Source organism: Streptomyces sp. NPDC085866, assembly GCF_044541035.1.
Lineage (GTDB): Bacteria > Actinomycetota > Actinomycetes > Streptomycetales > Streptomycetaceae > Streptomyces.
Genome location: NZ_JBITSQ010000010.1, coordinates 56,249 through 112,622 on the forward strand (window position 1 = coordinate 56,249; position 56,374 = coordinate 112,622).

The following is a 56,374-nucleotide window of genomic DNA, read 5'->3' on the forward strand; positions in this document are numbered from 1 at the left end:
CGTGTCCGCGTCGGCCGATCAGGCGCCCGGCCAGTCCTCCGCGAGCCCGTCGGGCAGCGGGAAGCCGGGCGGGAAGGGGTCGGCTTCTCCCGCGGCCAAGAAGAAGCCGGGCAAGGGAGATTCGGGCGGCGGCAAGGAGGGCTCGGGTGCCTCGGGCGACTCCGGTGGCTCGGGCTCGGCGGGCGGTGGCAGCGGCAGCACCGGCGGTACCTCGGGATCCGGCTCGGGCGGCTCGTCCGGCGGTTCCAGCAGCTCCGGCGGCTCCTCCGGCGGTTCTTCGGGCGGCTCCTCCTCCGGCGGTTCCTCCTCCGGAGGGACCTCCACGACCAGCCCCGGTACGGGCTCCTTCCGGCTCAAGAACGGCGAGAACGGCAAGTGCCTGATCCAGGTCTACGGCTCCACGGGCCTCGGTGACTGCTCGGACTCGTCCGCCAAGTGGACCTTCCGCAGCGCCTCCGGCGGCAGCGTCAAGGTCGTCAACGTGTCGACCGGCGCGTGCCTGAGCGCGAACGGCAACGGCCAGGCCGTCTTCGTCGGCGACTGCTCCCAGAGCAGCAGTGTCCGCCTGTGGAAGACGGGCTCCGGCAACTCCCTGCGCACCGTCTACGACGGCGGCTGCCTCGACCTCGCCTTCGGCGGCGGGACGGCCGAGGCGACCTGCCAGTCGGGGGCCGCCTCCCAGAGCTGGTCGAGGACGTGAGGTGGGGCGCCTAGGCGTTCACGCGGAGCAACAGCTTCCCCGTGCTCGTCCGGGCGCCCATCAGCCGGTGTGCCTCGGCCGCCTCCGCCAGCGGGAACTCGGCCGTGACCGGCAGGGCCACCGTGCCGTCGACCGCCTTGGCGAAGGCCTGTTCGGACAGGCGGCGCAGCTCGGCCGGGGCCGTCCTCGCGAGGGTCAGGATGGAGAAGCCGGAGACCGAGATGCCGAGCGGGTACAGCTCGGGCTGGCCCACGGTCCACGGCTCGGCGGAGCTTGCGTTGCCGAAGGAGACCAGGCGGCCGAAGGGGGCGAGGGAGGCCAGGCCCGCGCGCAGGGTGTCGCCGCCGACGGGGTCCAGGACCAGGTCGACGCCCCGGCCGCCGGTGGCCTGCCGCACCGGGTCCTGGAAGGCGCCGACGAACACCTCGTCGTAGCCGTGCTCCTTGGCGTAGGCCGCCTTCGCCGCCGAGGACACCACGCCGAACACCGTCCCGGCACCCGCTGCCCGGGCCAGTCGGCCGGCCACCGTGCCGACGCCGCCCGCCGCTCCCTGGACGAGGACCGTCTCGCCGGGCTGCAGCCGGCCGACCGTGTGGATCAGGGCGTAGGCCGTCGGCAGGACCGTCGGGAGCGTGGCCGCCGTGCGCAGGTCCATGCCCGCGGGGAGCGGGAAGACGGTGGTCGTGTCGGCCACGGCCACCTCGGCGTACGCCCCGCCCTCGGTCAGCGCCGCCACCTCCTGGCCGACGGCCAGGCCGGTGACGCCCGCGCCGAGTGCGCGGATCCGGCCGGAGACCTCGAGGCCGGGGACGTACGGCAGCCGCGGCACCCGGTAGCCCTCCGCGCGGGCCTTCAGGTCGGCGAAGTTCACGCCCGTGTAGGCCACCTCGATGCTCACCTGGCCGGGGCCGGGCTCGGGCGCCTCGGCCGTCACCGCCTTCAGCACCTCGGGACCGCCGTACTCCTGGAACTCGACCGCGCGCATGCCGTACCTCCGACTCGGGAGAGTGTTCAATGAAAAGCGAACACTCGCGAGTGTATGATTTTCATCGAACACTCGGCAAGCGCACACTCGGCAGGCGTGCGAGCGGGACACGGCAGCGAGGAGGGCGGCATGGCCGCGAGCAGTCACCGGGCCGCCCCGGAGCACACCCACCCGGACGAGGTGCCCGTCCTCACCGCGCTCGCCGCCCTCGCCGATCCCGTACGCCTCGCCCTGGTCAGGGAGTTGGCCGGGTCCGCCGAGTGGTCCCGCAGCTGCGGCAGCTTCGACGTGCCGGTCGGCAAGGCGGCCCTCAGTCACCACTTCGCGGTGCTGCGCGGGGCGGGTCTCGTCGAGCAGCGGGACGAGGGGCCCAAGCGGGTCAACCGGCTGCGCCGGACGGAGTTCGACGCGCGCTTCCCGGGGCTGCTCGACCTCGTCCTGAACACCCCCGACCCGGGTTCCCGACAGGGCTGACCCGAGGCCCTGACAGACCTTCACATTCCTTTTGGTGCCCGTTCGTTGAGCGTTCGGGCCGGAGTCTCCCCGGCTGCGGACGATCCTGCCCCCGCTCACGCAGGAGTACCGGGTGGCCACGCAGAGAACAGAGACCGACAGACCTCGTCGTACCGGTGAGCCCCGCCTGAAGGTCGGCGCTCCGACGGTCTTACCCAGCCCGCGCTCCCGCGTGCGCCGGCTGGCCCCGCGCGCCGTCGCGGCCGCCACGGCGCTCTGCGCGCTCGTGGTGTTCGTCCAGGGGCATGTCACCCTGCCGTTCACGCGCATCGTCACGATCGAGGCCAAGATGGCCTCGAAGGCCGACTACTTCGAGGATCCCGAGGTCCAGCGGCTCCTCGTGCGGCACGGCTTCCGGGTGCACATCACCCGCATGGGCTCGCGCGGCATCGCCGCCCAGAACTACGACAGCTACGACGTGGTCTTCCCCTCCGGGCAGCCCGCCGCCGACCTGATCACCAGACGGCGCGCGGCCGAGGGCCACCCGGCGACGACGTACCGCCCGTTCGTCAGCCCGATCGTGCTCGGCACGTACCGCGAGTACGCCGAGACGCTGCAGGAGGCCGGGATCGCCAACCCGCTGCCGGGCGTGCCCGCCGGGGCGAAGCCGCTCTACTACTCGCTCGACATGCAGAAGTTCCTGCGGACGACCGCCGACGGACGGCGCTGGGACGGCCTCGGTGTCGAGCGGCACGGCATCCACAACGGCAACAAGGTGCTCGCCCAGACCTCCGACATCTGCGAGGCCAACTCGGCGGGCACGTACCTGGGGTTGGTCTCCTACGTGTGGAACCACGACAACATCCCGCAGAACGTGACCGAGGCGACCCGCTTCGCCGAGCGGATCCGGCTGCTGCTCAACGACCAGGGCATGCCGTCCTCGGAGAAGAACGAGACCTACGTCTCCGCCGAGGGCAAGAGCATCTCCCCGATCGCGGTCATCTACGAGCACCAGTTCCTGGCCCACCAGCTCGCCGCCCGGGCGGACTCCGGCCACGTCGACAGCGAGCGCGTCCTGCTCTACCCGTCGGCGCAGACTGTCACCGAACCCCAGCTCATCGCGCTCACCCCGCAGGGCAGCCGGCTCGGCGACCTGATCACCACGGACCCGGCCCTGCAGAAGCGCGCGATGGAACTGGGCTTCCGGGTCCGCGACGCCGCCGGTGCCGCCTCCACCAGTGACGCGCTGAGCCGGTTCCTGCGCGCCCGCCACATCCAGGCACCCGTCCTCTCGGCCGACGACACCAAGGCCGTACTGCCCCGCCTCGAACTGCTGGAGCGGATGATCGAGGTGGTCGGGGACTGTGCCCCGGTCGCGCAGTCGGCGGCCGGCGGGGAGGCGCCGTGACCGCACGCCAAGCGGGCGCCCGGCCCCTCGGCCTCGCCCTCTGCCTGATCCTCCTCGCCGCCCTGGTCTCCTGCTCCGGCGGCGGCAGCGGCCCCGACACCACCCTGCGCGTGCTGGCCAGCGACGAACTCGCCGACATGAAACCCCTGTTGGACCAGCTGCGCGAGGACACCGGGGTCCGCCTGGACATGGACTACAGGCCGACCAACGACGCCGGCGACACCCTGCTGACCGGCCGCCACTCCTACGACCTGGCCTGGCTCTCCTCCGACCGCTACCTCCGGCTCCGGGCGAAGCAGGCCCCCGCCGGGGCCACCCCGGCCACCGGCGTGCAGCGCACCTCGATCATGCGCTCGCCGGTCGTGGTCGGCCTGACCCAGGACGTGGCACGGCGGCTGCGCCCCGAGGTGCCCGGCGGACGCCTGTCCTGGGCGGACATCGCCGACGCCGCCGCCACCGGCACTGTCCGCTTCGGCATGGCCGACCCCCGGCACAGCAACAGCGGCCTCGCCGCGCTCGTCGGCGTCGCCACCGCCGCGGCCGGCACCGGCGGAGCGCTGCGCCCCGAGGACGTCAGCTGCGACCGGCTGCGCGGCTTCCGCTCCGGCCAGAGCCTCACCGCCGAGACCTCCCACGACCTGCTCGACGCCTTCGCCGGCCACCCCGGCCGCACCAACGCCCTGATCACCTACGAGTCCGAGCTGCTGACCCTGAACGCCTCCGGGCGGCTCGGGCAGCCGCTCGACATCGTCCACCCCGCCGACGGCATGGTCCTGTCCGACTACCCCCTGCTCCTGCTCGACCCCGCCCGCCGGGACGCCTACGACCGGGTGGTGGAGTGGCTGACGGACGCCGGCCACCAGCGGGACATCATGCGGCGCACCCTGCGCCGCCCGGTCAACACCGCCGTCCACCGCGACGAACGGCTCAGGGCGCCCCTGGACAACGCGCTCTACTTCCCCGACGACCCGGCCGTCCTGGACCGGCTCCTGGACGACTACGGCGACCCCCGGCGCCGCGTCGCCGACCAGGTGATCTTCCTGCTCGACTTCTCCGACTCCATGCGCGGCGCCCGTACGACCGCGCTGCGCACCGCGTTCGCGGGCCTGAGCGGGGCGGACTCCTCGGCCGTGGCCAAGTTCGTCCGCTTCTACCAGGGCGAGCGGCTGACCGCGGTCCGCTTCGGCGGCCGGCCCCTGGACGAGCGCACGGTCACCGTCCACGGCGCGGCCGACCTCACCCGGCTGGAGGACTTCGTCGCCGGCGGCGGCTACGACGGCTCCACGGCGATCTGGTCCGCCCTGGACCACGGCTACGCCACTGCCGAGCGGGCCGTGCGCGAGGACCCCGGGCGGGCGGTGTCCATCGTGCTGATGACCGACGGCGAGAACAACGCGGGCATCGGCCGCGCCACGTTCGTCAGCCGCTACAAGGCCCGCCCCGCCGACGTCCGCGCGGTGCGCACCTATCCCGTCCACTTCGGGGACGCCGACACGGCGGAGCTGCGGCAGGTCGCCTCGGTGACCGGCGGCCGCATGGTCGACGCCCACGACTCGTCCCTGTCCACCGCGTTCAAGGAGATCCGTGGCTGTTCTTGACGGCACCTGGTGGAGCGCCTGGTGGGGCGCGATGACATGGTGGCTGGCGGCCTTCGCCGGCCTGCTCGTGCTGGCCGTGCTCGTCGTACGGCAGGCCCTCCGGAGGGCCAGGAAGGCACCCGAGGACCCCAACTACCTTCCGCTGTACCTGGACAACGACGCCGTCATGGGCCTGTTCAAGATGGGCAACTACCGGTCGGCGCTGCGCCGGGAGGTCGAGGAGCGGCGGGTCCGCAACACCGGCTGTCTGGCGGTGATTCCGCTGGTGTCCCTGCTGTTCCAGCTGACCGGTGGCAGAACCACCGAGGTGGTCGCCAAGTACGTCGAGAACAGCGAGCCGATCTCGGTGATCGGCCTGCTGCTGTCCGTCCTGCAGCGGGGGGACGCGCTCGTCCGGGTACGGCTGCGGCGGGAGTCCGGAACGGTCACGCCGAACCGCGCACTGCTCGCGCACGCGGCCGACGACGAGGTGGTGCTCAGCGAGATCGGCGAGTTCGTCATGATCACCGGCCGGTTCGAGGCGCAGGGCACCCAGGGGGAGACGCTGGTGATGCGGGCCCCCTACGGAGACGGTGAGCAGGCCGCGCACCTGCGGGTCGTCCTGCGCGTCGAGGGGCTGCGCACCCCGGACCGGCAGCTGCCCGAGGGCGAGTTCCAGGCCCACTGCCTGGGCAAGGTGACGAGCTGGCGCTCCGGCACCCGCGAGGTCGTGCTCCAGTACCCGGTGGCCGTCTTCCAGTGAGGGCGTGCGACCTGCGCCCATCGGCACCTCCGATGCCCCCATCGGCAGGACGCCCCACCAGCGCGTGGACCGGCACCGGCGGCCGCTCGTAGCTTCGACGGCATGACCTCAGAGCACAAGGGCACGGCCCAGCTGACCACCGCGATGATGCTGTCCGGCACCCTCGGCGTCTTCGTCGTCGAATCGGGCGCCTCGCCCTTCGACGTCGTCTTCTTCCGCGTCCTGTTCGGCGCTCTCGCCCTCGGCGGCTACGTCGTCGCACGCGGCTGGCTGCGCGACCACGGCTTCACCCCGCGAACCCTCGGACTCGCCGTCCTGGGCGGGGTGTTCATCGTCTTCAACTGGGTGCTGCTGTTCCAGTCGTACGAGAACACGTCCATCTCCGTGGCCACCGTGGTCTACCACACGCAGCCCTTCTACGTGGTCCTCCTCGGCGCCCTCCTCTTCCGTGAACGGCTCACCGCCGCCCGCGTCGGCTGGATCGCCGTCGCCTTCGCGGGCCTGATCCTGGTCTCCGGCGTGACCCCCGCCGACTTCACCGGCGGCGGTGCCTACCTCACCGGCATCGGCCAGGCGTTGCTCGCCGCCCTCCTCTACGGCCTGTCCACCCTGGTCACCAAGCGGATCACCGGGGTACGCCCGCATCTGATCGCCCTCGTCCAGGTCCTGGTCGGCATCCCGCTGCTGCTCCCGTTCGCCGACTTCGGCGCGATGCGCGGGACGGGCTGGGACTGGGGCTGGCTGCTCGGGCTCGGCTTCATCCACACCGGCGTGATGTACGTCCTCATGTACGCCGCCTACGCCCAGCTGCCCACCGCGAAGATCGCCGTACTCGCCTTCGTCTACCCGGCCGTGGCGATGGTGATGGACTGGGCGGTGTACGGCCACCACATCGGCCTCGTCCAGGCCCTGGGCGTCCCGCTGATCGTGACGGCGAGCCTGAAGGTCACCCTTGCTCGGCCACGAGCCGCCGCGCCTGCTCCACGAACAGCCGCGCATGAGCGGGAAGCCGCTTCCCGGACCGCCACGCCAGCTGCGTGCGAAGCGTGAACGGAGGCTCCCAGTCGAGCCGTACCAGCAAGCCCTCCGCGAGTTCGGCGGCGACCGTCACCTCGGGCAGCAGCGCCGTCCCGAGGCCGGTCGCCGCCGCGCGCTTGGTGGCCTCGATCGTGCCGAACTCCATGAACTCCACCGGCTTCAGCGCCGTCAGCTCCCGCTCGAACAGGTCCCGGTAGGCACAGCCGGGCTCGGTGGCCAGCAGAGCCTGCCCGGTCAGGTCGGCCGTAGTGACCGGCCCTCCGGCCAGCGGGTGTCCGGGCGCCGCGACCAGCGTCAGCGGCTCCACCGCCAGCACCGCGCTCTCCAGACCCGGATGCTCGGTCTCCTCCTCCATCAGGAAACCGACGTCGTACGTCCCCTGCCGCAGCGCCTGCCGGGTCTCGTCGCCGATGGTGGTGCGCAGGGCGAGCCGCACCTTCGGGTGGCGGTGGTGGAAGTACTCCAGCAGCGGGGGCAGCCGGTAGGAGGTCAGGGACTCCATGGTGCCGACGGTGAGGGTGCCGGACGGCTCCTCGGGTCCGGTGACGGCCGCCCGGGCCTCCTCGGCCAGCTCGATGATCTGCCGGGCGTAGGGCAGCAGCCGCTCGCCCCCCTCGGTGAGCCGGATGCGGCTGCCGAGCCGGTCGAACAGCTCGACGCCCAGGTCGGACTCCAGGGTGCGGATCTGGCTCGTCACACTGGACTGCGCGTACGACAGTTCGGCCGCCGCACGGGTGAAGCTCAGGACCGTGGCGACCTTCTCGAAGGTGACGAGCAGCCGGAGTTCCATGTGTCAGTCGCTCTTCGGGTCGTCCTTGTCGAGGGACTTGAGGAACTCGGGGTTGTCGTCGGGGGCGACCCAGGTGGTGGCGGTGTCGCGGCGTCCCGTGGAGAACGGAGTGGGCGCGGAGCCCGTCTCGGGGGCGCGCCGCGCCTTGCCGGTGACCAGCCAGGCGACCGGGCCCACCAGCACCTCGCCGAAGAGCAGGATGATGATCACCCACACCACCTTCGGCAGGTGCCGCACCTCTTCCTCGGGGGTGTTCAGGCAGTCCACGAAGGCGTAGATCCACAACGCCAGGACCAGCAGGAACGGCAGATACCTGAGCATCGGTGTGCGCTCTTTCCGAGATGTGAGTGGGCCCCGGTGACGGGCCCAGGGTAGCGGGTGACAGATACTGGGACACATGGCTTACGACGATCTTCGCTCCCTGCTCAGGGCGCTGGAGCGCGAGGGAGACCTCAAGCGCATCAAGGCCGAGGTCGACCCGTATCTGGAGGTCGGGGAGATCGTCGACCGGGTGCAGAAGTCCGGGGGACCGGCGCTGCTCTTCGAGAACGTGAAGGGCTCGGCGATGCCCCTCGCGATGAACGTCTTCGGGACCGACCGGCGGCTGCTGAAGGCACTGGGCCTGAAGTCGTACGGCGAGATCTCCGAGAAGATCGGCGGGCTGCTGCGGCCCGAGCTGCCGCACGGGTTCGTGGGCGTGCGCGAGGCGTTCGGGAAGCTGGGCGCGATGGCGCACGTGCCGCCGAAGAAGGTGAAGGAAGCGCCCGTGGAGGAAGTCGTCCTGCACGGCGACGACGTGGACCTCGACCGGCTCCCGGCCCTGTTCACCTGGCCGAAGGACGGCGGCTCCTTCTTCAACCTGGGGCTCACCCACACCAAGGACCCGGAGACCGGGATCCGCAACCTCGGGCTCTACCGCCTCCAGCGGCACGACAAGCGCACCATCGGCATGCACTGGCAGATCCACAAGGACAGCCGGAACCACTACCAGGTGGCGGCCCGGCGCGGTGAACGCCTCCCGGTGGCGATCGCCTTCGGCTGCCCCCCGGCCGTCACCTACGCCTCCACCGCGCCCCTCCCCGGCGACATCGACGAGTACCTCTTCGCGGGGTTCATCGCCGGCAAGCGCATCGAGATGGTCGACTGCAAGACCGTCCCGCTCCAGGTCCCCGCGAACGCCGAGGTCGTCCTGGAGGGCTGGCTGGAGCCCGGCGAGATGCTCCCGGAGGGCCCCTTCGGCGACCACACCGGCTTCTACACGCCGCAGGAGCCGTTCCCGGCGCTGAAGATCGACTGCGTGACGATGCGGAAGCGCCCGCTGCTCCAGTCGATCGTGGTGGGCAGGCCCCCGACGGAGGACGGCCCGCTCGGCCGCGCCACGGAACGCTTCTTCCTCCCCCTGCTGAAGATCATCGTCCCGGACATCGTGGACTACCACCTGCCCGAGGCCGGCGGCTTCCACAACTGCGCGATCGTCTCGATCGACAAGAAGTACCCGAAGCACGCACAGAAGGTCATGCACGCGATCTGGGGGGCCCACATGATGTCCCTCACCAAGCTGATCGTGGTCGTCGACTCCGACTGCGACGTGCACGACCTGCACGAGGTCGCCTGGCGGGCCCTCGGCAACACGGACTACGCCCGCGACCTGACCGTCGTGGAAGGCCCCGTCGACCACCTCGACCATGCCTCCTACCAGCAGTTCTGGGGCGGCAAGGCGGGCATCGACGCGACGAAGAAGTGGCCCGAGGAGGGCTACACGCGCGACGGCGGATGGCCGGACATGGTGGAGTCCGACCCGGATACGGCGGCCCTGGTGGACCGCCGCTGGAAGGAGTACGGCCTGTGAGCAGCGCCTCCGCGGCACTCCCGCAGCCGGGACGCACCAAGGCGTTCCTGCGTCTGGTGATGATCGAGCACTCGGTCTTCGCGCTCCCCTTCGCCTACATCGCCGCCCTGACCGCGATGTACCAGTGGGACAAGAACATCCACTGGGGACGGCTCCTCCTCGTCACCGTCTGCATGGTCGGCCTGCGCACCTTCGCCATGGCGGTCAACCGGATCATCGACCGCGAGATCGACGCCCGGAACCCCCGGACGGCCCACCGCGAGCTCGTGACCGGCGCGATGTCGGTGAAGCACGCCTGGACCGGCGCCCTGATCGCCCTGGTGATCTTCCTGGGCGCGGCGGCCCTCCTGAACCCGCTCTGCCTGGCCCTGGCCCCCATCGCGGTGATCCCGATGGTGGTCTACCCGTACGGGAAACGCTTCACGAACTTCCCCCAGGCCATCCTCGGCCTCGCCCAGGCGATGGGCCCGGTCGGCGGCTGGCTCGCGATCACCGGCGAGTGGTCCTGGGACGCGGTGATCCTGGGCCTCGCCGTCGGCATCTGGATCGGCGGCTTCGACCTGATCTACGCCTGCCAGGACGTCGAGACCGACCGCGAGATCGGCGTCATGTCGGTCCCGGCCCGCTTCGGCGTCCCGACGGCGATCTGGGGCGCACGGGCGTGCCACGCCGTCACCACGGCCCTGTTCGTCTGGTACGCCCTGACCACCCACGCCGGCGCCTTCTTCTGGCTGGGCCTGGTGATCGTCGCGGCCGCCTTCGGCTACGAGCACCGCATCGTCCGCCCGCATGACCTGTCCCGTCTGAACAGGGCATTCTTCAGCGTCAACGGTTTCATCGGCATTGCCCTGTTCGTGTGCGCGCTGCTGGATCTTCTGGTTCGAGGGCTGACTGTCTGAGTACGGTGCGGTGCCGCGGGTGGCCCGGCCTGAGCACCTTTTCGTCCGCCGGTACGCTCAAGGTGTGAACGCAGGAGAAACGCAGCGCGCGCCTTGGATCGTGGGGGTGTCCGGAGCTTCCGGGACGCCGTATGCGGCTGCCGTGCTGCGGGCGCTGCTGGACGCCGGGGAGGCCGTCGACCTGGTGGTCAGCCGGGCCTCGCGGCTGACGCTGCTGGACGAGACGGGGATCTCGTTCCGGGACGCGCACTGGCAGGAGGACCTGCGGGAATGGCTGGCCCGGGGCGCCGACGGCAAGCCCGGGACCTTCGACGTGGACGTCAGCGCGGTGCGGTACTGGAGCGCGGGGGATCTCGCGGCGGGGCCGTCCTCGGGGTCGTACCCGGCGAAGGGGATGCTGATCGTGCCCGCCTCGACCGCCTGTGTGGCCGGTGTCGCCCTCGGGCTGTCCAAGGATCTGCTGCAGCGCACGGCGAGCGTCACACTGAAGGAGCGCCGGCCGCTGGTCGTCGCCGTACGGGAGACCCCGTTGAACGGTCAGACCCTGCGGCACCTGGTCGCACTCGACGACGCGGGGGCGAGCGTGGTGCCGGCCTCGCCCGCCTTCTACGCGGGCGCGACCCACATCCAGGATCTGGTGGACTTCGTCGCCGGGCGGGTGCTGGACGCGGCGGGCGTCGGGCACGGTCTGTACCGGCGCTGGAAGGGCGAACTGGGCGGCGGCGCAGCGGTCCGGTAGTCGAGCAAGTCGCAGTACCTCTCATCACTTCAGGAACGTTCAGAACTTTTCCAGGGGAAGGCTTCGATCGCATGGACGCGGTGGACAGGCAGCTCATCCAGGCCCTGAGGGAGAACGGCCGGGCCTCCTACGCGGAGCTGGGACGCCTCGTCGGCCTGTCGGGACCCAGCGTCACCGACCGCATCAACCGGCTGGAGGCCGCCGGTGTCATCACCGGTTACCGGGCCACCGTGAACGCGGCCACCCTCGGCCTCGGCGTGACCGCCCTGATCGGCATCTCGCTGTCCGACGCCGCCGACCACGAGGACGTGGCCCAGCGGCTGAAGGAGCTCCCCGAGATCGAGGACTGCTGGTTCATCGCCGGCGACGACTCCTACATGCTCAAGGTGCGGGCGGCCGACGTGGACGGGCTGGAGAGGATCATCCGGCGGCTCAGCGGGACCAAGGGCGTGTCCCGCACCCGTACCACGATCGTGCTGTCCACGAAGTGGGAGAACCGGGTCGGCGAGCTGCCCGAGGAGGTCTAGGCGCGAGGGCGCCCGGGGGCGCCGTTCGCCCTGGAGGCGGGGGAGTACGGTTGGTCGAGCTGTCGAGGAAAGGTGTTGGCATGGACGTCGGGCTCAAGCGCGAGCTGGAGGAGAAGGTCCGCTCCGGTGAGCGGCTGACCCGCGAGGACGGCATCGCGCTGTACGAGTCGGACGACCTGGCCTGGCTCGGCGGTCTCGCACACGAGGTGCGGACGAGGAAGAACGGCGACGTCGTCCACTTCAACGTCAACCGGCACCTCAACATGACCAACGTGTGCACGGCCTCCTGCGCCTACTGCTCCTTCCAGCGCAAGCCGGGCGAGAAGGACGCGTACACGATGCGCATCGAGGAGGCCGTCAAGCTCGCCAAGGCGATGGAGTCGGAGAACCTCACCGAGCTGCACATCGTCAACGGCCTGCACCCGAACCTGCCGTGGCGCTACTACCCGCGCTCGCTGCGGGAGCTGAAGGCCGCCCTGCCGAACGTCTCGCTGAAGGCGTTCACGGCGACGGAGATCCACCACTTCGAGACCATCTCCGGGCTGTCCGCCTCCGAGATCCTCGACGAGCTGATCGACGCCGGTCTGGAGTCCCTCACCGGCGGCGGCGCGGAGATCTTCGACTGGGAGGTCCGCCGGCACATCGTGGACCACCGGACCCACTGGGAGGACTGGTCCCGCATCCACCGCCTGGCGCACGAGAAGGGTCTGAAGACCCCGTGCACCATGCTGTACGGCCACATCGAGGAGCCCCGCCACCGGGTCGACCACGTGCTGCGCCTGCGTGAGCTGCAGGACGAGACGAACGGCTTCCAGGTCTTCATCCCGCTGCGCTACCAGCACGACTTCGTGGACATGAAGGACGGCAAGGTACGCAACCGGCTGCAGGCCCGGACGCAGATGGCGACCGGTGCCGAGGCCCTGAAGACCTTCGCCGTCTCCCGGCTGCTCTTCGACAACGTGCCGCACGTCAAGGTCTTCTGGGTCATGCACGGCGTCCAGACCGCCCAGCTCGCCCTCCAGCACGGCGCCGACGACATGGACGGCTCGGTGGTCGAGTACAAGATCACGCACGACGCGGACAACTACGGCACCCCGAACAAGCTGACCCGCGAGGACCTGCTGGACCTGATCCGCGACGCCGGCTTCCGTCCCGTGGAGCGCAACACGCGGTACGAGATCATCCGCGAGTACGACGGCCCGGACCCGCTGCGCCGGGAGTCGCCGCAGCCGATGCGGGTGTGAGCCGGTGACGCTGTCGTTCGAGCTGGACCCGGCGGTCTCGCCCGCTCTCAGGGACGAGGTGCTCACGCTGTGGGCGGACGTGTCGAACGCGGGCGGCTCGGTGGGCTTCGTGCCGCCGGTGGCCATGGACGAGATACGCCCCGAGCTGGTCAGGCACCTCGTCGCGATGGCCGAGGGCCGCACCCGGCTGCTGGTGGGCCGGGACGGGACCGGTGCGGTCGTGGCGACCGCGTTCCTCACCCACAACACGCACCGGCTGATGCGGCACTGGGTGTGGCTGTACACGGTGATGGTCCACCCCCGGCACCAGGGCAGGGGCTACGGCCGCGACCTCCTCGAGGCCGCCGCCGACGCCGCCCGCGGCCTCGACGGCATCGAGGCCATCCGGCTCACCTGCCGGGGCGGCCTCGGTCTGGAGCGGTTCTACGGCTCCTGCGGCTACAAGGAGGTCGGCCGTATACCGGGCGCGATCCGGGTCGCGCCCGGTGACGACCGGGACGACATCTTCATGCTGCTGCCGCTGCCCTGACCCCGCTGCAAGATCGGGTCCGCACCGTGCTTCACTGGACGGTGCCCCTTTTTGGAATCGGAAGAGTGGATTGAGATGCTCCGCTACACGCTGATGCGCCTCGGCATCTTCGCCGGCTGCTTCGTGGTCGTCTGGGGAGCCGTCTACTCCGGGCTCTTCCCGCGCGGCTTCGGCGACTCCAACTTCCTGTGGGTCATGCTGCTCGCTCTGGTGCTCTCGGCGCCGATCAGCTTCGTGGTGCTGCGCAGGGAGCGGGACCGGGCCTCCGTGCAGATCGTGCACCGGGTCGACCGGATGAAGGCCAACCTGGACGCCAACCGCAGCCAGGAGGACGTGGCGGACGACTCCGCGCGGGCGCAGGGCGGGGCTGCCGCGCCCAACTAGTCTGGCCCTCATGGGTGCCGTGAAGACCAAACGGATGCCGAGGGCGGTTCGGGAGCAGCAGATGCTCGATGCCGCCGTGCGGATCTTCGGCCAACGCGGCTACATGGCCGCCTCGATGGACGAGATAGCCGAGCTCGCGGGCGTGTCCAAGCCGCTGGTCTATCTGTACCTGAACTCGAAGGAAGACCTCTTCACCGCCTGCATCCGCCGCGAGGCCGGTGCCCTCACCCAGGCCGTGCGTGCCGGGGTCCGCGCGGGGCTGCCCGCCGACCGCCAGTTGTGGGACGGGCTCCAGGCCTTCTTCGCGCACACCGCGGACCACCCCGACGGCTGGTCCGTGCTGCACCTCCAGGCCCGCACCCACGGCGAGAGCTTCGCCGCCGAGGTCAGCGCGATGCGCGAGGAGATCGTCGCGTTCGTGACCCAGCTGATCGCGGAGGCGGCCCGTGCGGCCCACCGGGACCCCGACCTCCCCGAGCGCGAGGTCGCAGGCCTGGCCGAGGCCCTGGTCGGCGCCGCCGAGTCCCTCGCCGCCTGGGCGAACGCCACGGATGGGGTCACCGCCAGGGAGGCCGCGTCCACCCTGATGAACTTCGCCTGGTCGGGTTTGGGCAACCTGATGCAGGGGCGTCCCTGGGTTCCGCCGCAGGGCTAGGCGCCGTCGGGGGTCCTCACTGTTGCCGGGGGTGGGGGGTTGTTCGCGCAGTTCCCCGCGCCCCTCAGGTGGACAGGCGGCAGCTTGCTCGAAGGGGCGCGAGGAACTGCGCGAACAACCCCCCACGCACCCGCACCCGCACCCGGCAATGGCGATGCACCCGTACGGCGCCTAGCTCACCTCCCCGGTCAGGTGCAGGCGGCCCCCGGCGCCCCGCAGCTCGAAACGGCCCTCGCCATCCGCGCCGTACCTCACCGTCCCCGGCAGCAGTACCGGCGCCCGGAACTCGGCCCGAACCACGGTGGAGCCGCTCGTGCCGTGGGCGGCCAGGCTGCGGGCGACCGTCCACATGCCGTGCGCGATGGCCCGCGGGAAGCCGAAGAGGCGGGCAGCGAGGGGGTGCAGGTGGATGGGGTTGCGGTCACCGGAGACGGCGCCGTAGCGGCGGCCGACGTCCCCGGCGAGCCGCCACTCGGCCAGCACGGGCAGCGGGGCCGGGTGCTCGTCCCGGGATCCGTCGGGCCGGCCGGGCGTCCGGTGCCGGGCGAGGTAGGTGCTCCGCGACTCCCACACGGTGTGCCCGCCGGCCGCCAGCGCGGTGACCACCGTGGCCTGCGTGCCGCGCCGGTGCGGGGTCAAGCCCCTGATGTGGACGGCTAGTTCGTACTCCCCGGTGGCCGGCAGGGCGGTGCGGCGGACGATCTCGATCGAGGTGTGGACCAGGCCGAGCAGCGGCAGCGGGAAGTCCCGGCCGCTCATCAGGCGCATGGCCAGCGGGAAGCCCAGGACGTGCGGATAGGTGACGGGCAGCGCGTCCGTGCCGTCGGCCGAGCCGGTCGCGAAGCCGCACACCCGCTCATAGGCGGCCAGTCGGGCCAGGTCGACGCGCAGACCGGGCAGCACCAGCCGGGTGCGCGGAAAGTCCGCTTCCGGGGACGGGCGTTTGAAGGGGGAGCTCAGGGCGCCCCGGGCCAGCAGGGGGCCCAGCGCGGGGGTGGCGGCCAGGGTGACGGCGGTCATCACGCCCCCAGCAGGCTCTGGCCGCAGACGCGGACCAGCCGGCCGTTGACCGCGCCGGCGGCCGGGTGGGCGAGCCGGGTGGTGGTCTCGGCGACGTCGACGGGCAGCCCGCCCTGCGCGAGGGAGTTCATCCGGCGGCCGGCCTCCCGGACGGGGAAGCGGCCCGGTGCCGTGCCGGTGAGGCTCAGGTAGCGGTCGGCCATGTGCAACTCCCGCGCGACTCGGTCCGAAGTTCTTACTCTGGAGTAAGGTTACCGGAGGTAAGCTTACGTCGCGGGCGAGGAGCAGGTCGATCCGAACAACGGCCGGCCGGGGCGTGACGGCGATCCTGGAACGAACGTGAGTACCCCTCACATACCCCCCGAGGCTGCACACCCCCGGCTCCGGACCACCGCCGAACCCGCACAAGCCCCCCACAGGGGCCTCGTACGATCACCTGCCTAACCAGCGGTAACCCCTGTTCGAGGGCCGCCGGTGAACACCTCGCCGCACGAGGTACGTACGTCATGCAGCAAGCAGTTCGCCGCTGCACGCCCGAGGAGCCGCCCGTGTCCACGCCGTACCCGAACACCCCCGTCTCCTCCGGCGTCACCGTCTCGGCCACCGACTACGACGGCCTCCCGGTCCTGGTGGAACCCGAGACCCGGCGGCTGGACGGTGCCGTACGGGAGGCGTACGTCCCGCCGTTCGCGCCGTCGGTGAAGCACGGCTCGCTCGCGGACCTGCCGTTCGACAACGCCGAGGCGGCCCCCGGCGCGATCGTGCTCAGCCGCAGGTTCGCCGACGGCAGTTGGACGGACGTGACCGCGGCGGAGTTCGCCGGGCAGGTGCTCGCGGTGGCGAAGGGACTGATCGCGGAGGGACTGGTGCCGGGCGACCGGATCGCCGTGATGGCCCGCACCACGTACGAGTGGACGCTGCTCGACTTCGCCGCCTGGGCGGCCGGTCTGGTCACCGTCCCCGTCTACCCCACCTCCTCCGTCTTCCAGACCCGCTGGATCCTGCACGACTCCGGCGCGAAGGCCCTGGTCACGGAGAGCGCAGGGCAGGCCGCCGCCATCGCCCCCGAGCTGGAGCGCATACCGGACCTGCGACACCTGTGGGTGATCGAGAAGGGGCACGTGGAGCGGCTGGCGGAGCTGGGCGCCCAGGTGCCGGACGGTGAAGTGGGCGTCCGCAGAGGGATGCTGGGGCCCGCCACGCTCGCCACGCTCATCTACACGTCCGGCACCACCGGCCGGCCCAAGGGCTGTGCCCTCTCGCACGGCAACTTCTTCGCCGAGGTCGACAACGCCGTCGAACTCCTCTACCCGATCTTCAAGGCGAAGTCGGGTGAGGAGGTGTCGGTGCTGCTGTTCCTGCCGATGTCCCATGTCTTCGGGCGGATGGTGGCGATCGCCTGCGTCCGGGCCCGGGTGCGGCTCGGGCACGCGCCCAGCCTGAAGGCCGAGGACCTGCTGCCGGACCTGGCCGCCTTCCGGCCGACCTGTCTGCTGACCATCCCGTACATGCTGGAGAAGATCTACAACTCCGCGCGGGCCAAGGCGGAGACGGGCGGCCGGGTGACCACCTTCGACCGCGCGTCCGCGGTGGCGGTGCGCTACGGGGAGGCGCTGGAGGCCCGCCAGACCGGCACCGGCGGCGGCCCCAACCGGGCCCTGAGGACGGCCCGTTCCTTCTACGACCCGCTCGTCTACCGGCGCATCCGCAACGCCATGGGTGGCAAGGTCAAGTACGCCATCTGCGGCGGCTCACCCCTCGGCCGCCGCCTGGCCGCCTTCTACGCCGGGGCCGGCATCGAGATCTTCGAGGGCTACGGCCTCACCGAGACCACCGGCGCCTCGACGGTGACCCCGCCGCTCAAGCCCCGCCTGGGCACGGTCGGCTGGCCGCTGCCCGGTACCCGGGTGCGGATCGCGGCGGACGGCGAGATCCTGATCGCGGGCGACCACGTCCTGCGCGGCTACTGGGACCCGCAGGCGGGCGGAGTCGTCCCCGCGACCCGGGACGGTTGGCTGCCCACCGGCGACCTCGGCGAGCTGGACGACGAGGGCTATCTGACCATCACCGGCCGCAAGAAGGAGCTGCTGATCACGGCCGGGGGCAAGTCGGTGGCACCGGCACCGCTGGAGAACTGGCTGCGCCAGCACCCGCTGATCTCCCAGTGCATGCTCGTCGGCGACGCCCGCCCCTACGTCGCCGCCCTCATCACCCTGGATCCCGACGGCATCACGCACTGGCGCCAGATGAACGGCAAGCACCCGGTGCCGCCGGAACTCCTGGTCGGCGACCCGGAGTTGGAAGCCGTCCTGCAGCGGGCGCTGGACGAGGCCAACAAACTGGTGTCCCGGCCCGAGTCGATCCGCAGGTTCGCCGTGCTGCCCGTGGACTTCACCGAGGTGGCGGGCCATCTGACCCCCTCGATGAAGCTGCGGCGGCAGCAGATCATGCAGGACTTCGCGGCCGAGGTGGAGAGCCTCTACGTACGCTGAAACGGTCGGCACCCGCTCCCGCCGGCCCCGCCTCGGTCCGGACTCGGCGAGGAGCGTGGAGCGGGTTGCCGCCTGGGTCGGTCGCGGCCCGGCATCGATCCTCGTACGGCCGCCGGAGCCAGTCAATCCTAAGGTTTTCTCCGTAAACCCCAGTGTTAGCTTGGGTGTTGTGACCCTCGACGATCTTCGTGCGTTCGTGGCGGTGTGCCGGGCCGGGAGCCTCAGCGCCGTCGCACGGGAGCTGGGCTGCACCCAGTCCGCCGTCAGCCAGCACGTCAAACGCCTGGAGCGGGAGACCGGAGTGGCCCTGCTGGAGCGGCAGCCGCGCGGGGTCGTGCCCACCCGGGCCGGCCGGATCCTCGAAGCGGCGGCCGCCGAGGGGATCTCGGGCCTCGACCTGGCGGTCCGGCAGCTGCGTGACCTGCTCGACGGGCACAGCGGACACGTCCGCGTGGCCACCGGTGCCACCACCGTCCGGCACTTCATGTCCGACGCCGTCGTCACCTTCCGGCGCCGCCACCCGCAGGTCAACCTGGAGTTCCGAACGGTCAGTTCCGGCCGCGGCAGCTTCGACGCGCTCACCGACGGCACCCTGGACCTGGCCTGGATCACCCTCGGCCCTGCGGTGCGCGGCATCGAGCAGCGCGCCGTGGTCGAGCTGCCCTGGGTGCTCGCCGTCCCCGCCGACGACCCGCTGGCCACGCGCACCCGCCTGGATCCGGCAGATCTGGCCGACGTACGGCTCATCCGGCTGCCGCCGAATTCCGCCTCCGCCGCCCATCTGGAGGACGCCTGCGCCGAGTGGGGCGTCCGGCTCGGCCACGACACCAGCGTCGCCGACTGGGACACCGCGCTGCTGCTGGCCGAGCTGGGGGCGGGACGGGCGGTCGTCCCCGCCGTACCGGGGCTGCCGGTGCCCGGCGAGGGCGCGCTCCGACTCGTGCCGCTGCCGGGTCTGCGCCCCCTGCCGGTCGGCTGGGCGGTCCGCCGCTGGGACGCGCTCAGCCCGCCCGTGAGAGCTTTCGCGGACACGGTCGTCGAACTTTGCGGCCCACCGGCTGTGCCCTGAAACGGCCGGACAGCGCAGTAAACCGGCTGTTCTGTTTTTGCCGTGAATCCGCCCCCGGCAAGTGCCGAGGAGCGGGTAGCGTAGGAGGGATGCACGCGTGTCCATGGTGTGTCGTCAACTGGTCAACCACACAGAAGAAGTGAGCGCCTTGGGCCCACGCACCACCTCGGGAACCGGCCGGGATCGGATCGGTAACGCCCGCTCGTAGCCTGCCTTTCCACCCTCGCCGACTCCGTCACCACGAGCAGAGGCATGAAAGAAGACAACGACGTCCGCCGGATCTTCCTGCTGAACCCTGACCAGCGCCTCGTCCGCGAGGCCGCGCACGCGGGTGTCCAAGTGCGCTCGATCCGGGTCGACGCAACGGACGAGGCGGCCCTGCGCGCACCGCTCGCGGAGGCCGCCGAGGCCGGGCTGTGCGTCAACCCGGCCCGCGCCCTCAGGGTGCTCTCGGACCCGGCGGCCGTACAGCGCCTGGTCCGCGACAACCGGCTCTCACCCGGGGGCACCGAGGTCGCGCCCGGCGATCTGCGGCTGACCGTGGAGACGCTGAGCGTGCACGGCATGCACCAGGCCGTCGGGATCACCGCCAGCACCCCCTACGGCCTGCTCCACCCCGCCCCGCTCACCGACGACACCGCCGCCGAGGTGCGCGCGGTGGTGACCGCGCTGCTGGACCTGACCGGGTACCAGTACGGGCCGGCCCACATCAGCGTCGCCCTCACCCCGCGCGGGCCGGTGATCACCGGCTGCCGGGCGGGACTCGGGGACGACCCGGTGCCCGAACTGGTCAAGGTGGCCGGCGGGTTCGACCTGGCGGCCGGCGCCATCGAGGTGCTCGCCGGGCGGCTGGTGGACGCGGTGCGGCCGAACCGGTTCGCGGCCGCGGCCCTGCTGAGCCCGCCGTGGCGGCTGGAGACCACCGAGGTCGGGATACTGCCGCACGTCCGGCACGTCTCGCCGCCCGAGGCACTGCGCCCCGGACACCTCGTCGTGCACGCCGAATCGCCCGAGCTGGCGGCCCGCCGGGTCGCCTCCCTCACCGCCCTGGTCGTCGGCGACGGCGGCTGACCGGCGACCGGGAACGGATCGGGAACGATCCGGTACGGGCCGACCGCACTGTTGATACGTCGCCGGAAGAAGGACGACGACGCCAGCGACGTCAACGGGAGGCGGAGTCAGGATGCTGAAGTTCTCGATCCTCGGGGCACTGCAGATCCGTACCGTGTCCGGCCCGGCGGAGATCTCCGGCGACCTGCAGCGCACCCTGGTGCAGACCCTGCTGATCAGCGAGGGCCAGTCGGTGTCCGGGGAGAGCCTGGTCGAGGAGATGTGGGGGGACGCCGTCCCCGACAACCAGGCCAACGCCCTCCAGGCCCATGTCAGCAGGCTGCGCCGCAGACTGCGCAGCCTGGAGCCCGGCCGGTCCGGATCCCGGGTGACCATCCACCCCTCCGGCTACCGGCTCCTGGTGACCGAGGGCGAGCTGGACGCCGCGGAGTTCGTGCGCACGGTACGGCAGGCCGAGTCGGCCTCCCCGCAGGACGCGGAGCGCACCGCGCGGCTGCTCGGCGGCGCCCTCGCCCAGTGGCGCGGCCCCGTCTTCGGCGGGTTCGCCGGCGGGACGCTGTGCCAGCTGGCCGGTGCCCGCTACGAGGAGTACCGGATGCGGGCCATGGAGCTGCGCTTCGACGCCGAGCTGCGGCTGGGCCGGCATGCCGCCGTGCTCGCGGAGCTGACCGAGGCGCACACCAACCATCCCCTGCGGGAACGCTTCTGCGAGCAGCTGATGATCGCCCTGTACGGCTCGGGAAGGCAGGCCGACGCCCTGGACGTCTTCCGCCGGATGCGCCGCCACCTCGACGACGAACTCGGCATCCAGCCATCCCCCGCCCTGCGTCAGGTGGAGAGCGCGATTCTCTGCCATGACCCGGCTTTGGCCGGTGATGCGCGATCCACTCTCCTTCAACTTGCGTAAAGGGTTAGCTTTTGACTGAGCCGAGACGTGTCGCACGGTAACGTGAAGTCGCCTTCCAGCGTGGCCCGTTCGGGTACAACCTAGGATTGTCCCGAACATCTCGGGCCGGGCAACGCGATGGGGCGGGGGGGACGGGTTCGTGGAGTCGGCGGTATCCGCTCGACCTGTCGTGCGCTTCAACATCCTCGGGTCGTTGGAGGGCTGGCACGGCCAGCGCCGACTGAGACTCGGCAGCCCGACCCAGGAACGCGTTCTGGTCACGCTCTTACTGGAGCCGGGTCGCATGGTGCCGGTGCCCCGGCTGGTCGCCGCGGCCTGGGACGACGAGCCGCCGCAGACCGCCGGCCACCAGATCCGCAAGGCCGTCGCGGCGCTGCGCACCCGGATCCCGGGCGGTGCCGGACTGATCGTCACCGACGGCGCCGGATACCGGGCCGTCATCGGCGAGGACCAGCTCGACCTGCATGAGTTCGGCCGCCGCGCGGCCGAGGCCCGGCAGGCGGTGGCCGCCGGGCAGCCCGCCGAGGCCGTCGGGCATCTGCGGGCCTGTCTGGATCTGTGGCGGGGCCCGGTCATGGCCGGAACGGGCGGTTCGGTGATCTCCGCGGCCTCCGCCGCGCTCGAGGAACGGCACATGGCGGTCGCCGAGCAGTACTTCGAACTACAGCTGGAACTCGGCCAGTCGGCCGAACTAATCGGACCTCTACGCGAGTTGGTGACCGCGCACCCGCTGCGGGAGACCCTGCGCGGCCGGCTGATGCTCGCCCTGTACCGGGGCGGCCGGCAGGCCGAGGCGCTGGAGGAGTTCGGCCGGGTACGCGAACTGCTCGTCGAGGAGCTGGGCATCGACCCGGGCGCCGAACTGACAAGGCTGTACGAAGCCATTCTGCGCGACAGCCCCGAGGTGGCGCCCCGGGTACCGCAGTCCGTGGCCGACCGCGCCGCCCACCTCGTACCGGCTCCCCTCGACGGGCCCACCGGATCCGAGCCGGCGCCCTGCACCCTGCCCTACGACCTGCCCGACTTCACCGGCCGCGACGAGGAGCTGGCCCGGCTGCTGGCGGTGGGCCGGGCCCCGGCCGGCGGGTGCGCCCGGATCGTCGGTGTGGACGGCATGGGCGGCAGCGGCAAGACCACCCTGGCCGTGCACGCCGCCCATCTGCTCGCGCCGGACTACCCCGACGGGCAGCTCTTCGTCGACCTGCGCGGATTCAGCCCCGGCGAGAAGGCGCAGGAGCCGGGCGCGGTCCTGCACTCCCTGCTGCGCACCGTCGGCATCCCGGACGACCGGATACCGGACGACCTGGAGCGACGCACCACCCTGTGGAGAACCGTTTCCGCCCAGCGGAAGCTCCTGCTCCTCCTCGACAACGCCGCCGACGCCGCCCAGGTACGGCCGCTGCTGCCCACCTCCGAGGACTGCCTGGCCATCCTCACCGGCCGGGTCCGCATGCTCGAACTCGACGGCGCCGAGTGGCTCCCGCTCGGCCTGCTCTCGGCCGACGACAGCACCACCCTGCTCACTCGGATGCTCGGCGCCGACCGCACCGCCGCCGAACCCCAGGCCGTCGACCAGCTCGCCCGGCTCTGCTGCGGCCTGCCCCTCGCCCTGCGCATCACCACCGCCCGGCTGCGCAACCGCCCCCGCTGGACCGTCCAGTACCTGGTCGACCGGCTCGCCGACGAGACCCGGCGGCTGCGCGAGATGAGCGCCGGGGAACGCAGCGTCGAGGCCACGCTCCGGCTGTCGTACCAGGCGATGGAGGAGGACCGGCGCGTCGCGTTCCGACTGCTCGGCCTGCACCCCGGCAGCGCGATCGACGTCCATTCGGCGGCCGCGCTGCTCGGCACCGACGTCCACGAAGCCGAGGACATCCTGGAGCACCTGCTCGACGCGCATCTGCTGGAACAGCACGAGGCGGGGCTGTACGGGTTCCATGATCTGGTGCGGACGTATGCGATGAGTGTGCGGGAGGCGGAGGACGACGAGGGGGCAGCCCTCGGGCGCTTGGTGTCGTACTACGCGCTTGCCACCGAAGTTGCTTGCGAGACGCTCTTTCCCGGCCGCAGCCGCTTCGACGACCCGCCGGAGCGGGGCAGGCTCGAACTGCCGCCGCTGGACGGTGACGAGGGGGTGCTGCGCTGGTTCGATCACGAGTACGAGGCGCTGCTCTCGGTCGTCGCCCAGGCGGGCACTCAGGGCCTGCATCGCCTGGCTGCGATGCTGGCGCGCAATGTCCTGTTCTATCTGGACCTGCGCGGCCACTACGAGGAGTTCCGGATCGTGGGCCGGATCGCGGTCGACGCCTGCCGTCAGTTGGGCGACCCGGTTCTGCTGGGCCTGAGTCTGACCAACCTGGCCGTGGCGCACTGGTGGCTCGGCGATTTCCAGGACGGCATCACCACCGCGCAGGAGGTCATGGGGCTGAACTGCGACGACGGGGGCTTTACCAAGGCGTTCACCCTCGACGTGCTCGGGCTGCTGTACGGGGCGGTCGGCGAGTTCGAAGAAGCCCGTGCTCATCTGGCCGAAGGCATCGCCCTCCACCGTGAGTTGGGCGAGGCTCGAATGGAGGCACAGGCGCTCGCCAACCTCAGCACGGTGCAGATCTGGGCGGGCCACTTCGCCGAGGGCGCCCGGTACGCGGCCCAGGCCACCGAGCTGAACCGGCGCATCGGCGCGCGAAGCAACGAGATCCACTCGCTGACCTGGCTGGCGCTGGCCCACCTCGGCACCGGCGAGGACGAGCGGGCGCGGGCCTGTCTCGCCCAGGCGCTCGAACTGTGTGACGAGTCCCGGAAGCCCGCGAACGTGGCCCTCGTGCTCGCTCACTGGGCGCGGGTCTGCCAGCGACTCGGCGAAGCCCGCTCGGCCGCCGAACACGCCGAGCGCGCCCTGGACCTGGTCACTGCCGAGGGCCCGGCCCTGCGCCAGGCGACCGTGGTGAACGTGGTGGGTCTGGTCCACCTGCGCCGCGAGGCACCCGAGCGCGCCATGGAACTGCACCGCCATGCTTACGAGGTGGCCTCGCGTCTCGGCTATCGCATCGAGATCGCCCGGGCCCTGCACGGTATGGCGGAGGCGGCGCAAGCCTTGGGCGACGAACCGGCGGCGCGCCGGTATCTGAGGGAAGCAGAGGCGCTGTACGACGCCATGGGGGTGACGGAGGCCGGGCGCTGCTTGTGAAGGCGGAGCGGCACCGGCAGGGCGTGAAGCCGGCCGGTGCCGTCGAGGTTGCGGTGCGGTCAGGAGTGGATGAGACGGGGGTTCTGGTCGTCCGCCAGCGCCGGCCCGACCTGCCCCTGGTGCCCCGACAGGTCGGACGCGATGCGCACCATGGCGTCCTGCACGCCGGTCGCCGGGACGGCCGCCGCGGTGCCGAGTGCCAGGACGCCTGCGCCGGTGAGCGCGGTCAGAACCGTCTTCGTACGCAGTGCGATGGTGCGCATAGGTCGAACCCCCAGGAAGAGACGGATCGTGATCCGGTCGCCGGGCCTCTCCCCGACGCCGCAACCGATGCTCGGGGCGAGCGATCCCCATGCCGTCCCCGCCGGTTCCCGGCACGGGGCGGGCTCCCGGTACTCCTGGTTTCAACCGCCCCTAGGCGGGCTTCCGGGCGAACAGGAAGGCCTGGGGGACCGGTTCGCCGAGGCCGGTGTCGGGTTCGCGGACCGTGCGGGAACCGAGCGCGAAACCGGCGTCCGTGAGCAGGTCCGCCAGGTGCTCGGGGCGGCGCCGGTGGAAGTCCAGCGCCACCGGATGGCCCCAGGGGCGGTCGTGGCGGCGGGTGTGCTCCCCGGCCTGGAAGGCGAGCAGGAGGTGGCCGCCGGGGGACAGGACGCGGTGGAACTCGGCGAACAGGGCGGGGAGTTCGTCCACCGGCGTGTGGATGGTCGAGTACCAGGAGACGACACCGGCCAGCGCCCCGTCCCCGAGGGGGAGGTCCAGCATGGAGCCCTGCTCGAAGCGCAGCCCGGGGTTCTCGCGGCGGGCGATCGCGAGCATGGACTCGGACAGGTCGAGCCCGAAGACGTCCAGGCCGAGGGCGGCGAGGTGCCCGGTGACCCACCCGGGGCCACAGCCGAGGTCGGCCACCGGCCCGCCGGAGCCGACGAGTTCGGCGTATGCGGCGAGCAGGGCCCGGTCCAGGGGTCTGCCCGAGTAACCGTCCCGGAAGCGCTCGGCGTAGTCGTCGGCGATGGCGTCGTAGAACGTGCGGGTGGCGGTGAGGAAGTCGTGGGAGTCGGTCATGGGGAGGGACCGTAGCCAGGGCCACTGACAGTCGGGGCTTCTCACGGCCCCGGCCTACGCCACCCCCGCCAGCCGCAGCAGCGCCGTTGTCGCCGCCGCGCCCAGGACCACCACCGCGAACGGCGCCCTTTGCCACGCCAGGACACCACCGAGCAGTACCCCGGCCGGCCGGGCCCAGCCCGCGAAGCCGCCGCCCTCGGTCAGGGCGCCCGTGGCCAGCAGGGCGACGAGCAGGACGATCGCGCCCGCCGACGCCAGCTCCTGTACGCGGGCCGGGACCGTCACCCGGCCGTGCAGCAGCGGGCCCACCAGGCGGAAGGCGTACGTGCCGACGGCCAGGGCCAGGATCACGGCGACCGTGGCGTTCATGCGGCGGCTCCGGCGGGGCGGCGGTGCAGCAACAGCCCGGCCAGCGCGAGCAGTACCGGCACCCCGGCCGGTACCGCGGGCGTCGCGGCCAGGGCCAGGGCGGCGCCGAGCAGGGCGCAGCGCCGTACCGTGGCGTCGGCGCGCAGGGTCGGCAGGACCAGGGCCACCAGGACGGCGGGGAAGGCCGCGTCCAGGCCGTAGCGAGCGGTGTCGCCCAGGGCGCGGCCGGCGAGGGCCCCCGCCAGCACACCGGTGTTCCACACGGCGAACAGGCCGAGCCCGGAGATCCAGAACGCCCGGCGGCGCCGCCGCGGGTCGGGTTGGGCGAGGGCGAAGGCGACCGTCTCGTCGGTTACGAGATGCGCACCGAGGAAACGGGTCGCGCGACCGGTACCGATGGTCTCGGCCACCGCCAGGCTGAAGGCGGCCGTACGCGTGTTGAGCAGCAGGCCGGTGGCCGCGGCGGCCACCGGGCCGCCCCCGGCGAGGAGTACCCCGACGGCGCTGAACTGGGCCGATCCCGCGTACACCACCAGCGACATCAGCACCGGGACCCATACCGGCAGCCCGCCGGCGACGGAGACGGCGCCGAAGGAGACACCGACGATGCCGCTGGCCAGCCAGACGAGGGAACTGTCCCGGACCAGTGAGCCGGTCTCCGGTGCGCCGAGTCCTGTTCGGCGGAGTGAGCGTGTTCGGAGAAGCGAACGCATGTTTTCTACAATGAACAGTGAATGCCCTGTCCGTCAAGGTGAACGATCGTACCGATGGAGCGAACGACATGTCCGTGGCACCGTCCGGGCCGCCCGCCCGGCTCCCGATGGCGTGGATCGCCGCGTCCCTCCGGCGCGAGCGCACCCGCACCGGGCTGTCCCTGTCCGAGCTGGCCAAGCGTGCCGGGATCGCGAAGTCCACGCTGTCCCAACTGGAGGCGGCGAGCGGGAATCCGAGCATGGAGACGATCTGGGTGCTGGCCGTGGCCCTCGGGGTGCCCTTCAGTGCCCTCGTGGAGCCGCCCGCGCCCGCGGTCCAGGTGATCCGGGCCGGCGCGGGACCCGCCGTGCACTCCGAGCAGTCCAGCTATCTGGCGACGCTGTTGTCGGCGAGCCCGCCGGGTGCGCGCAGGGATATCTATTACGTCTGGCTGGAGCCCGGGACCGTACGGGATTCCGAACCGCACATTCCCGGGACGACGGAGCACATCGTGGTCACAGAGGGAGGTGTCAAGGCGGGGCCGCGCGGGGAGACGGTCGAACTGGCGCCCGGGGACTACATGTCCTACCGGGGTGATGTGCCGCACTCTTACGAAGCGCTCACCGCCGGGACGAAGTTCGTACTGATCATGCAGCACATGTGAACCGGAAATGAACGGGAAAAGGCAGGAGCCCCGTCGCCTTGCGGCGCGGGGCTCCTTGGGTACTGCACTCAGGTTCTGCGATCAGGCAGTGATCAGACGGGGGTGACGTTCTCCGCCTGCGGACCCTTCGGACCCTGCGTCACGTCGAAGCTCACCTGCTGGTTCTCCTCGAGGGAGCGGAAGCCGGAGGCGTTGATCGCGGAGTAGTGAACGAAGACGTCGGGGCCGCCGCCCTCCTGGGCGATGAAGCCAAAGCCCTTTTCGGCGTTGAACCACTTCACGGTTCCGGTAGCCATAAGCCCTCCTTGGGCTCAAAAGGGTTGCCCTGCTCCAGAACCTGCAAGTGCGAAACTGTGCTGCACAACGCATACGTCTGAAAACGACGAGAGCCCGCGGTCACATGCTCCGCAGGCTCTGTACTGCAAGGGAAACCAAACTGCAACTTGCGGCGAGCCTAGCACGCGGGCAGCCGAAAGCAATAGAGGTCAAGATCACGTCACCCGAATGTTTGAACCGCCGGACGGGTGGGTTGACGGTGGGGCCGGTCTCAGCACGGTACAGCACGGGGTCTAGTCTCGCGATGTGGACAATTCTCGCACCCGGCCGCGCGTCGGCCACATCCAGTTCCTGAACTGCCTGCCCCTCTACTGGGGGCTCGCGAGAACCGGCACGCTCCTCGACTTCGAGCTGACCAAGGACACCCCGGAGAAGCTCAGCGAGCAGCTCGTGCGCGGCGATCTCGACATCGGGCCCGTCACCCTCGTCGAGTTCCTGCGCAACGCCGACGATCTGGTCGCCTTCCCGGACATCGCCGTCGGCTGCGACGGCCCGGTGATGTCCTGCGTGATCGTCTCGCAGGTCCCGCTCGACCGGCTGGACGGCGCCCGGGTCGCCCTCGGCTCGACCTCCCGCACCTCGGTCCGCCTCGCCCAACTCCTGCTGGCCGAGCGGTACGGCGTGCGGCCCGAGTACTACACCTGCCCGCCCGACCTCGGCCTGATGATGCAGGAGGCGGAGGCCGCCGTCCTCATCGGCGACGCGGCCCTGCGCGCCAACCTGCACTACGGGCCCAAGCTCGGCCTGGACGTGCACGACCTCGGGGCCATGTGGAAGGAGTGGACCGGCCTGCCGTTCGTCTTCGCGGTCTGGGCGGCCCGGCGCGACTACCTGGAGCGTGAGCCCGCCCTCACCCGCCAGGTCCACGAGGCCTTCCTCGCCTCCCGCAACCTCTCCCTGGAGGAGGTCGGCAAGGTCGCCGAACAGGCCTCGCGCTGGGAGGCCTTCGACGAGGCGACCCTGGAGCAGTACTTCACCACCCTCGACTTCAGCTTCGGCGGGCCGCAGCTGGCCGCGGTCACCGAGTTCGCCCGCCGGGTGGGCCCGACGACCGGCTTCCCGGCGGACGTGAAGGTGGACCTGCTTCAGCCGTGATCGCCCCGGCACTACGCTGCGGGCAGTGAGGCGTACCGGGGGAGAGGCGGGACGCCCCGGGGGAAGAGGGGGACGCCATGCAGCCGCTCGCAGCGGACGAACCGGCCGCCGTCGGGCCCTACCGGCTGCTCGGCCGGCTCGGCTCCGGCGGCATGGGCCGGGTCTACCTGGGCCGCAGCACGGGCGGTCGTACGGTCGCCGTGAAGATCGTGCATCCGCACTTCGCGCTGGACGAGGAGTTCCGGGCCCGCTTCCGGCGCGAGGTGGAAGCCGCCCGCCGGGTCGGCGGCGCCTGGACCGCGCCCGTGCTCGACGCCGACCCGGAGGCCGCCGTGCCCTGGGTCGCCACCGCCTACGCGGCCGGTCCGTCCCTCGCTGCGGCCGTCCGGGACGGCGGCGCGCTGCCCGCGCACACCGTACGGGCGCTGGGCGCGGGCCTCGCCGAGGCGCTGGCGGCGGTGCACGAACTGGGCCTCGTCCACCGGGACGTGAAGCCCTCCAACGTCCTGCTGACCCTGGACGGCCCGCTGCTGATCGACTTCGGCATCGCGCGCGCCACCGACGGCACGGCGTCCCTGACCTCGACCGGCGTCTCCGTCGGCTCGCCGGGCTACATGTCCCCCGAGCAGATCCTCGGCAAGGGGGTCACGGGCGCGGCGGACGTCTTCTCCCTCGGCGCGGTCCTGGCGTACGCGGCGACCGGCGAGCCGCCCTTTCCCGGCGACTCCTCGGCCGCGCTGCTCTACAAGGTCGTCCACGAGGAGCCGGAACTCGGTGACCTGACCGGTGAGTTGCGGGAGGCCGCGGCCGCCTGCCTGGCGAAGGACCCGACCGCCCGCCCGAACCCGGCCGAACTGGCCCGCCGGCTCGCCCCCGAGGGCACCGCCCGCCTGGTCGCCGGCGGCTGGCTGCCGGGCGCGCTGGTGGAACAGGTCAGCCGCAGCGCCGTACACCTGCTGAATCTGGAGACGGCGGAGGCGCCGTCGGGGCCGGTGCGGTTCAGCAGCCCTTCGGTGGGCGGGGAATCCGGTGCGGTCCCGCGCGAGCCGGCTCTGGTCGCGGGGGAGTTCGGACCGGCTCCGGTGATGACTCCTCCCGCGCCGACCGAAGCTCCGGCTGTGCCGTCGGGGGCTCAGCCGCAGGACGCGGTGCCGGCTCCCGGGAAGGTCAGCGTCAGCGTGGCGGCGGCCTCCGGGCCGGGGGAGAGCGGGCGCGGGCGGCGGGTGAGCTGCACCGTCGCGCTGGCCGTGGCGGGGGCACTGGCCGCGACCGCCGTGGGGCTCGGAGCGCTGCTGCGGCCGTGGGCCGAAGGGGAGAACGACACGGCGGGCGGTGCCCCGGTCCCCTCCGGCTCCTCCTCGGCGTCGTCACCCGCCGACGGCTACTCGCAGGAGCCGAGTGCCGCGCCGGGCGCGATCCCGGCCCGTTACCTCGGCACCTGGGAGGGCCGGGCCACCGGACTCGGCGGCAGCCTGGACATGGGCACCTTCCGGCTCACCGTCCACCAGGCGGCCGTCGGCAAGGAGTTGGGCCGGCTCAGGCAGACCGACCAGATCGGCGGCGTCTGCACCGACATCCTCACGCTCGAGCAGGTGACGAAGACCCGGATCGTGGCGACCTCGGTGGGCGCCAAGGGCAACCACGCCGGCTGCGATCCCGCGCCGCACCCCGTGGAGTTGACGCCGGTCGGCGACGACCTGCGGTACACCGCGGAGAGCGCGGCCGAGGGCGACCCGGTGTCGCGGATGTCGAGGGTGGACTAGGGCCTGTCGTGGCCCGGCACCGCGCCGCACCCCCGTCGGTCCGCCCGCCCCGGCTGTCATTAGTGTGTCTGCGTTGGCGAACGCCAACGGCGCGCCACCGCACCGGCCTTGGTCCGGACAACGCGTCACAACGCGCAGCACAGCGGTGCAAAGCATCGCAACGGGGAAGGACGGGGAACGCCCGCCATGGAGACACTGCAGCCGGACGACCCGCGGGAGTTGGGCAGCTACCGCATGCTGCGCCGGCTCGGAGCCGGCGGCATGGGCCGGGTCTACCTGGCCCGTTCACCGGGCGGCCGCACCGTGGCCGTGAAGGTCGTACGCCCCGACCTCGCCGCCGACGCCGACTTCCGCCGGCGCTTCCGGCACGAGGTGGAGATCGCCCAGGCGGTCTCCGGCCCCTACACCGCCTCCGTCGTGGACGCCGACCCGGACGCACCGCTGCCGTGGCTGGCGACCTCGTACGTGCTCGGCCCGGACCTGACCGACGTCGTCGACGCGCACGGCGCGCTGCCCGAGCACACCGTGCGCGCGCTGGGTGCCGGGCTCGCGGCCGCCCTCCAGGAGATCCACGCGGCCGGGCTCATCCACCGCGATCTCAAGCCCTCGAACGTCCTCCTGGCCGCCGACGGCCCCCGCGTCATCGACTTCGGCATCGCGCGGGCGGTGGACGGCAACCGGATGACCCAGACCGGCGTCGTGGTCGGCTCGCCCGGCTACATGCCCCCGGAGCAGGCCCTGGGCCAGGACGTCGGCCCGGCCGGCGACGTCTTCTCGCTGGGCGCCGTCCTCGCCTTCGCCGCCACCGGCCGCAACGTCTTCGGCGACGGTGCCGCCTCGCACGCCGCGATGCTCTATCAGGTCGTCCACGGCGAACCGGATCTGACGGACCTACCGCAGTCCCTGCTCGGCCTGGTGCGGGCCTGTCTGCTGAAGGACCCGGCCGCCCGGCCCGGCCCCGCCGAGATCGTGGCGGCGCTGGCTCCGCAGGGCGTCGAGGGCGTGCTCAGCGACTGGCTGCCCTCGGCGGTGGCGTCCACCATCGCCACCCACGCGGCCGGGATCCTGGACCTCGACCTGGAGGCACCGGACCAGCCGGCCGCACCGGCCGCCGCACCGTCCTTCGGCCCGGCCCCGACGATGCCGGCCGCCGCGGTGCCGCCGTCGGGCACGCCGGCGGCGGGATACGGCTATCCGCCGGCCGGCACGCCGGCGGCGGGATACGGCTATCCGCCGGCCGGCACGCCCGCGCCCGCCTACGGCACGCCCGCCCCCGGCCACGACACCCCGCAGCCCGGCACCGTCCGGCTCGGCGCCACGGACGCCCCCTCCCCGGCCCCCACCCGCCGCCGCGCCCTCTCCTACGCCCTCGGCGGGGCCGCCGCCGTCGCCGTCGTCGGCGGGGGCACGGCCTGGTGGCTGACCCGCAAGGACGGCGGCACCGGCACGTCCGACGGCCAGGGCGGCCACGGCAGTTCCGGCGAGCCGGCCGCCGAGACCTTCACCACCCCGCCTCCCGGGGTGGCCCCGCAGCCGCTGTGGCACAAGAGCGCCGCCGAGGACAGCACCGCGACCTCCGTACCGCTCCTCACCTACGACGGACTGCTCCTGGTCAGCGGCGACCCGCTGGTGGCGTACGACGTGAGGACCGGCAAGCCGCGCTGGTCCAAGAAGGGCATCTGCCGCTCGGGAGCGCCGCTCCTCTTCCACGACGGCAAGGTGTTCCTGGCCGACGGCGACTTCGACGGCGTCCTGGTCGCCTACGACGTACGGACCGGCGACGAGGCCTGGCGCAGCCGGCTCGGCAAGAAGCTGAACATCGAGCGGACGATCGCCGTCGACGACAGGAACGTCTACGTCACGCTGACCGACTACGGCCAGGCGAAGAGCGCCACCAAGTACCGCACGGCCGTCGCCGCGGTCAGCCACACCACGGGCCGGACCACGTGGCTGCAGCGGCGCGACTGGGGCACCAAGGACTACGACGTCGAGGGCACCGTCTCCGGCAAGTACCTCGTCTACGCCGACTCCAACTACAACCTCACCGTGCGCGACACCGCCACGGGCGGGCAGCTGTGGTCCAAGAAGATCGGCGACGACTGGAGCTGGCAGCCCACGGCCGCGAACGGTCTGGTGTTCCTGCCGGGCGAGGAGCTGACCGCCGTGGACATCGAGACCGGCAGGACACGCTGGACGCTGTCGTCGAACGGCCGCCGCGGCTTCAACAACCCCACCGTCATCGACGGCGTCCTCTACGCCACCGACTACGACCGCGGCATCTGGGCCGTCGACGTCAAGGACGCCAAGCGGATCTGGCTCTGCGAGGCGGGCAACCGTGTGCCCAGGGAGACGTTCCTGAAGGCCGGGACGACGCTGTACGCGGCCGCCGGCGCGCTGGGCGGCGGCATCATCTCCCTGGACGCCAGGACCGGCAAGGTCCGCTGGACCTGGGTCGACAACACCGATGCCACCGACTACTGGCAGATCACCCGGTCGGGCAACCGGCTGCTGGTCACCGGCGGTCAGGAGGTCTACGCGATGCCGGCTGTCTGAGACCGGCCTCCCCGATCGGCCGCACTCCCTAGGATCTCCCCGTGAGCATGGGCGCGTTGGTCCTCGTCGCGGCGCTGTGGGGCGCGGTGGCGGGCGCGCTGCTGCCCCGGGCCGCCTACCGGTTCGCCGCCCCGGACGAGGAGCCGTGGCGGGAGCGGTGCCCGGACGGCCACCCGATCCGCGGGTGGCTCGGCCGGGCACGGTGCGGCGAGTGCGCGCGGACGCCGGACGACGCGTCCGCCGCCCTGGCCACCGTCACCGCCCTCACCTGCGCCGCCCTCGCCGCCGCCACCGGCACCCGGCCCGAGTTGGGGGTCTGGCTGCTGCTCGCGCCGGTGTGGGTGCTGCTGGCCGCCGTCGACCTGCGGGTGCGGCGGCTGCCCGACCCGCTGACCCTGCCGCTCGCGGCCGCCGGGCTCGCCCTGCTCGGCCTCGTCGCGCTGCTGCCCGAGCACGCAGGTCACTGGCTCACCGCGCTGTACGGCGCCCTCGCGCTCGGCGGCGGCTACTACGTGCTGTACCTGATCAACCCGGCCGGCATGGGCTTCGGTGATGTGAAACTGGCCCTCGGCACGGGCGCCGTCCTCGGCTGGTACGGCTGGCCGACGGTCCTGCTCGGCACCTTCGCCGGCTTCCTGCTCGGGGCGTTGTACGGCGGCGCCCTCGTCGTCGTGCGACGGGCGGGCCGCAGGACGGCGATCCCGTTCGGGCCCTTCCTCCTCGCCGGAGCCTTCGCCGGACTGCTGATCGGCGCGTACGCGGCCTGAGCGCAGACGGCCGAAACGCCTGGCGTAGGCTGGATCAGTCCGCCCACCCGTCTCCCACCACCGCCCTGAACGAGCGCTTCGCGCACTGCCCATGATTGAAACCCTTGACGAAAGGGACCTCTGGTGACCGAGAAGGCCGACCTCCAGTCTGTCCTCGACCGTGCCGCTGCCGGTGGGCGGATCACCCCGGAAGAGGCGCTCGTCCTCTACCGCGACGCCCCGCTGCACGCGCTGGGCGCCGCCGCCGACGCCGTGCGCCGCCGCAAGTACGCGGGCATCGAGCACATCGCGACGTACATCATCGAGCGCAACATCAACTACACGAACGTGTGTGTCACGGCGTGCAAGTTCTGCGCCTTCTACGCGGCTCCGAAGGACACCGCCAAGGGCTGGACCCGCGACCTCGACGACATCCTGCGCAGGTGCGCGGAGACCGTGGAGCTGGGCGGCACCCAGATCATGTTCCAGGGCGGCCACCACCCGGACTACGGCGTCGAGTACTACGAGAAGCACTTCAAGGCCATCAAGGACGCCTTCCCGCAGCTGGTGATCCACTCGCTGGGCGCCTCCGAGGTCGAGCACATGGCCCGGATCTCCGGGGTGTCGGTCGAGGAGGCCATCACCCGGATCCACGAGGCGGGTCTCGACTCCTTCGCGGGTGCCGGCGCCGAACTGCTGCCCGCCCGCCCCCGCAAGGCCATCGCGCCCCTCAAGGAGAGCGGCGAGCGCTGGCTGGAGATCATGGAGGCCGCGCACCGGCTGGGCGTGGAGTCCACGTCCACCATGCTCATGGGCACGGGCGAGACGAACGCCGAGCGCATCGAGCACCTGCGCATGATCCGGGACGTGCAGGACCGCACGGGCGGCTTCCGCGCCTTCATCCCGTACACCTACCAGCCCGAGAACAACCACCTGAAGGGCCGCACCCAGGCCACGCTCTTCGAGTACCTGCGGATGATCGCGATCGCCCGCCTCTTCCTGGACAACGTCCAGCACATCCAGGGCTCGTGGCTGACCACCGGCAAGGAGGTCGGCCAGCTGTCCCTGCACTACGGCGCGGACGACCTCGGCTCGATCATGCTGGAGGAGAACGTGGTCTCCTCGGCCGGTGCCAAGCACCGCTCCAACCGGCTCGAGATCATCGACCTCATCCGCAGGGCGGGCCGCGTCCCGGCCCAGCGCGCCACGACCTACGAGCACCTCGTCGTGCACGACGACCCGGCGAACGACCCCGTCGACGAGCGGGTGATGTCGCACATCTCGTCCACGGCGATCGAGGGCGGCACGGCTCACCCCGAGCTGAAGCTGCTGGCGTCCAACTAGAGCCGATCAGGGGTTCCGTGCTGACACTTCACGTCGCCGAGCAGTCGCCCGAGGCGGCGGTCGTGGTCGACGGGGCGTCCGTCGCCGCCGTCGGCCCGTACCAGGAACTGGCCGCCGCCCACCCGCGGGCGAGGGTGCGGCGCTGGCCCGGCATCCTGACGCCGGGGCTGATGAACCCGTACGGCCCGGAGCTGCTGGAGGCCACGTACCATCCCGACCCGCGCGAGGCCGATGCCCTCGGTACCGAGCCCATCGGCGGGGAACGGGCGCGGGAGCTCCTCCGTACCGACCCCGCTCGCCTCGGCGCGAGCGCGCGGCGCGGGGTGCAGCGGATGCTGGCGCACGGCACGGTGGCGGTGGCCGGGGAGCTGCGGTCGCGGGCCGTGCTCGACGCGGTGCGCAGAGCCGGGCTCGCGACGGGACAGCGGCCGGACCGTCTTCCCGGCCCGGCGGCGCTGTCCCCGACCCCGCTCATCCTGCTGCCGAGGCTGGTGCCGGGCGGTCCCGCCCGGTTCGCCGTGTTCGATGTCGCGGACCGCGCCGAACTGGTCCGGCGTGGCGCCGGGACCTGCGTGGCGACCGTGATCGGAGGGCGGCTGGTGTACCGCGGCCGCTGATCACGGCTCGTATCGGGGAACGCCGGTTCAGCCCGCGAACGCCTGCGCGAACGCCCCCCGGACCCTGATTCACCCCGCTGCAGTCGGTCGCCGAGGCTCGCCCCCGTCCCGGTGCTGCTGCTGTCCCTCACCCCGGTCCTGGTGTCGAACTTCCTCTGGCCGGGCCCGGACAACCGCTTCGGCAGCGCCCTGTGGGACCTGTCGACGTACCTCTTCTGCTGGATCCTCGGCTTCGCACACCGCGACGGGGTGCTGCAGCGCCTGAAGCCCCTCGCGGTGGTCGTCCGCTCGCTCGCCGCGCTCGGGTACGGCGGCTGGTACGCCTTCTCGCACCAGGCGGGCTTCGGCACGTACGACCTCGACGAGAACCCGCTCGCGCAGGCCTTCTGGTCGGCCGGCTTCGTGCTGCTGCTGATGTGGACAGAGGCGTACTTCCGGATCGACTTCGCCAGGCTCACCCGACTCCGGCGGACCGACCGGCTCGTGACGACTGGAGAGCCAGTGGTTCATGTTCGGCATCGGCTGGGTCCTGATCGCCGGCTTCGTCCTGGCGTGCGGCTGGGGGGGAGGACGTGGCCGCGAAGAAGAAGCCGCGACTGATCCCGGGAGGCCGTGCTGCAAGAATGGGCGGGTGACCCGCGCTTCCCTGAACAAGCAGCCGCACGAAGTCGCCTCGATGTTCGACGACGTGGCGGAACGGTACGACCTGACGAACGACGTGCTGTCGCTCGGCCAGGACCGGCGCTGGCGCAAGGAGGTGGCGAAGGCGGTCGACGCGCGTCCCGCGCAGAAGGTCCTCGACCTCGCGGCCGGTACGGCGACCTCCTCGCTGCCCTTCGCGCAGACGGGCGCGTACGTGGTCCCCTGCGACTTCTCGCTGGGGATGCTCCAGGTCGGCAAGAAGAAGCACACCTGGCTGCCGTTCACGGCGGGCGACGCGACGAGGCTGCCGTTCAAGGACGACACCTTCGACGCCGTCACGATCTCCTTCGGGCTGCGCAACGTGCAGGACACGGACGCGGCGCTGCGCGAGATGTACCGGGTGACCCGGCCCGGCGGCCGGGTGGTGATCTGCGAGTTCTCGCACCCGACGTGGGCGCCGTTCCGGACCGTCTACACCGAGTACCTGATGCGGGCCCTGCCGTCGGTCGCGCGCGCGGTGTCCTCGAGCCCGGACGCGTACGTCTACCTCGCCGAGTCCATCCGCGCCTGGCCCGACCAGCCCGCGCTCGCCGAGCGGCTGCGCAAGGCGGGCTGGTCGAAGGTGGCCTGGCGCAACCTGACCGGCGGTGTGGTCACGCTGCACCGGGGCTTCAAGGAGAGCTGAGCCCCGGCGGGGGGTGCCGGCGTCTCACCGGTCGATCATCTCGAAGGCGTCGCCGGGCTCGCCCAGTTCGCGCTGCATTCCGCCTCTGGGTGGCCGTGGGATGCGTGGCTCGCGCACGCCTCCGCCGCCCTCGCCCTCACCGAAGTCGAACCACACGTACACCATGGAGTCCCGCGGCACCTCGGCGCCGGGCTGCGGGTACTGCCGTACGACGTAGTCGACGACCGTGAGGTGGAAGTCCGGGCGGTCCGGCGCGTTCAGGAACAGACCCCGCGCCTGGGCCGTCTCGCGCGCGTCCACGGCCATGAGGCCGACCAGACGAGGAACGCGCACTTCGGGTGTTTTGGGTGTTATGTGCACAGATGTCACCCCCAGCGGTACTGGCAGGGTAACTCGGTCACGTGCCACCCGGAAGCGTCATGTGGCTTTCTGTAACACTTGATTACTCTGGGTCACAGATCAAGTCGGTAGCAGCGTCCCTCGCGTTTCGAGGACGGGGTCACGAACGTCTCCGCGAGCCGCATGCCCAGGCGCCGGGTGACCGCGATGGAGCGCTCGTTGCGTGCGTCGACCATCGCCACCACATGCGGCACCCCCAGCGTCCGCAGCCGCTCCAGGGTCGCCTCGGCGGCCGCAGAGGCGTATCCCCGGCCCCAGTGCGTCCGGCCGAGCCGCCAGCCGATCTCGATCTCGCCCGACGGCCCCCACTCGTGCGGCCACGGCTGGGCCCCCGTGAAACCGACGACGTCACCGGAGTCGTCCAGCACCGACCACAGACAGAACCCCCGCTCCGCGTCGTGCCGGCGCTGGCGGGCGGTCAGCTCCTCGTAGACCGAGAGTTCGGCGGACCTGCCGCCGTGGAACTCCATGACCTCGGGGTCGTCGAAGGCCCGGTGCCAGGCGAACGCGTCCTCGTCGGTGGGCACTCGCAGCTGTACTGCGGGTAGAGCTCGGTTCACGGGGCAGCCCTTCAGCCGGGTGATCAATTCTGCTGAATAGACTGCCCATGTCCAGTGCCGGTCGGCACGCAGATTTCGAACCTTGGGGAGATCCCGCCGTGACCGAGCCCCTCTCCGACAACACCGCCGATGTGATCGTCGTGGGCGCGGGGCCAGCCGGCTCCACCACCGCGTACCACCTCGCCAAGGCCGGACTCGACGTTCTCCTGCTGGAGAAGACCGAGTTCCCCCGGGAGAAGGTCTGCGGTGACGGCCTCACCCCGCGCGCGGTCAAGCAACTCGTGGCCATGGGCATCGACATCTCCGAGGAGGCCGGCTGGCTGCGCAACAAGGGCCTGCGCATCATCGGCGGCGGCTCGCGCCTCCAGCTGGACTGGCCGGATCTCGCCGCCTACCCGAACTACGGTCTCGTCCGCAAGCGCGACGACTTCGACGAGCAACTCGCCCGCCAGGCCCAGAAGGCGGGAGCGCGGCTCTTCGAGCTGTGCAACGTCAGCGGTCCGATCATCGACGACCGCACGGGCCGCATCACTGGCGTGACCGCCAAGCTCGGCGAGGAGAAGCGCGAGGTCACCTTCCGTGCGCCGCTCGTCGTCGCCGCCGACGGCAACTCCACCCGCCTGTCCCTGGCGATGGGCCTGCACCGCCGCGAGGACCGCCCGATGGGCGTCGCGGTGCGCACGTACTTCACCTCGCCGCGCCACGACGACGACTACCTGGAGTCCTGGCTGGAACTGTGGGACCGCCGCGGCTCCCAGGACCGGCTGCTGCCCGGCTACGGCTGGATCTTCGGCATGGGCGACGGCACCTCCAACGTGGGCCTCGGCGTGCTCAACACCTCCGCCTCCTTCAAGGAGCTGGACTGGCGCGAGATCCTCAAGGCCTGGTGCGCGTCCATGCCGGAGGAGTGGGGCTACACCCCCGAGAACATGACCGGCCCGATCCGCGGCGCCGCCCTCCCCATGGCCTTCAACCGCCAGCCGCACTACACCAAGGGCCTGCTGCTCGTCGGCGACGCCGGCGGCCTGGTGAACCCCTTCAACGGCGAGGGCATCGCCTACGCCATGGAGTCCGGCCAGATCGCCGCCGACGTCATCGTCCAGGCCCACGCCCGGGCCACGCCCGCCCAGCGCGAGATCGCCCTGCAGCGCTACCCGCGCGTCCTCAAGGACACCTACGGCGGCTACTACACCCTCGGCCGCGCCTTCGTGAAGCTCATCGGCAACCCGAAGGTCATGCAGATCGCCGCCCAGCGCGGTCTCACCCACCCGCAGTTGATGAAGTTCACCCTGAAGCTCCTCGCGAACCTCACCGACCCGACGGGCGGCGACGCGATGGACCGCATCATCAACGGCCTGAGCAAGGTGGCCCCGAAGTCGTGATCAGGCGCTGAGAGCCGCCGCGTTGGCGGTCCGGCGGGCGTACACCTCGTCCCGCCGGTCCGCCATCTGCCGCAGCGCGTCCTTTTTCTCCCGCTTGGAGAGTCGATCCAGGTAGATGTACCCGTTGGTGTGGTCGGTCTCGTGGGCGAGGCAGCGCGCGAAGTACCCCGTGCCCTCGATGACCACGGCTTCGCCGTCCTTGTCCTGCCCGCGCACGACGGCCCGGTCCGGCCGCGGTACGGCCATGACGGCGCCCGGCACCGACAGGCATCCCTCGCCCTCGTCCAGCAGCCGCCGGCCGCTCAGGGGCGTCTCGAGCACGGGGTTGACGATGTGGCCGACATGTCGGATTCCGTCGTCATCGGGGCAGTCGTACACGAACAGGCGCAGATCGACCCCGACCTGATTCGCCGCCAGTCCCGCCCCCTCGGCGACATACATGGTGAGGAACATGTCGTCGATGAGCGCGGCGAGGTCGGGCCCGAACTCCGTGACATCCCGGCAGGGCTTGTGCAGCACCTCCTCCCCGACCTCGGTGATACGCCGCACCGCCCCGCGCCCGGCTTCGGGGGCGTGACGCGGGTAGTGGCCGACGGGGCTGCCCTGGACGAACACGCGTGGCATCGCTGTGTCTCCCTGTGTTTGTGAGGATGCTGTGGGTGGCAGGGCAGCGGGCTTCCGGCCTCCGGCGCCCCTTCCTGCCCTCCGGGACTCATGACAGCAGAACACGCGCAGCAGTCACAGGGGTGCGCCGGACACGTGCGGTCGCTCCCGGAGGCGCTTCCTGACGGCGGCCGGGGGAGCGGTCGCCGGGGGTGCGGTCGCCGGGGGTGCGGTCGGTGCCGCCTCAGGGACGGCCGCGACGGCGGCCGCGGCGACCCCGGCGGCCGGCAAGCGGGTCGCCGTCCTCGGCGGCGGAGCCTCCGGCCTCAGCGCCGCCCACGAACTCGCCGAACGCGGCTACGCCGTCACCGTCTACGAGTACTTACGACCACCTCGGCGGCAAGGCCCGCTCGATGGACGTCCCCGGCACGGGCACCGGCGGCCGCAGACCGCCCCCGGGCGAACACGGCTTCCGCCTCTTCCCCGGTTTCTACCGGACCTGCCGGACACGATGCGCCGCATCCCCGCCCCCGGCAACGCGAACGGCGTCCACGACAACCTCCGCAGCGGCACGGAGGCCCTGTTCGCCCGTGGCTCCGGCCGCCCGGACCTGCACTTCCCCCTGAGACGGGTCACCACCCCGCCCGCACCCGGGGACATCACCCCGTCCTGGCTCCGCGACCAGATCCTCTCCGTCCTGGATCTCGGCAGCCGTCTGCCGGCCCATGCGGCCGCCTACTTCGCCGACCGCCTCCTGGTCCGTCTCACCAGCTGTGACGCCCGCCGCGAGGACCAGTGGGAGAAGACGGCGTGGTGGGACCTCATCCGGGCCGGCGAGATGAGCAGGGAGAACCAGGTTCTCCTCGGTATCGGCCAGACCCGCAACCTGGTGGCCACCCGCGCCGAGATCGCGTCCACCCTTCCCCAAGCTCTCGGATTCGCTCGAGCAGGGAGGTGCCCCCATCGTCGGCCGCGTCATCATCGAGGCCCTGCTCCTGTGGGGCCTGCTCGGCCGCGGCATGGACGGCGACGCCGACCGTGTCCTCAACGCCCCCACGAGTGAGGCCTGGATCGACCCCTGGGAGAAGCACCTGCGCTCCTTCGGCGTCGAGTTCGTGCTCGGGACCCAGGTGCGGGAGGTGGTGTACGACGGCGGTCGAGTGAGCGGCATCCGCGTCTCGGCCCGGGACGGCGGCCAGGAGCGCACGGTCACCGCCGACCACTACGTCTCCGCGCTGCCCGTCGAACACGCCCGCGCGACCTGGGGCCGGGCCCTGCGCGCCGCCGACCCTCGGCTCGGCCGCTGCGACGCGCTGAAGACCGTGGATGGCCGGCGTCCAGTTCCGCGCGAGTACGGGGACGGACAGGCCCACGACTGCCTGTCCGCGATCATCTCCGAATGGGACAAGCCCGGCATCCTGTACGGCAAGACGGCCCGCGCCTGCACCAAGGACGATGGAGGGTTCCAACGAGTCCGCGCGCCGGGCTGTCAACGCTCTTCCGGACGCGGACAATTCGGACGCCGAGCGCTGGCGGATCCGGAAACTGTTCCGCCCGCCCGAGATGGAAGCCCTCAAGCGCGTCGACGAGCTGCGCTACCGGCTCGGTCTACCCAACACCTTCGACCTGGGATGAGCCCAATGGGGCGAATATGCCCGGATCGCACTGGAGATGAGAGGGCGAGATGAGCCCGAAGGGCCGCTGCCCCCGAGCGGCTGCGGCCCTACGCGCGTGAGTGGTGTGCCGAGTGCTCAGAGCACCCGCACGGCGCCGGTCGGCGGGTCGTACGACAGCGGCTTCTCCACGATGCCCGTGGACGGGTTCTGCGCACCGACGAACATGCCGTCGCCGGCGTAGATCGCCACATGGTACGCGCTGCCCGCGCTGCCCCAGTACAGGATGTCGCCCGGCTGCAGGTTGCTCAGCGAGACCTGGGTGCCCTGGGTCGACTGGTCCTGGGAGACCCGCGGCAGGCTGATGCCGACCTGCTTGAAGGCGGCCTGCACGAGGCTGGAGCAGTCCCACGCGTTGGGGCCGGAGGCGCCCAGAACGTAGCTCTTGCCGATCTGCGCCTTGGCGAAGGCGAGGACCGCCGCGGCCGAACCGGTGGCCGTGGACGTGCTGGTGGAGGTGCTCGCCGTGGTGGAGAGCGTCGTCCGCTCCGCGCTGCGCGAGGCACGCTCGGCGGCGGCCTTGCGGGCAGCCTCCTGAGCCTTCTTCTTGGCCTCCGCCGCCTTCTGCTTCGCGTCCGCGAGGTCCGACTTGGCCTGCTTCGCGGCGTTTGCGGCGGCCTGATCACGCTCGGCCTGCAGCTGGTAGTTCGCGGCGGCCTGCTGCGTGGCGTCCGCGGACTGGGCGACCTGATCGGCCAGGTCGGCCGTCAGGGTGGGCAGTTCGAGGGTCTGCGTCACCGGCTCGGCCGCGTTCGCCGAACCGGACGCCCCGGCGACTGCCAGGGTGCTGAGGACGCCACCGGCAACTCCGGCCCGCACGGCGATGGTCGACGCGCTGCTGCGGCGGGGCTTCCGGTGGCTGCGTATGTGAGCGGTGTGGGACATGGGAATAACCGGTACCAGGGGCTCCTTCATATCTTCAAGAAACGTGTGCTGCGCCACAGTTGTTCAATCGAGACCTCGAAGCCCGGGCGTGTCGCTCTTTATTGACGCCGTAACGGACATTGCGGACGACCGTGATCAAGCCCTTGATCACGGTCTTTGATCATTACGTCCGAATTGCCCCGCACCTACCACTGGTTCGGGTGGATGGCCAAGCCCGGTTCTCAGACCGCTCTCATGAATGTGGCGGAGGTCACGGAACGGTTACCGGAAGGGCGGCGTCACGCGCGGGCGGGAGCTCGTGAACGTGTGCACGCATTCGCCGCGCGTCCACATCTCGCCTCGGAGCTCCCTCTGATGTGTGAACGCGGTCCTCTATCAGGACGCCGGGCCCAGCACCAATTTGCATGCAGCGGAACTCTCTTGATATTGAGACGACCCCTCCGGCCTGCAATGACGAGCGAAAATGTCACTTCTGGTGATCACCTGAACGCTTCGCGTACGAAGATCACCCATCATCCGACTTCATGATCCTTCGTCAGGTGGTGGAGATCACAAAGCTTGTGTAATACCCCGTGTCGCAGATCACAGAGTGGCGGGCATAAGATGCGAGGCAGTTGGGCTTGTGACCTGCTTCACATGTTCTCGATCTTCGCCCGGGACGAGCGGGGCTCGTGGGACCGGTGAGGCGGGTGTGAGCCCAGTGCAACCGCCACCAGTCAGTGCCGACTGAGAGGAGCGAGGAGCGGTGAACGCGTATGCGCCCATCCTCGTACTGGGAGCCCTCGGGGCAGGCTTTGCGATCTTCTCCGTGGTCATGGCCACGCTGATCGGTCCGAAGCGGTACAACCGCGCCAAGCTCGAGGCCTACGAGTGCGGTATCGAGCCGACCCCCACGCCGGCCGGCGGCGGGCGCTTCCCCATCAAGTACTACCTGACGGCGATGCTCTTCATCGTCTTCGACATCGAGATCGTCTTCCTCTACCCCTGGGCCGTCACCTTCGACGCCCTGGGGATCTTCGGGCTCGTGGAGATGCTGCTCTTCGTGCTCACCGTCTTCGTCGCGTACGCGTACGTATGGCGGCGCGGCGGCCTGGAATGGGACTGAGGGGCCTTTAGAGACATGGGACTCGAAGAAAAGCTGCCGAGCGGCTTCCTGCTGACCACCGTCGAGCAGGCCGCGGGCTGGGTGCGCAAGGCGTCCGTCTTCCCCGCCACCTTCGGCCTGGCGTGCTGCGCCATCGAGATGATGACCACCGGCGCCGGCCGCTACGACCTCGCGCGCTTCGGCATGGAGGTCTTCCGCGGCTCGCCGCGCCAGGCGGACCTGATGATCGTCGCCGGCCGGGTCAGCCAGAAGATGGCGCCGGTGCTCAGGCAGGTCTATGACCAGATGCCCAACCCCAAGTGGGTGATCTCCATGGGCGTCTGCGCCTCCTCGGGCGGCATGTTCAACAACTATGCGATCGTCCAGGGCGTCGACCACATCGTCCCCGTCGACATCTATCTCCCCGGCTGTCCGCCGCGGCCCGAGATGCTGATGGACGCGATCCTCAAGCTCCATCACAAGATCCAGACCTCCAAGCTCGGCGTGAACGCCGAGGAGGCGGCCCGCGAGGCGGAGGAGGCGGCGCTCAAGGCCCTGCCCACGATCGAGATGAAGGGGCTGCTGCGGTGAGCGACGCGAACGGCACCAACGGCGCGAACGGGTCCGCGAACGGGGTGAACCCCGAGAAGGACCTCGCCGCCTCCAACCTCCCCGGCCAGCGCGGCCAGGGCGGCGAGGAGATCCGCGTCCAGCGCGGCATGTTCGGCGCCGACAACGGCGGCGACACCTCCGGCTACGGAGGCCTGGTCCGCTCCGTCCGACTCCCGGGACCGGCGAACCGGCCCTACGGCGGCTGGTTCGACGAGGTCGCCGACGAGTTGGAGGGCGCCCTGGAGGAGCAGGGCCTCCTCCCGGAGAACGCCATCGAGAAGACGGTCGTCGACCGGGACGAGCTCACCTTCCACATCGAACGCGAGCACCTGGTCCGCGTCGCCCGCACCCTGCGCGACGACCCGGCCCTGCGCTTCGAGCTGTGCACGGGCGTCAGCGGCGTCCACTACCTGAGCGACAAGGGACGCGAGCTGCACGCCGTGTACCACCTGCGCTCGATCACCCACAACCGGCTCGTCCGCCTCGAGGTCAGCGCCCCCGACAGCGACCGGCACATTCCGTCCCTGGTCTCCGTCTATCCGACCAACGACTGGCACGAGCGCGAGACCTACGACTTCTTCGGGATCGTCTTCGACGGTCACCCGGCCCTGACGCGGATCATGATGCCGGACGACTGGCAGGGCCATCCGCAGCGCAAGGACTACCCGCTCGGCGGCATCCCCGTCGAGTACAAGGGCGCCCAGATCCCGGCTCCGGACCAGCGGAGGTCGTACTCGTGAGCACGCAGTCAGCATCCGCGGCCTCCGCCGCTTCGGCGCGCGAGACCACCGAGGGCACCGTGTACACGGTCACCGGTGGCGACTGGGACGAGGTCGTCCAGTCCGCGGCCCGCGCCGACGACGAGCGCATCGTCGTCAACATGGGTCCCCAGCACCCGTCCACCCATGGAGTGCTCCGTCTGATCCTGGAGATCGAGGGCGAGACGGTCACCGAGGCCCGCTGCGGCATCGGCTACCTCCACACGGGCATCGAGAAGAACCTCGAGTACCGCACGTGGACGCAGGGCACCACGTTCGTGACGCGCATGGACTACCTGACGTCCTTCTTCAACGAGACCGCCTACTGCCTCGCGGTCGAGAAGCTCCTCGGCATCGAGGACCAGATCACCGAGCGAGCCAAGATCATCCGGGTGCTCCTGATGGAGCTGAACCGGATGTCCTCCCACCTGGTGTGCATCGCCACCGGCGGCATGGAGCTGGGCGCCACCACGATCATGATCTACGGATTCCGTGATCGTGAAATGATTCTCGACATCTACGAGCTCATCACGGGCCTGCGCATGAACCACGCGTACATCAGGCCCGGCGGACTCGCCCAGGACCTGCCGCCCGGCGCGGTGGACCAGATCCGCGAGTTCGTGAAGAAGATGAAGAAGAACCTCCCGGAGTACGACAAGCTCGCCACCGGGAACCCCATCTTCAAGGCGCGTATGCAGGACATCGGCTACCTCGACCTGGCCGGCTGCATGGCCCTCGGCGCCACCGGCCCGATCCTGCGCTCCGCCGGCCTGCCGCACGACCTGCGCAAGGCCCAGCCGTACTGCGACTACGAGACGTACGACTTCGACGTCCCGACCGCCGACAGCTGCGACGCCTACGGCCGCTTCCTGGTCCGCCTGGAGGAGATGCGCCAGTCGCTCAGGATCGTCGAGCAGTGCCTGGACCGGCTCCAGCCCGGCCCGGTCATGGTCGCCGACAAGAAGATCGCCTGGCCCGCCCAGCTCGCCCTGGGACCGGACGGACTCGGCAACTCCCTCGACCACATCAAGAAGATCATGGGCACCTCCATGGAGGCCCTGATCCACCACTTCAAGCTGGTCACCGAGGGCTTCCGCGTCCCGCCCGGACAGGCGTACGCGGCCGTCGAGTCGCCCAAGGGCGAACTCGGGGTGCACGCCGTCTCCGACGGAGGCACCCGCCCCTACCGGGTCCACTTCCGCGACCCGTCCTTCACCAACCTGCAGGCCATGGCGGCGATGTGCGAGGGCGGCCAGGTCGCCGACGTCATCGTCGCCGTGGCGTCCATCGACCCCGTGATGGGAGGCGTCGACCGGTGACCACCAGTTCCTCGGAGCGGGGCGTCAGCCTGGGCATGCCCGAACTGCCCGCACCCGCGTACCCGGACGACGTCCGAGCCCGGCTGGAGACGGACGCGCGCGAGGTGATCGCGCGCTACCCGGACTCCCGGTCCGCCCTGCTGCCGCTGCTCCACCTCGTGCAGTCGGAGGAAGGGCATGTCACGCGCACCGGAATGCAGTTCTGCGCGGACATGCTGAACCTGACCACGGCGGAGGTCACCGCCGTCGCCACCTTCTACACCATGTACCGGCGCAGGCCGTCCGGTGACTACCAGGTGGGCGTGTGCACCAACACGCTGTGCGCGGTGATGGGCGGCGACGCGATCTTCGAGACCCTCCAGGAGCACCTGGGCGTCGGCAACGGCGAGACCACCGACGACGGCAAGGTCACCCTGGAGCACATCGAGTGCAACGCGGCCTGCGACTTCGCGCCGGTCGTGATGGTCAACTGGGAGTTCTTCGACAACCAGACCCCCGGCAGCGCCAAGCGTCTGGTCGACGACCTGCGCGCCGGACGGCCCGTGCAGCCCACGCGCGGGGCGCGGCTGTGCACCTTCAAGGAGACCGCGCGGATCCTGGCCGGCTTCCCCGACGAGCGGCCAGGGGCCGTCGAGGAGAGCGGCGGTGCGGGACCCGCCTCGCTGGTGGGCCTTCGCCTGGCAAGGGGAGAGGCCGCACCCGCGCGCGTGGTCCATCCGCGCGGCCAGGAACCACAGGACGCTCCGTCCGCGGGCCGGGCCGAGGAGGAGGGGGAGTGATGACCGTGACCGAACTCAAGGACACCAGCCCCGAGAAGCTGCTCGCACCCGTGCTGTCGGCCTTCTGGGACGAGGACCGGTCCTGGACTCTGGACGTCTACCGGAGGCACGAGGGGTACGAGGGGCTCCGCAAGGCGCTCGCCATGTCGCCGGACGACCTGATCGCGTACGTCAAGGACTCAGGTCTGCGCGGGCGCGGCGGCGCGGGATTCCCGACCGGAATGAAGTGGCAGTTCATTCCCCAGGGTGATGGAAAACCGCACTATCTAGTTGTCAACGCCGACGAGTCGGAGCCCGGGACCTGCAAGGACATCCCGCTCCTCTTCGCGAACCCGCACAGCCTCATCGAGGGCATTGTGATCGCGTGCTATGCCATCAGGTCGTCGCATGCCTTCATCTATCTGCGTGGTGAAGTCGTCCCCGTTCTGCGGCGGTTGCACGAGGCCGTGCGCGAGGCCTACGCGGCGGGATACCTCGGCGAGAACATCCTGGGCAGCGGACTCGACCTCGAACTCACCGTGCACGCCGGCGCCGGCGCGTACATCTGCGGTGAGGAGACCGCGCTGCTCGACTCGCTCGAAGGCCGCCGTGGTCAACCGCGGCTGCGTCCCCCTTTCCCTGCGGTCGAAGGGCTCTATGCCTGCCCGACTGTTGTGAACAACGTCGAGTCGATCGCGTCGGTTCCCGCCATTCTGAAAAACGGCAAGGAATGGTTCAGGTCGATGGGGAGCGAGAAGTCGCCCGGCTTCACGCTCTACTCGCTCAGCGGTCACGTCGCGAGCCCCGGCCAGTACGAGGCGCCGCTCGGCATCACGCTCCGCCAGCTCCTCGACATGAGCGGCGGCATGCGGCCCGGGCATCGCCTCAAGTTCTGGACGCCGGGCGGCTCCTCGACACCGATGTTCACCGACGAGCACCTCGACGTCCCGCTCGACTACGAGGGAGTGGGCGCCGCGGGTTCCATGCTCGGCACCAAGGCCCTGCAGTGCTTCGACGAGACGACCTGCGTGGTGCGGGCGGTGACCCGCTGGACCGAGTTCTACGCCCACGAGTCCTGCGGCAAGTGCACACCGTGCCGTGAAGGGACGTACTGGCTGGTGCAGTTGCTGCGGGACATCGAGGCCGGCAAGGGCGTCATGTCCGACCTCGACAAGCTGAACGACATCGCCGACAACATCAACGGCAAGTCCTTCTGCGCCCTCGGTGACGGCGCGGCCTCACCGATCTTCTCCTCGCTGAAGTACTTCCGCGAGGAGTACGAGCAGCACATCACGGGCCGGGGCTGCCCCTTCGACCCGGCAAAGTCGACGGCCTGGGCCGACCGCCCGGAGGTGAACGCATGACTGTGACCACCAGCGCTCCCTCCGGAGGGGGAGAGGCGGCGGTCCCGCCTGAGGACCTCGTCACGCTGACGATCGACGGCGTGGAGATCAGCGTGCCCAAGGGCACCCTGGTCATTCGCGCCGCCGAGCAGCTCGGCATCGAGATCCCCCGCTTCTGCGACCACCCCCTCCTGGACCCGGCCGGTGCCTGCCGTCAGTGCATCGTCGAGGTCGAGGGCCAGCGCAAGCCGATGGCGTCCTGCACGATCACGTGTACGGACGGGATGGTGGTGAAGACTCACCTCACGTCCCCGGTCGCCGAGAAGGCGCAGCACGGTGTGATGGAGCTGCTGCTCATCAACCACCCGCTGGACTGCCCGGTCTGCGACAAGGGCGGCGAGTGCCCGCTGCAGAACCAGGCCATGTCGCACGGCAACGCGGAGTCCCGCTTCGAAGGCCGCAAGCGGACGTACGAGAAGCCCGTCCCGATCTCCACCCAGGTGCTGCTCGACCGTGAGCGGTGCGTGCTGTGCGCCCGCTGCACCCGCTTCTCCAACCAGGTCGCGGGCGACCCGATGATCGAGCTGCTCGAGCGGGGCGCGCTCCAGCAGGTCGGCACCGGCGAAGGCGATCCCTTCGAGTCGTACTTCTCCGGGAACACCATCCAGATCTGCCCGGTCGGCGCGCTCACCTCCGCGGCCTATCGTTTCCGCTCGCGTCCCTTCGACCTCGTCTCCTCGCCCTCGGTGTGCGAACACTGCTCCGGCGGCTGCGCGACCCGTACCGACCACCGGCGAGGCAAGGTCATGCGACGGCTCGCCGCCAACGACCCCGAGGTCAACGAGGAGTGGATCTGCGACAAGGGACGCTTCGCGTTCCGGTACGCGCAGCTCAAGGACCGCCTCGACACCCCGCTCGTACGCAATGCCGACGGTGTCCTGGAGCCCGCCTCCTGGCCTGAGGCGCTGGAAGCGGCCGCGCGCGGGCTGACCGCCGCACGCTCCCGGGCCGGTGTCCTCGTCGGCGGCCGCCTGACCGTCGAGGACGCCTACGCGTACAGCAAGTTCGCGCGCGTGGCGCTCGACACGAACGACATCGACTTCCGCGCGCGCGTGCACAGCGGCGAGGAGGCCGACTTCCTGGCGGCCCGGGTGGCCGGCCGCGGCCGTGACCTCGACGGTACGGGTGTCACGTACACCTCCCTGGAGAAGGCGCCCGCCGTCCTGCTCGTCGGGTTCGAGTCGGAGGAGGAGGCGCCCGGCGTCTTCCTGCGGCTGCGCAAGGCCTGGCGCAAGCACAAGCAGCAGGTGTTCTCGCTGGCCACACATGCCACCCGCGGCCTGGAGAAGGCGGGCGGCACGCTGCTGCCGGCCGCTCCCGGCACCGAGACCGAGTGGCTGGACGCCCTCGCGAGCGGTGTCGGCCTGGAGGAGCCCGGCACGAAGGCCGCCGAGGCCCTGCGCGCCGAGGGCGCGGTGATCGTCGTGGGAGAGCGGCTCGCCGCGGTGGCCGGCGCACTCACCGCCGCCGTACGCACCGCCTCCGCGACCGGCGCACAGCTGGTGTGGATCCCGCGGCGGGCGGGCGAGCGCGGCGCCGTCGAGGTGGGCGCGCTGCCGTCGCTGCTGCCGGGCGGCCGCCCGGCGACCGACCCGCGCGCGCGGGAGGAGGTCGCCGCCGTCTGGGGGCTCTCCGAACTGCCCCTGCGCTACGGCCGCGACACCCACCAGATCATCGAGGCCGCCGCCACCGGCGAACTGTCGGCCCTGGTGGTCGCCGGTGTCGAGGCAGCCGACCTGCCCGAACCGGCACGCGTGCGTGAGGCGCTCGACAGCGTGGGCTTCCTGGTGTCGCTGGAGCTGCGGCCCAGCGAGGTCACCGAGCGCGCCGACGTGGTCCTGCCGGTCGCCGCGGTCGCCGAGAAGGCCGGCACCTTCCTCAACTGGGAAGGCAGGGTCCGCCTCTTCGAGGCCGCGCTCAAGCCCGACCAGATGACCCGCCGCCTCGCCCCGACCGACGGGCGCGTGCTGCAGATGCTGGCCGACGCCATGGACGTCCACCTGGGCCTGCCGGACCTGCGCACCGCGCGCGCGGAGATCGACCGGCTCGGCGCCTGGGACGGCCCGCGCGCCTCCGAGCCCATGGAGACCGCGGCCGTGCTGCCCCGCCCCGCCGCGGGTGAGGCCGTACTCGCCGGACATCGGCTGCTGCTCGACCACGGTGTCCTGCAGGAGGGCGACGAGGCGCTCGCCGGCACCCGGCACGCCGCACGCGCGCGCGTGTCGTCGGCGACCGCCGCCGAGGCCGGCGTCAGGGACGGCGATCTCCTCGCCGTCACCGGGTCGGCCGGCACGGTCGAACTCCCCCTCCAGGTCACCGAGATGCCCGACCGGGTGGTCTGGCTCCCGCTGAACTCCGTCGGCTCGGGCGTCGCCTCCGACACCGGCGCGCAGCCCGGCTCCCTCGTCCGCATCGGCCCGGCGGCACGTGCCGACGCGGCCCCCAAGGAGGTGGAGGCATGAGCCCGTACCTCGCCGCTGATGACCTCTCGATGTTCGGCCGCGACCCCTGGTGGCTGGTCGTCATCAAGGCGGTGTTCTGCTTCGCCTTCCTGATGGTGACCGTGCTGTTCTCCATCGTCTGGGAGCGCAAGGTCGTCGCCTGGATGCAACTGCGCATCGGCCCGAACCGGCACGGCCCCTGGGGCATGCTCCAGTCGCTCGCCGACGGCATCAAGCTGATGTTGAAGGAAGACATCATCGTCAAGCGCGCGGACAAGGTGGTCTACATCCTCGCGCCGATCGTCGCGGCCATCCCGGCCTTCATGGCGATCGCGGTGATCCCCTTCGGTCCGGCCGACGACGAGATCTCGATCTTCGGGCACCGCACCACGATGCAGCTGACCGACCTGCCGATCGCGATGCTCTACATCCTCGCGGTCGCCTCTGTCGGCATCTACGGCATCGTCCTCGCGGGTTGGAGTTCCGGATCCACGTACCCGCTGCTCGGCGGCCTGCGCTCCTGCGCGCAGATGATCTCCTACGAGATCGCCATGGGCGCCGCGTTCGCCTCCGTGTTCCTCTACTCCGGGTCGATGTCGACGTCGACGATCGTCGAACAGCAGCAGGACCGCTGGTACATCCTGCTGCTGCCGGTCTCCTTCATCCTCTACATCGTCACGATGGTCGGCGAGACCAACCGCGCCCCCTTCGACATGCCGGAGTCCGAGGGCGACCTGGTCGGCGGCTTCAACACCGAGTACTCCTCGATCAAGTTCGCGATGTTCATGCTCGCCGAGTACGTGAACATGGTGACGGTCTCGGCCGTGGCGACCACCCTGTTCCTCGGCGGCTGGCGCGCCCCGTGGCCGATCAGCACCTTCTGGGAGGGCGCGAACCACGGCTGGTGGCCGCTGCTCTGGTTCGTCATCAAGGTCCAGCTGCTGCTGTTCTTCTTCATCTGGCTGCGCGGCACGCTCCCGCGCGTGCGCTACGACCAGCTGATGAAGCTCGGCTGGAAGGTCCTCATCCCGGTCTCGGTGACCTGGCTCATGCTCGTCGCGACCGTGCGGGCGCTGCGCAACGAGAACTACGACTTCGCCGACATCGCCCTCTACGTCGGCGGCGGGATCCTGGCCCTGCTGCTGATCTCCTTCATCGCCGACATGTTCCGCGAGAAGGCGAAGACGGCCGAGCAGCCCGCCGCCCAGCAGCCCGGGTTCGACCCGATGGCGGGCGGATTCCCCGTACCGCCGCTGCCCGGACAGGAACTGCCGCCGGTGCCGAGGCGCCGCTCGCGCGGGGACCGGGAGCTGATTGTCAGTGGCGGGTCGGACACTGTCAGTGACGGATCTTCGGATGGAAAGGAGGCGTCCGATGGCTGAGGAGCCCAAGGAGACCAAGCCCGGTTTCCAGAACCCCGTGGCCGGCTTCGGCGTGACCTTCAAGGCCATGTTCAAGAAGCGGCTGACGGAGCAGTACCCGGAGCAGCAGAAGACCACGGCTCCGCGGTTCCACGGACGGCACCAGCTCAACCGCCATCCGGACGGCCTGGAGAAGTGCGTCGGCTGCGAGCTGTGCGCCTGGGCCTGCCCCGCCGACGCCATCTATGTGGAGGGCGCCGACAACACCGACGAGGAGCGCTACTCCCCGGGCGAGCGGTACGGCCGCGTCTACCAGATCAACTACGCCCGCTGCATCCTGTGCGGGCTGTGCATCGAGGCGTGCCCCACGCGCGCGCTGACGATGACCAACGAGTTCGAACTGGCCGACTCCAGCCGCGCGAACCTCATCTACACCAAGGAGCAGCTGCTCGCCGGCCTCGAAGAGGGCATGGTCGACACGCCCCACGCGATCTTTCCCGGGACCGACGAACAGGACTACTACCGGGGCCTGGTGACAGAGGCCGCGCCGGGGACCGTACGGCAGGTGGCCGACTCCAAGGGAGAGAAGCCCGAAGACCAGGAGGTGGACGCATGAGCCCGCAGCTCGCGGCCTACACCACCTCCACCGGTGAGGCCTTCCAGTTCTGGGTCCTCGGCACGATCGCGGTGATCGGCGCCCTGGGCACCGTCTTCATGAAGAAGGCCGTGCACAGCGCGCTCAGCCTCGCCGGGACCATGATCATCCTGGCGATCTTCTACCTCGCCAACGGCGCCTACTTCCTCGGGATCGTGCAGATCGTCGTCTACACCGGCGCGATCATGATGCTGTTCCTCTTCGTGGTGATGCTCGTCGGCGTCACGGCCGCGGACTCGCTGAAGGAGACCATCAAGGGCCAGCGCTGGCTGGCCCTCCTGTGCGGGGTCGGCTTCGGCGTCCTGCTGTTCGCCGGCATCGGGAACGCCTCCCTGAAGGAGTTCAACGGCACCGGCCAGGCGAACGCGCACGGCAACGTGGAGGGCCTCGCCGCCCTCATCTTCACCAAGTACGTCTTCGCCTTCGAAATCACCGGCGCCCTGCTGATCACGGCCGCCGTCGGCGCCATGGTGCTCACTCACCGCGAGCGCACCGAGCGCGCCAGGACGCAGCGCGAGCTGGCCGAGCAGCGCGTCCGCGAGGGCAAGCACCTGCCGCCGCTGCCCGCCCCCGGTGTCTACGCCCGGCACAACGCCGTGGACATCGCGGGCCTGCTGCCCGACGGCACCCCCTCCGAGCTGACCGTCAACAAGACGCTGCGTGAGCGCGGCCAGATCCGTGACGTGTCGGCGGAGGCGCTGGGCGACCTGCGGGCCCTGGAACAGCGCGCCGAGGAGCGCCTGGAGCGGACCGAGATCGAGCCGACGACGTTCAAGCGGTCCGAGGAGACGTCGAAGTGAACCCAGTCAACTACCTCTACCTCGCCGCTCTTCTGTTCACCATCGGCGCGACCGGGGTGCTGATCCGGCGCAACGCGATCGTCGTGTTCATGTGCATCGAGCTGATGCTCAACGCCTGCAACCTCGCGTTCGTCGTCTTCTCCCGGATGCACGACAACCTCGACGGCCAGATCATCGCCTTCTTCACGATGGTCGTCGCCGCCGCGGAGGTCGTGGTGGGCCTCGCGATCATCGTGTCGCTGTTCCGTACCCGCCACTCGGCCTCGGTCGACGACGCCAGCCTGATGAAGCTGTAAGGGGTCGGAAGAATCGTGGAGAACCTGATCGCGCTGCTCATCGCGGCGCCCCTGCTCGGAGCGGCCGTCCTCCTGGTCGGCGGCCGGCGGCTGGACGCCGTCGGCCACTGGATCGGCACGCTCCTGTCGGCCGCCTCCTTCGTGTTCGGCCTGATCCTCTTCGTCGACCTGCTCGGCAAGGGCGCCGAACACCGCACCCTGACCCAGCACCTGTGGACGTGGATCTCGGTCGGCAGCTTCCAGGCGGACGTCACCTTCCGCCTCGACCAGCTGTCGATGACCTTCGTCCTGCTGATCACCGGCGTCGGCTCGCTGATCCACCTGTACTCGGTCGGGTACATGGAGCACGACGAGCGGCGCCGCCGCTTCTTCGGCTACCTGAACCTGTTCCTCGCGGCGATGCTGCTGCTCGTCCTCGCCGACAACTACCTGCTGCTGTACGTCGGCTGGGAGGGCGTCGGCCTCGCGTCCTACCTGCTGATCGGCTTCTGGCAGCACAAGCCCAGCGCGGCCACGGCGGCGAAGAAGGCCTTCCTGGTCAACCGCGTCGGCGACATGGGCCTGTCGATCGCGATCATGCTGATGTTCACCACCTTCGGCAGCTTCGCCTTCGGCCCGGTCTTCAGCCACGCCGGTGACGCCTCCGAGGGCAGGCTCACCGCGATCGGCCTGGTGCTGCTGCTCGCCGCCTGCGGCAAGTCGGCCCAGGTGCCGCTGCAGTCCTGGCTCGGGGACGCCATGGAGGGCCCGACCCCGGTGTCGGCCCTGATCCACGCCGCGACGATGGTGACCGCGGGTGTGTACCTGATCGTCCGCTCCGCGGCCATCTTCAACCTGGCTCCGGACGCCCAGCTCGCCGTCACGGTCGTCGGTGCGGTCACGCTCCTCTTCGGTGCGATCGTCGGTTGTGCGAAGGACGACATCAAGAAGGCGCTGGCCGGCTCGACCATGTCGCAGATCGGCTACATGATCCTCGCCGCCGGCCTCGGCCCCATCGGCTACGTCTTCGCGATCATGCACCTGGTGACGCACGGCTTCTTCAAGGCCGGGCTGTTCCTCGGCGCCGGTTCCGTCATGCACGGCATGAACGACGAGGTCGACATGCGCAGGTACGGCGGCCTCAGGAAGTACATGCCGGTCACCTTCATCACTTTTGGTCTCGGCTACCTCGCCATCATCGGCTTCCCGTTCCTGTCGGGCTTCTTCTCCAAGGACGCGATCATCGAGGCGGCCTTCGCGAAGGGCGGCACCCAGGGCTGGATCCTCGGCGGCGCGGCCCTGCTGGGCGCGGCCATCACCGCGTTCTACATGACGCGCGTGATGCTGATGACGTTCTTCGGTGAGAAGCGCTGGCAGCCGGACGAGAACGGCGACGAGCCGCACCCGCACGAGTCGCCCAAGGTCATGACGATCCCGATGGTCCTGCTCGCGTTCGGGTCGGTCTTCGCCGGTGGGCTGTTCAGCATCGGCGACCGCTTCCTGCACTGGCTGGAGCCGGTCACCGGCCACAGCGAGGGCCACTCGCCGGTCAGCGCGGCCACGGTCACCGGCGCGACGATGGTGTGCCTGGTCATCGGCGTCGGCATCGCCTGGGCCCAGTACGGCCGCAAGCCCGTGCCGGCCGTCGCCCCGCGCGGATCGCTGCTCACCCGGGCCGCCCGGCGCGACCTGCTCCAGGACGACTTCAACCACGTCGTCCTGGTGCGCGGCGGCGAGCACCTCACGCGCTCCCTGGTGTACGTCGACCACACCCTGGTCGACGGCGTCGTCAACGGCACGGCGGCCGGCTTCGGCGGCCTGTCGGGCCGGCTCCGCCGGGTCCAGAACGGCTTCGTCCGTTCCTACGCGGTCTCGATGTTCGGCGGTGCGGCACTCCTGGTCGCCGTGACCCTGCTGATGAGGGCGGTCTGATACCGATGTCCTTTCCTCTGCTGACAGCGACGGCGGCGCTCCCGGCCATCGGGGCCGTCGCCACGGCCGCCGTACCGGCCGCACAGCGCACCGCCGCGAAGTGGCTGGCGCTGCTGGTCTCGCTCGCCACGCTCGCCCTGGCGATCACCGTCCTGGTCCGCTTCGAACCGGACGGCGCCCGCTACCAGCTCACCGAATCGCACGCCTGGATCGCGGACTTCGGGGTCCGCTACGAGCTGGGCGTCGACGGCATCGCGGTGGCGCTCATCGCGCTGACCACGCTGCTGATCCCGTTCGTGATCCTCGCCGGCTGGCACGACGCCGACCCGCTGGAGACCGGCAGCCGCCGCTGGCGGCCCACCCAGGGCTTCTTCGCGCTGATCCTGGCGGTCGAGGCGATGGTGGTCATCTCCTTCGAGGCCACCGACGTCTTCCTCTTCTACATCTTCTTCGAAGCCATGCTCATCCCGATGTACTTCCTCATCGGCGGCTTCGGGGACCGTGCCCACGAGCACGGCGAGGAGGCGGCCTCCACCCAGCGGTCCTACGCGGCGGTGAAGTTCCTGCTCTACAACCTGGTCGGCGGCCTGATCATGCTGGCCGCGGTGATCGGCCT

At 70.9% G+C, this 56,374-nt stretch carries 54 protein-coding genes and 3 pseudogenes (2 of these 57 cut by a window edge); 43 read left to right on the plus strand and 14 right to left on the minus strand.

What is annotated here, in order from left to right:
• Window positions 1-700: the 3' end of a protein kinase gene (locus ACIF83_RS25470; RefSeq protein ID WP_399730268.1), read on the plus strand. The gene continues 1,169 nt to the left of window position 1, outside the view; 700 of the gene's 1,869 nt are visible here — the last part of the coding sequence; its start codon lies beyond the left edge, outside the window; the stop codon is at window positions 698-700.
• A 10-nt stretch (window positions 701-710) separates the two neighbouring features.
• Here ACIF83_RS25470 and ACIF83_RS25475 read toward each other — a convergent pair whose 3' ends face one another.
• Window positions 711-1,685: a zinc-binding alcohol dehydrogenase family protein gene (locus tag ACIF83_RS25475; RefSeq protein ID WP_399730271.1), complete on the minus strand. Its 975-nt coding sequence runs from the start codon at window positions 1,683-1,685 to the stop codon at window positions 711-713.
• A 129-nt stretch (window positions 1,686-1,814) separates the two neighbouring features.
• Here ACIF83_RS25475 and ACIF83_RS25480 point away from each other — a divergent pair, with 129 nt between their 5' ends.
• The 5 genes from ACIF83_RS25480 (at window position 1,815) to ACIF83_RS25500 (ending at window position 6,936) form a co-directional block, all read left to right on the plus strand.
• Window positions 1,815-2,159 (plus strand): ArsR/SmtB family transcription factor, encoded by a 345-nt coding sequence (locus ACIF83_RS25480; RefSeq protein WP_393467293.1) that lies wholly within the window; start codon window positions 1,815-1,817, stop codon window positions 2,157-2,159.
• 112 nt (window positions 2,160-2,271) lie between these two features.
• Complete coding sequence (locus ACIF83_RS25485; protein ID WP_393467295.1) at window positions 2,272-3,546, plus strand: hypothetical protein; 1,275 nt, start codon at window positions 2,272-2,274, stop codon at window positions 3,544-3,546.
• A complete protein-coding gene (locus ACIF83_RS25490) occupies window positions 3,543-5,144 on the plus strand; it encodes a substrate-binding domain-containing protein (protein WP_399730275.1) in 1,602 nt (533 codons plus the stop codon). Before ACIF83_RS25485 ends, ACIF83_RS25490 begins: the two co-directional genes overlap by 4 nt.
• On the plus strand, window positions 5,131-5,886 hold the full coding sequence (locus ACIF83_RS25495) for a hypothetical protein (protein ID WP_399730278.1): 756 nt from the start codon (window positions 5,131-5,133) through the stop codon (window positions 5,884-5,886). The genes ACIF83_RS25490 and ACIF83_RS25495 overlap by 14 nt, the downstream gene beginning before the upstream one ends.
• Window positions 5,887-5,988: 102 nt before the next feature.
• A complete protein-coding gene (locus ACIF83_RS25500) occupies window positions 5,989-6,936 on the plus strand; it encodes a DMT family transporter (protein WP_399730281.1) in 948 nt (315 codons plus the stop codon).
• Here ACIF83_RS25500 and ACIF83_RS25505 read toward each other — a convergent pair.
• On the minus strand, window positions 6,833-7,714 hold the full coding sequence (locus ACIF83_RS25505) for a LysR family transcriptional regulator (RefSeq protein WP_393467307.1): 882 nt from the start codon (window positions 7,712-7,714) through the stop codon (window positions 6,833-6,835). The genes ACIF83_RS25500 and ACIF83_RS25505 overlap by 104 nt on opposite strands.
• A 3-nt stretch (window positions 7,715-7,717) precedes the next feature.
• Complete coding sequence (locus ACIF83_RS25510; RefSeq protein WP_393467309.1) at window positions 7,718-8,035, minus strand: PLD nuclease N-terminal domain-containing protein; 318 nt, start codon at window positions 8,033-8,035, stop codon at window positions 7,718-7,720.
• 76 nt (window positions 8,036-8,111) lie between these two features.
• On the opposite strand from ACIF83_RS25510, the gene ACIF83_RS25515 reads away from it, so the two are divergent.
• The 8 genes from ACIF83_RS25515 (at window position 8,112) to ACIF83_RS25550 (ending at window position 14,540) form a co-directional block, all read left to right on the plus strand.
• Window positions 8,112-9,563: a menaquinone biosynthesis decarboxylase gene (locus tag ACIF83_RS25515; protein ID WP_399730285.1), complete on the plus strand. Its 1,452-nt coding sequence runs from the start codon at window positions 8,112-8,114 to the stop codon at window positions 9,561-9,563.
• Window positions 9,560-10,462: a menaquinone biosynthesis prenyltransferase MqnP gene (mqnP, locus tag ACIF83_RS25520; RefSeq protein ID WP_393467313.1), complete on the plus strand. Its 903-nt coding sequence runs from the start codon at window positions 9,560-9,562 to the stop codon at window positions 10,460-10,462. The genes ACIF83_RS25515 and mqnP overlap by 4 nt, the downstream gene beginning before the upstream one ends.
• Window positions 10,463-10,526: 64 nt before the next feature.
• Window positions 10,527-11,201, plus strand: coding sequence for a UbiX family flavin prenyltransferase (locus ACIF83_RS25525; RefSeq protein ID WP_393467316.1), 675 nt, complete (start codon window positions 10,527-10,529; stop codon window positions 11,199-11,201).
• Window positions 11,202-11,272: 71 nt separating this feature from the next.
• The gene (locus ACIF83_RS25530) at window positions 11,273-11,728 is read left to right on the plus strand and encodes an Lrp/AsnC family transcriptional regulator (protein ID WP_393467319.1); all 456 of its coding nucleotides are present in this window, start codon (window positions 11,273-11,275) and stop codon (window positions 11,726-11,728) included.
• An 80-nt stretch (window positions 11,729-11,808) separates the two neighbouring features.
• The gene (mqnE, locus tag ACIF83_RS25535) at window positions 11,809-12,972 is read left to right on the plus strand and encodes an aminofutalosine synthase MqnE (RefSeq protein WP_389187322.1); all 1,164 of its coding nucleotides are present in this window, start codon (window positions 11,809-11,811) and stop codon (window positions 12,970-12,972) included.
• Window positions 12,973-12,976: 4 nt separating this feature from the next.
• Window positions 12,977-13,501, plus strand: a complete 525-nt coding sequence (locus ACIF83_RS25540; RefSeq protein WP_399730290.1) for a GNAT family N-acetyltransferase — start codon at window positions 12,977-12,979, stop codon at window positions 13,499-13,501.
• A gap of 75 nt (window positions 13,502-13,576) precedes the next feature.
• The gene (locus ACIF83_RS25545) at window positions 13,577-13,885 is read left to right on the plus strand and encodes a DUF4229 domain-containing protein (RefSeq protein ID WP_393467326.1); all 309 of its coding nucleotides are present in this window, start codon (window positions 13,577-13,579) and stop codon (window positions 13,883-13,885) included.
• Window positions 13,886-13,895: 10 nt separating this feature from the next.
• A complete protein-coding gene (locus ACIF83_RS25550) occupies window positions 13,896-14,540 on the plus strand; it encodes a TetR/AcrR family transcriptional regulator (protein ID WP_393467329.1) in 645 nt (214 codons plus the stop codon).
• 171 nt (window positions 14,541-14,711) lie between these two features.
• Here ACIF83_RS25550 and ACIF83_RS25555 read toward each other — a convergent pair whose 3' ends face one another.
• On the minus strand, window positions 14,712-15,560 hold the full coding sequence (locus tag ACIF83_RS25555; RefSeq protein WP_393467331.1) for a MaoC family dehydratase: 849 nt from the start codon (window positions 15,558-15,560) through the stop codon (window positions 14,712-14,714).
• Window positions 15,560-15,712, minus strand: a pseudogene (locus tag ACIF83_RS25560) (short chain dehydrogenase); the annotation flags it as partial. The gene ACIF83_RS25555 and the pseudogene ACIF83_RS25560, both read right to left, overlap by 1 nt.
• A gap of 354 nt (window positions 15,713-16,066) precedes the next feature.
• Here ACIF83_RS25560 and ACIF83_RS25565 point away from each other — a divergent pair.
• The 5 genes from ACIF83_RS25565 to ACIF83_RS25585 all read left to right on the plus strand — a co-directional run bounded on the left by ACIF83_RS25565 (window position 16,067) and on the right by ACIF83_RS25585 (window position 24,286).
• Window positions 16,067-18,052, plus strand: coding sequence for an AMP-dependent synthetase/ligase (locus tag ACIF83_RS25565; protein WP_399730294.1), 1,986 nt, complete (start codon window positions 16,067-16,069; stop codon window positions 18,050-18,052).
• A gap of 169 nt (window positions 18,053-18,221) precedes the next feature.
• The gene (locus ACIF83_RS25570; protein ID WP_399730297.1) at window positions 18,222-19,121 is read left to right on the plus strand and encodes a LysR family transcriptional regulator; all 900 of its coding nucleotides are present in this window, start codon (window positions 18,222-18,224) and stop codon (window positions 19,119-19,121) included.
• Between the two features lie 252 nt (window positions 19,122-19,373).
• Complete coding sequence (locus ACIF83_RS25575; RefSeq protein WP_393467339.1) at window positions 19,374-20,192, plus strand: hypothetical protein; 819 nt, start codon at window positions 19,374-19,376, stop codon at window positions 20,190-20,192.
• Between the two features lie 112 nt (window positions 20,193-20,304).
• Window positions 20,305-21,099, plus strand: coding sequence for a BTAD domain-containing putative transcriptional regulator (locus ACIF83_RS25580; protein WP_393467342.1), 795 nt, complete (start codon window positions 20,305-20,307; stop codon window positions 21,097-21,099).
• A gap of 169 nt (window positions 21,100-21,268) precedes the next feature.
• Window positions 21,269-24,286, plus strand: coding sequence for an AfsR/SARP family transcriptional regulator (locus ACIF83_RS25585; protein WP_399730301.1), 3,018 nt, complete (start codon window positions 21,269-21,271; stop codon window positions 24,284-24,286).
• A gap of 59 nt (window positions 24,287-24,345) precedes the next feature.
• On the opposite strand, the gene ACIF83_RS25590 is transcribed toward ACIF83_RS25585, so the two are convergent.
• From ACIF83_RS25590 to ACIF83_RS25605, 4 genes are all read right to left on the minus strand, one after another.
• Window positions 24,346-24,549: a hypothetical protein gene (locus tag ACIF83_RS25590; protein ID WP_398136907.1), complete on the minus strand. Its 204-nt coding sequence runs from the start codon at window positions 24,547-24,549 to the stop codon at window positions 24,346-24,348.
• Window positions 24,550-24,700: 151 nt separating this feature from the next.
• On the minus strand, window positions 24,701-25,351 hold the full coding sequence (locus ACIF83_RS25595; protein WP_393467350.1) for a class I SAM-dependent DNA methyltransferase: 651 nt from the start codon (window positions 25,349-25,351) through the stop codon (window positions 24,701-24,703).
• Window positions 25,352-25,405: 54 nt separating this feature from the next.
• Window positions 25,406-25,720, minus strand: coding sequence for an AzlD domain-containing protein (locus tag ACIF83_RS25600; RefSeq protein WP_393467353.1), 315 nt, complete (start codon window positions 25,718-25,720; stop codon window positions 25,406-25,408).
• Complete coding sequence (locus tag ACIF83_RS25605) at window positions 25,717-26,433, minus strand: AzlC family ABC transporter permease (protein WP_393467356.1); 717 nt, start codon at window positions 26,431-26,433, stop codon at window positions 25,717-25,719. The genes ACIF83_RS25600 and ACIF83_RS25605 overlap by 4 nt, the downstream gene beginning before the upstream one ends.
• A 68-nt stretch (window positions 26,434-26,501) precedes the next feature.
• On the opposite strand from ACIF83_RS25605, the gene ACIF83_RS25610 reads away from it, so the two are divergent.
• Window positions 26,502-27,077 carry a helix-turn-helix domain-containing protein gene (locus tag ACIF83_RS25610; protein WP_399730305.1) on the plus strand — a complete coding sequence of 192 codons (576 nt, stop codon included), beginning with the start codon at window positions 26,502-26,504 and terminating at the stop codon, window positions 27,075-27,077.
• Between the two features lie 92 nt (window positions 27,078-27,169).
• On the opposite strand, the gene ACIF83_RS25615 is transcribed toward ACIF83_RS25610, so the two are convergent.
• On the minus strand, window positions 27,170-27,373 hold the full coding sequence (locus ACIF83_RS25615) for a cold-shock protein (protein ID WP_003992177.1): 204 nt from the start codon (window positions 27,371-27,373) through the stop codon (window positions 27,170-27,172).
• A 286-nt stretch (window positions 27,374-27,659) separates the two neighbouring features.
• Between ACIF83_RS25615 and ACIF83_RS25620 the strand changes: the two genes are divergently transcribed.
• The 8 genes and pseudogenes from ACIF83_RS25620 (at window position 27,660) to ACIF83_RS25655 (ending at window position 36,858) form a co-directional block, all read left to right on the plus strand.
• Complete coding sequence (locus ACIF83_RS25620) at window positions 27,660-28,508, plus strand: menaquinone biosynthetic enzyme MqnA/MqnD family protein (protein ID WP_393467362.1); 849 nt, start codon at window positions 27,660-27,662, stop codon at window positions 28,506-28,508.
• 77 nt (window positions 28,509-28,585) lie between these two features.
• Entirely contained in the window at window positions 28,586-30,271 is a 1,686-nt protein-coding gene (locus tag ACIF83_RS25625; protein ID WP_399730310.1) for a serine/threonine-protein kinase, read from the plus strand.
• Window positions 30,272-30,457: 186 nt separating this feature from the next.
• A complete protein-coding gene (locus ACIF83_RS25630) occupies window positions 30,458-32,824 on the plus strand; it encodes a PQQ-binding-like beta-propeller repeat protein (protein ID WP_399730313.1) in 2,367 nt (788 codons plus the stop codon).
• Window positions 32,825-32,871: 47 nt separating this feature from the next.
• The gene (locus ACIF83_RS25635; RefSeq protein ID WP_393469731.1) at window positions 32,872-33,591 is read left to right on the plus strand and encodes a prepilin peptidase; all 720 of its coding nucleotides are present in this window, start codon (window positions 32,872-32,874) and stop codon (window positions 33,589-33,591) included.
• Between the two features lie 123 nt (window positions 33,592-33,714).
• Complete coding sequence (mqnC, locus tag ACIF83_RS25640) at window positions 33,715-34,914, plus strand: cyclic dehypoxanthinyl futalosine synthase (protein WP_393467371.1); 1,200 nt, start codon at window positions 33,715-33,717, stop codon at window positions 34,912-34,914.
• Window positions 34,915-34,931: 17 nt separating this feature from the next.
• Window positions 34,932-35,531 (plus strand): imidazolonepropionase-like domain-containing protein, encoded by a 600-nt coding sequence (locus ACIF83_RS25645; RefSeq protein WP_393467374.1) that lies wholly within the window; start codon window positions 34,932-34,934, stop codon window positions 35,529-35,531.
• Window positions 35,532-35,600: 69 nt separating this feature from the next.
• Window positions 35,601-36,166, plus strand: a pseudogene (locus ACIF83_RS25650) (acyltransferase); the annotation flags it as partial.
• Window positions 36,163-36,858, plus strand: a complete 696-nt coding sequence (locus ACIF83_RS25655) for a demethylmenaquinone methyltransferase (RefSeq protein WP_393467377.1) — start codon at window positions 36,163-36,165, stop codon at window positions 36,856-36,858. The pseudogene ACIF83_RS25650 and the gene ACIF83_RS25655, both read left to right, overlap by 4 nt.
• 24 nt (window positions 36,859-36,882) lie before the next feature.
• Here the strand turns inward: ACIF83_RS25655 and ACIF83_RS25660 are convergent, their stop codons facing one another.
• Together ACIF83_RS25660 and ACIF83_RS25665 are read right to left on the minus strand one after the other, a co-directional pair.
• Window positions 36,883-37,191 (minus strand): PASTA domain-containing protein, encoded by a 309-nt coding sequence (locus ACIF83_RS25660; RefSeq protein ID WP_386577105.1) that lies wholly within the window; start codon window positions 37,189-37,191, stop codon window positions 36,883-36,885.
• Between the two features lie 119 nt (window positions 37,192-37,310).
• Window positions 37,311-37,817 carry a GNAT family N-acetyltransferase gene (locus ACIF83_RS25665; protein ID WP_393467380.1) on the minus strand — a complete coding sequence of 169 codons (507 nt, stop codon included), beginning with the start codon at window positions 37,815-37,817 and terminating at the stop codon, window positions 37,311-37,313.
• Window positions 37,818-37,864: 47 nt separating this feature from the next.
• On the opposite strand from ACIF83_RS25665, the gene ACIF83_RS25670 reads away from it, so the two are divergent.
• Window positions 37,865-39,199: a geranylgeranyl reductase family protein gene (locus tag ACIF83_RS25670; RefSeq protein ID WP_399730318.1), complete on the plus strand. Its 1,335-nt coding sequence runs from the start codon at window positions 37,865-37,867 to the stop codon at window positions 39,197-39,199.
• Here ACIF83_RS25670 and def read toward each other — a convergent pair whose 3' ends face one another.
• Window positions 39,200-39,823 (minus strand): peptide deformylase, encoded by a 624-nt coding sequence (def, locus tag ACIF83_RS25675; RefSeq protein WP_398136914.1) that lies wholly within the window; start codon window positions 39,821-39,823, stop codon window positions 39,200-39,202.
• Between the two features lie 160 nt (window positions 39,824-39,983).
• On the opposite strand from def, the pseudogene ACIF83_RS25680 reads away from it, so the two are divergent.
• A pseudogene (locus ACIF83_RS25680) lies at window positions 39,984-41,437 on the plus strand (FAD-dependent oxidoreductase).
• A gap of 116 nt (window positions 41,438-41,553) precedes the next feature.
• On the opposite strand, the gene ACIF83_RS25685 reads toward ACIF83_RS25680, so the two are convergent.
• Complete coding sequence (locus ACIF83_RS25685; protein WP_393467390.1) at window positions 41,554-42,360, minus strand: C40 family peptidase; 807 nt, start codon at window positions 42,358-42,360, stop codon at window positions 41,554-41,556.
• A gap of 745 nt (window positions 42,361-43,105) precedes the next feature.
• Here ACIF83_RS25685 and ACIF83_RS25690 point away from each other — a divergent pair.
• The 13 genes in view from ACIF83_RS25690 to ACIF83_RS25750 are tightly spaced (at most 15 nt apart) and all read left to right on the plus strand, a layout consistent with a single transcriptional unit that may run on beyond the window.
• Window positions 43,106-43,465 (plus strand): NADH-quinone oxidoreductase subunit A, encoded by a 360-nt coding sequence (locus ACIF83_RS25690; protein WP_003992243.1) that lies wholly within the window; start codon window positions 43,106-43,108, stop codon window positions 43,463-43,465.
• A gap of 15 nt (window positions 43,466-43,480) precedes the next feature.
• Window positions 43,481-44,035 carry an NADH-quinone oxidoreductase subunit B family protein gene (locus tag ACIF83_RS25695; protein WP_023547484.1) on the plus strand — a complete coding sequence of 185 codons (555 nt, stop codon included), beginning with the start codon at window positions 43,481-43,483 and terminating at the stop codon, window positions 44,033-44,035.
• Window positions 44,032-44,796, plus strand: coding sequence for an NADH-quinone oxidoreductase subunit C (locus ACIF83_RS25700; protein ID WP_393467394.1), 765 nt, complete (start codon window positions 44,032-44,034; stop codon window positions 44,794-44,796). Before ACIF83_RS25695 ends, ACIF83_RS25700 begins: the two co-directional genes overlap by 4 nt.
• The gene (locus ACIF83_RS25705; RefSeq protein WP_399730323.1) at window positions 44,793-46,133 is read left to right on the plus strand and encodes an NADH-quinone oxidoreductase subunit D; all 1,341 of its coding nucleotides are present in this window, start codon (window positions 44,793-44,795) and stop codon (window positions 46,131-46,133) included. Before ACIF83_RS25700 ends, ACIF83_RS25705 begins: the two co-directional genes overlap by 4 nt.
• The gene (nuoE, locus tag ACIF83_RS25710; RefSeq protein WP_393467400.1) at window positions 46,130-46,912 is read left to right on the plus strand and encodes an NADH-quinone oxidoreductase subunit NuoE; all 783 of its coding nucleotides are present in this window, start codon (window positions 46,130-46,132) and stop codon (window positions 46,910-46,912) included. The genes ACIF83_RS25705 and nuoE overlap by 4 nt, the downstream gene beginning before the upstream one ends.
• Window positions 46,912-48,255 carry an NADH-quinone oxidoreductase subunit NuoF gene (nuoF, locus tag ACIF83_RS25715; RefSeq protein ID WP_393467403.1) on the plus strand — a complete coding sequence of 448 codons (1,344 nt, stop codon included), beginning with the start codon at window positions 46,912-46,914 and terminating at the stop codon, window positions 48,253-48,255. Before nuoE ends, nuoF begins: the two co-directional genes overlap by 1 nt.
• Window positions 48,252-50,756 (plus strand): NADH-quinone oxidoreductase subunit G, encoded by a 2,505-nt coding sequence (locus ACIF83_RS25720; RefSeq protein ID WP_399730327.1) that lies wholly within the window; start codon window positions 48,252-48,254, stop codon window positions 50,754-50,756. The genes nuoF and ACIF83_RS25720 overlap by 4 nt, the downstream gene beginning before the upstream one ends.
• On the plus strand, window positions 50,753-52,117 hold the full coding sequence (gene nuoH / locus ACIF83_RS25725) for an NADH-quinone oxidoreductase subunit NuoH (RefSeq protein WP_399730330.1): 1,365 nt from the start codon (window positions 50,753-50,755) through the stop codon (window positions 52,115-52,117). The genes ACIF83_RS25720 and nuoH overlap by 4 nt, the downstream gene beginning before the upstream one ends.
• Window positions 52,110-52,712, plus strand: coding sequence for an NADH-quinone oxidoreductase subunit NuoI (nuoI, locus tag ACIF83_RS25730; protein WP_393467411.1), 603 nt, complete (start codon window positions 52,110-52,112; stop codon window positions 52,710-52,712). Before nuoH ends, nuoI begins: the two co-directional genes overlap by 8 nt.
• On the plus strand, window positions 52,709-53,551 hold the full coding sequence (locus tag ACIF83_RS25735) for an NADH-quinone oxidoreductase subunit J (RefSeq protein ID WP_398136918.1): 843 nt from the start codon (window positions 52,709-52,711) through the stop codon (window positions 53,549-53,551). Before nuoI ends, ACIF83_RS25735 begins: the two co-directional genes overlap by 4 nt.
• The gene (nuoK, locus tag ACIF83_RS25740) at window positions 53,548-53,847 is read left to right on the plus strand and encodes an NADH-quinone oxidoreductase subunit NuoK (protein WP_386577119.1); all 300 of its coding nucleotides are present in this window, start codon (window positions 53,548-53,550) and stop codon (window positions 53,845-53,847) included. The genes ACIF83_RS25735 and nuoK overlap by 4 nt, the downstream gene beginning before the upstream one ends.
• 15 nt (window positions 53,848-53,862) lie before the next feature.
• On the plus strand, window positions 53,863-55,758 hold the full coding sequence (nuoL, locus tag ACIF83_RS25745) for an NADH-quinone oxidoreductase subunit L (protein ID WP_399730334.1): 1,896 nt from the start codon (window positions 53,863-53,865) through the stop codon (window positions 55,756-55,758).
• Between the two features lie 5 nt (window positions 55,759-55,763).
• On the plus strand, window positions 55,764-56,374 hold the 5' end (the start) of the coding sequence (locus ACIF83_RS25750; protein ID WP_399730337.1) for an NADH-quinone oxidoreductase subunit M. It continues 961 nt past the right edge of the window; 611 of the gene's 1,572 nt are visible here — the first part of the coding sequence; it begins with the start codon at window positions 55,764-55,766; its stop codon lies off the right edge, out of view.

Excerpts from the sequence above, each read along its gene's own strand:
- ACIF83_RS25475 (WP_399730271.1), bottom strand. The coding sequence starts at position 1,685 with ATGCGCGCGGTCGAGTTCCAGGAGTACGGCGGTCCCGAGGTGCTGAAG.
- ACIF83_RS25480 (WP_393467293.1), top strand. The coding sequence starts at position 1,815 with ATGGCCGCGAGCAGTCACCGGGCCGCCCCGGAGCACACCCACCCGGAC.
- ACIF83_RS25500 (WP_399730281.1), top strand. The coding sequence starts at position 5,989 with ATGACCTCAGAGCACAAGGGCACGGCCCAGCTGACCACCGCGATGATG.
- ACIF83_RS25505 (WP_393467307.1), bottom strand. The coding sequence starts at position 7,714 with ATGGAACTCCGGCTGCTCGTCACCTTCGAGAAGGTCGCCACGGTCCTG.
- ACIF83_RS25510 (WP_393467309.1), bottom strand. The coding sequence starts at position 8,035 with ATGCTCAGGTATCTGCCGTTCCTGCTGGTCCTGGCGTTGTGGATCTAC.
- ACIF83_RS25515 (WP_399730285.1), top strand. The coding sequence starts at position 8,112 with ATGGCTTACGACGATCTTCGCTCCCTGCTCAGGGCGCTGGAGCGCGAG.
- ACIF83_RS25530 (WP_393467319.1), top strand. The coding sequence starts at position 11,273 with ATGGACGCGGTGGACAGGCAGCTCATCCAGGCCCTGAGGGAGAACGGC.
- mqnE (WP_389187322.1), top strand. The coding sequence starts at position 11,809 with ATGGACGTCGGGCTCAAGCGCGAGCTGGAGGAGAAGGTCCGCTCCGGT.
- ACIF83_RS25545 (WP_393467326.1), top strand. The coding sequence starts at position 13,577 with ATGCTCCGCTACACGCTGATGCGCCTCGGCATCTTCGCCGGCTGCTTC.
- ACIF83_RS25550 (WP_393467329.1), top strand. The coding sequence starts at position 13,896 with ATGGGTGCCGTGAAGACCAAACGGATGCCGAGGGCGGTTCGGGAGCAG.
- ACIF83_RS25555 (WP_393467331.1), bottom strand. The coding sequence starts at position 15,560 with ATGACCGCCGTCACCCTGGCCGCCACCCCCGCGCTGGGCCCCCTGCTG.
- ACIF83_RS25565 (WP_399730294.1), top strand. The coding sequence starts at position 16,067 with ATGCAGCAAGCAGTTCGCCGCTGCACGCCCGAGGAGCCGCCCGTGTCC.
- ACIF83_RS25575 (WP_393467339.1), top strand. The coding sequence starts at position 19,374 with ATGAAAGAAGACAACGACGTCCGCCGGATCTTCCTGCTGAACCCTGAC.
- ACIF83_RS25580 (WP_393467342.1), top strand. The coding sequence starts at position 20,305 with ATGCTGAAGTTCTCGATCCTCGGGGCACTGCAGATCCGTACCGTGTCC.
- ACIF83_RS25590 (WP_398136907.1), bottom strand. The coding sequence starts at position 24,549 with ATGCGCACCATCGCACTGCGTACGAAGACGGTTCTGACCGCGCTCACC.
- ACIF83_RS25595 (WP_393467350.1), bottom strand. The coding sequence starts at position 25,351 with ATGACCGACTCCCACGACTTCCTCACCGCCACCCGCACGTTCTACGAC.
- ACIF83_RS25600 (WP_393467353.1), bottom strand. The coding sequence starts at position 25,720 with ATGAACGCCACGGTCGCCGTGATCCTGGCCCTGGCCGTCGGCACGTAC.
- ACIF83_RS25605 (WP_393467356.1), bottom strand. The coding sequence starts at position 26,433 with ATGCGTTCGCTTCTCCGAACACGCTCACTCCGCCGAACAGGACTCGGC.
- ACIF83_RS25610 (WP_399730305.1), top strand. The coding sequence starts at position 26,502 with ATGTCCGTGGCACCGTCCGGGCCGCCCGCCCGGCTCCCGATGGCGTGG.
- ACIF83_RS25615 (WP_003992177.1), bottom strand. The coding sequence starts at position 27,373 with ATGGCTACCGGAACCGTGAAGTGGTTCAACGCCGAAAAGGGCTTTGGC.
- ACIF83_RS25625 (WP_399730310.1), top strand. The coding sequence starts at position 28,586 with ATGCAGCCGCTCGCAGCGGACGAACCGGCCGCCGTCGGGCCCTACCGG.
- ACIF83_RS25630 (WP_399730313.1), top strand. The coding sequence starts at position 30,458 with ATGGAGACACTGCAGCCGGACGACCCGCGGGAGTTGGGCAGCTACCGC.
- ACIF83_RS25635 (WP_393469731.1), top strand. The coding sequence starts at position 32,872 with ATGGGCGCGTTGGTCCTCGTCGCGGCGCTGTGGGGCGCGGTGGCGGGC.
- ACIF83_RS25670 (WP_399730318.1), top strand. The coding sequence starts at position 37,865 with ATGTCCAGTGCCGGTCGGCACGCAGATTTCGAACCTTGGGGAGATCCC.
- def (WP_398136914.1), bottom strand. The coding sequence starts at position 39,823 with ATGCCACGCGTGTTCGTCCAGGGCAGCCCCGTCGGCCACTACCCGCGT.
- ACIF83_RS25685 (WP_393467390.1), bottom strand. The coding sequence starts at position 42,360 with ATGTCCCACACCGCTCACATACGCAGCCACCGGAAGCCCCGCCGCAGC.
- ACIF83_RS25695 (WP_023547484.1), top strand. The coding sequence starts at position 43,481 with ATGGGACTCGAAGAAAAGCTGCCGAGCGGCTTCCTGCTGACCACCGTC.
- nuoF (WP_393467403.1), top strand. The coding sequence starts at position 46,912 with ATGACCGTGACCGAACTCAAGGACACCAGCCCCGAGAAGCTGCTCGCA.
- ACIF83_RS25720 (WP_399730327.1), top strand. The coding sequence starts at position 48,252 with ATGACTGTGACCACCAGCGCTCCCTCCGGAGGGGGAGAGGCGGCGGTC.
- nuoH (WP_399730330.1), top strand. The coding sequence starts at position 50,753 with ATGAGCCCGTACCTCGCCGCTGATGACCTCTCGATGTTCGGCCGCGAC.
- nuoI (WP_393467411.1), top strand. The coding sequence starts at position 52,110 with ATGGCTGAGGAGCCCAAGGAGACCAAGCCCGGTTTCCAGAACCCCGTG.
- ACIF83_RS25735 (WP_398136918.1), top strand. The coding sequence starts at position 52,709 with ATGAGCCCGCAGCTCGCGGCCTACACCACCTCCACCGGTGAGGCCTTC.